Annotated in this window: 53 protein-coding genes, 3 tRNA genes and 1 pseudogene (1 of these 57 only partly in view); 26 read left to right on the forward strand and 31 right to left on the reverse strand. The window is 73.5% G+C overall.

Translation table 11 applies throughout. From position 1 onward, the window contains the following. From JIG38_RS15280 to JIG38_RS15290, 3 genes and pseudogenes are all read right to left on the reverse strand, one after another. Positions 1-93 (reverse strand): annotated as a pseudogene (locus tag JIG38_RS15280) (flagellin); the annotation flags it as partial. 130 nt (positions 94-223) lie between these two features. Next, on the reverse strand, positions 224-1,783 hold the full coding sequence (locus tag JIG38_RS15285) for a glycosyltransferase family 2 protein (RefSeq protein WP_199424690.1): 1,560 nt from the start codon (positions 1,781-1,783) through the stop codon (positions 224-226). Between the two features lie 154 nt (positions 1,784-1,937). Continuing rightward, the gene (locus tag JIG38_RS15290) at positions 1,938-2,822 is read right to left on the reverse strand and encodes a sigma-70 family RNA polymerase sigma factor (protein WP_199424691.1); all 885 of its coding nucleotides are present in this window, start codon (positions 2,820-2,822) and stop codon (positions 1,938-1,940) included. Positions 2,823-3,149: 327 nt separating this feature from the next. Here JIG38_RS15290 and flgN point away from each other — a divergent pair, with 327 nt between their 5' ends. The 5 genes from flgN to JIG38_RS15315 are packed head-to-tail and all read left to right on the forward strand — an operon-like array spanning position 3,150 to position 7,692. Continuing rightward, positions 3,150-3,629, forward strand: a complete 480-nt coding sequence (gene flgN / locus JIG38_RS15295; RefSeq protein ID WP_199424692.1) for a flagellar export chaperone FlgN — start codon at positions 3,150-3,152, stop codon at positions 3,627-3,629. 7 nt (positions 3,630-3,636) lie between these two features. Next, positions 3,637-5,073 carry a flagellar hook-associated protein FlgK gene (gene flgK / locus JIG38_RS15300; protein ID WP_199424693.1) on the forward strand — a complete coding sequence of 479 codons (1,437 nt, stop codon included), beginning with the start codon at positions 3,637-3,639 and terminating at the stop codon, positions 5,071-5,073. A 2-nt stretch (positions 5,074-5,075) separates the two neighbouring features. After that, the gene (gene flgL, locus JIG38_RS15305; protein WP_199424694.1) at positions 5,076-5,963 is read left to right on the forward strand and encodes a flagellar hook-associated protein FlgL; all 888 of its coding nucleotides are present in this window, start codon (positions 5,076-5,078) and stop codon (positions 5,961-5,963) included. After that, positions 5,960-6,394: a flagellar assembly protein FliW gene (locus JIG38_RS15310; RefSeq protein ID WP_233405104.1), complete on the forward strand. Its 435-nt coding sequence runs from the start codon at positions 5,960-5,962 to the stop codon at positions 6,392-6,394. Before flgL ends, JIG38_RS15310 begins: the two co-directional genes overlap by 4 nt. Beyond that, positions 6,391-7,692, forward strand: a complete 1,302-nt coding sequence (locus JIG38_RS15315) for an HDOD domain-containing protein (RefSeq protein WP_199424695.1) — start codon at positions 6,391-6,393, stop codon at positions 7,690-7,692. The genes JIG38_RS15310 and JIG38_RS15315 overlap by 4 nt, the downstream gene beginning before the upstream one ends. A 33-nt stretch (positions 7,693-7,725) precedes the next feature. On the opposite strand, the gene JIG38_RS15320 is transcribed toward JIG38_RS15315, so the two are convergent. The 3 genes from JIG38_RS15320 to JIG38_RS15330 form a co-directional block, all read right to left on the reverse strand. Further along, positions 7,726-8,427 carry a DsbA family oxidoreductase gene (locus tag JIG38_RS15320; protein WP_199424696.1) on the reverse strand — a complete coding sequence of 234 codons (702 nt, stop codon included), beginning with the start codon at positions 8,425-8,427 and terminating at the stop codon, positions 7,726-7,728. A gap of 4 nt (positions 8,428-8,431) precedes the next feature. Further along, a complete protein-coding gene (locus tag JIG38_RS15325) occupies positions 8,432-8,650 on the reverse strand; it encodes a hypothetical protein (RefSeq protein ID WP_199424697.1) in 219 nt (72 codons plus the stop codon). Positions 8,651-8,898: 248 nt separating this feature from the next. Continuing rightward, on the reverse strand, positions 8,899-9,255 hold the full coding sequence (locus JIG38_RS15330; protein ID WP_199424698.1) for a hypothetical protein: 357 nt from the start codon (positions 9,253-9,255) through the stop codon (positions 8,899-8,901). Positions 9,256-9,380: 125 nt separating this feature from the next. On the opposite strand from JIG38_RS15330, the gene JIG38_RS15335 reads away from it, so the two are divergent. After that, the gene (locus JIG38_RS15335) at positions 9,381-10,319 is read left to right on the forward strand and encodes a VOC family protein (RefSeq protein WP_199424699.1); all 939 of its coding nucleotides are present in this window, start codon (positions 9,381-9,383) and stop codon (positions 10,317-10,319) included. Beyond that, positions 10,316-10,939 (forward strand): alpha/beta hydrolase, encoded by a 624-nt coding sequence (locus JIG38_RS15340; protein WP_199424700.1) that lies wholly within the window; start codon positions 10,316-10,318, stop codon positions 10,937-10,939. Before JIG38_RS15335 ends, JIG38_RS15340 begins: the two co-directional genes overlap by 4 nt. 13 nt (positions 10,940-10,952) lie before the next feature. Here the strand turns inward: JIG38_RS15340 and JIG38_RS15345 are convergent, their stop codons facing one another. The 4 genes from JIG38_RS15345 to JIG38_RS15360 form a co-directional block, all read right to left on the reverse strand. Then, positions 10,953-11,561 carry a hypothetical protein gene (locus tag JIG38_RS15345; RefSeq protein ID WP_199424701.1) on the reverse strand — a complete coding sequence of 203 codons (609 nt, stop codon included), beginning with the start codon at positions 11,559-11,561 and terminating at the stop codon, positions 10,953-10,955. After that, on the reverse strand, positions 11,554-12,270 hold the full coding sequence (locus JIG38_RS15350) for a PDDEXK-like family protein (RefSeq protein ID WP_199424702.1): 717 nt from the start codon (positions 12,268-12,270) through the stop codon (positions 11,554-11,556). The genes JIG38_RS15345 and JIG38_RS15350 overlap by 8 nt, the downstream gene beginning before the upstream one ends. Positions 12,271-12,593: 323 nt before the next feature. After that, positions 12,594-13,682, reverse strand: coding sequence for a right-handed parallel beta-helix repeat-containing protein (locus tag JIG38_RS15355; protein WP_199424703.1), 1,089 nt, complete (start codon positions 13,680-13,682; stop codon positions 12,594-12,596). Between the two features lie 225 nt (positions 13,683-13,907). Then, positions 13,908-13,990, reverse strand: a tRNA-Leu gene (locus JIG38_RS15360). 326 nt (positions 13,991-14,316) lie between these two features. Between JIG38_RS15360 and JIG38_RS15365 the strand changes: the two genes are divergently transcribed. Genes JIG38_RS15365 through pknB form a run of 7 tightly spaced genes read left to right on the forward strand, consistent with a single transcriptional unit; the run spans position 14,317 to position 23,513 of the window. Further along, complete coding sequence (locus JIG38_RS15365) at positions 14,317-15,024, forward strand: FHA domain-containing protein (protein ID WP_199424704.1); 708 nt, start codon at positions 14,317-14,319, stop codon at positions 15,022-15,024. A 9-nt stretch (positions 15,025-15,033) separates the two neighbouring features. Then, positions 15,034-15,543: an FHA domain-containing protein FhaB/FipA gene (locus JIG38_RS15370; RefSeq protein ID WP_199424705.1), complete on the forward strand. Its 510-nt coding sequence runs from the start codon at positions 15,034-15,036 to the stop codon at positions 15,541-15,543. 7 nt (positions 15,544-15,550) lie between these two features. Next, positions 15,551-16,792: a Stp1/IreP family PP2C-type Ser/Thr phosphatase gene (locus JIG38_RS15375; RefSeq protein WP_199424706.1), complete on the forward strand. Its 1,242-nt coding sequence runs from the start codon at positions 15,551-15,553 to the stop codon at positions 16,790-16,792. 34 nt (positions 16,793-16,826) lie between these two features. Continuing rightward, positions 16,827-18,266 carry an FtsW/RodA/SpoVE family cell cycle protein gene (locus JIG38_RS15380; RefSeq protein ID WP_199424707.1) on the forward strand — a complete coding sequence of 480 codons (1,440 nt, stop codon included), beginning with the start codon at positions 16,827-16,829 and terminating at the stop codon, positions 18,264-18,266. Further along, positions 18,263-19,714 (forward strand): peptidoglycan D,D-transpeptidase FtsI family protein, encoded by a 1,452-nt coding sequence (locus JIG38_RS15385; protein WP_199424708.1) that lies wholly within the window; start codon positions 18,263-18,265, stop codon positions 19,712-19,714. The genes JIG38_RS15380 and JIG38_RS15385 overlap by 4 nt, the downstream gene beginning before the upstream one ends. After that, on the forward strand, positions 19,711-21,459 hold the full coding sequence (locus JIG38_RS15390; RefSeq protein WP_199424709.1) for a serine/threonine-protein kinase: 1,749 nt from the start codon (positions 19,711-19,713) through the stop codon (positions 21,457-21,459). The genes JIG38_RS15385 and JIG38_RS15390 overlap by 4 nt, the downstream gene beginning before the upstream one ends. Then, a complete protein-coding gene (gene pknB / locus JIG38_RS15395; RefSeq protein WP_199424710.1) occupies positions 21,459-23,513 on the forward strand; it encodes a Stk1 family PASTA domain-containing Ser/Thr kinase in 2,055 nt (684 codons plus the stop codon). The genes JIG38_RS15390 and pknB overlap by 1 nt, the downstream gene beginning before the upstream one ends. Before the next feature lie 42 nt (positions 23,514-23,555). On the opposite strand, the gene JIG38_RS15400 is transcribed toward pknB, so the two are convergent. Genes JIG38_RS15400 through JIG38_RS15415 form a run of 4 tightly spaced genes read right to left on the reverse strand, consistent with a single transcriptional unit; the run spans position 23,556 to position 25,978 of the window. Then, positions 23,556-24,260: an aminodeoxychorismate/anthranilate synthase component II gene (locus JIG38_RS15400; RefSeq protein WP_199424711.1), complete on the reverse strand. Its 705-nt coding sequence runs from the start codon at positions 24,258-24,260 to the stop codon at positions 23,556-23,558. A 1-nt stretch (position 24,261) separates the two neighbouring features. Next, a complete protein-coding gene (locus JIG38_RS15405) occupies positions 24,262-24,423 on the reverse strand; it encodes a hypothetical protein (RefSeq protein WP_199424833.1) in 162 nt (53 codons plus the stop codon). After that, positions 24,420-25,208, reverse strand: coding sequence for a class E sortase (locus tag JIG38_RS15410; protein ID WP_199424712.1), 789 nt, complete (start codon positions 25,206-25,208; stop codon positions 24,420-24,422). The genes JIG38_RS15405 and JIG38_RS15410 overlap by 4 nt, the downstream gene beginning before the upstream one ends. After that, positions 25,205-25,978 carry a DUF881 domain-containing protein gene (locus JIG38_RS15415; protein ID WP_199424713.1) on the reverse strand — a complete coding sequence of 258 codons (774 nt, stop codon included), beginning with the start codon at positions 25,976-25,978 and terminating at the stop codon, positions 25,205-25,207. The genes JIG38_RS15410 and JIG38_RS15415 overlap by 4 nt, the downstream gene beginning before the upstream one ends. 108 nt (positions 25,979-26,086) lie before the next feature. Here JIG38_RS15415 and JIG38_RS15420 point away from each other — a divergent pair, with 108 nt between their 5' ends. Next, positions 26,087-26,332, forward strand: coding sequence for a cell division protein CrgA (locus tag JIG38_RS15420; RefSeq protein ID WP_199424714.1), 246 nt, complete (start codon positions 26,087-26,089; stop codon positions 26,330-26,332). 223 nt (positions 26,333-26,555) lie between these two features. Here the strand turns inward: JIG38_RS15420 and JIG38_RS15425 are convergent, their stop codons facing one another. Both JIG38_RS15425 and JIG38_RS15430 read right to left on the reverse strand, forming a co-directional pair. After that, a complete protein-coding gene (locus JIG38_RS15425) occupies positions 26,556-27,350 on the reverse strand; it encodes a rhomboid family intramembrane serine protease (RefSeq protein WP_307844965.1) in 795 nt (264 codons plus the stop codon). Between the two features lie 130 nt (positions 27,351-27,480). Continuing rightward, positions 27,481-28,020: a peptidylprolyl isomerase gene (locus tag JIG38_RS15430; protein ID WP_199424716.1), complete on the reverse strand. Its 540-nt coding sequence runs from the start codon at positions 28,018-28,020 to the stop codon at positions 27,481-27,483. 128 nt (positions 28,021-28,148) lie between these two features. Between JIG38_RS15430 and JIG38_RS15435 the strand changes: the two genes are divergently transcribed. Then, positions 28,149-29,135: a hypothetical protein gene (locus tag JIG38_RS15435; protein ID WP_199424717.1), complete on the forward strand. Its 987-nt coding sequence runs from the start codon at positions 28,149-28,151 to the stop codon at positions 29,133-29,135. 97 nt (positions 29,136-29,232) lie between these two features. Here JIG38_RS15435 and JIG38_RS15440 read toward each other — a convergent pair whose 3' ends face one another. The 3 genes from JIG38_RS15440 to JIG38_RS15450 all read right to left on the reverse strand — a co-directional run bounded on the left by JIG38_RS15440 (position 29,233) and on the right by JIG38_RS15450 (position 32,299). Next, positions 29,233-30,240 (reverse strand): sigma-70 family RNA polymerase sigma factor, encoded by a 1,008-nt coding sequence (locus JIG38_RS15440; RefSeq protein ID WP_307844966.1) that lies wholly within the window; start codon positions 30,238-30,240, stop codon positions 29,233-29,235. Between the two features lie 54 nt (positions 30,241-30,294). Then, positions 30,295-31,602 (reverse strand): endo-1,4-beta-xylanase, encoded by a 1,308-nt coding sequence (locus tag JIG38_RS15445; protein ID WP_199424719.1) that lies wholly within the window; start codon positions 31,600-31,602, stop codon positions 30,295-30,297. A 73-nt stretch (positions 31,603-31,675) separates the two neighbouring features. Further along, positions 31,676-32,299, reverse strand: a complete 624-nt coding sequence (locus tag JIG38_RS15450; protein ID WP_199424720.1) for a methyltransferase — start codon at positions 32,297-32,299, stop codon at positions 31,676-31,678. 129 nt (positions 32,300-32,428) lie between these two features. Here JIG38_RS15450 and JIG38_RS15455 point away from each other — a divergent pair, with 129 nt between their 5' ends. After that, positions 32,429-33,352: an NADP-dependent oxidoreductase gene (locus JIG38_RS15455; RefSeq protein WP_199424721.1), complete on the forward strand. Its 924-nt coding sequence runs from the start codon at positions 32,429-32,431 to the stop codon at positions 33,350-33,352. A gap of 57 nt (positions 33,353-33,409) precedes the next feature. Here the strand turns inward: JIG38_RS15455 and JIG38_RS15460 are convergent. From JIG38_RS15460 to dnaA, 11 genes are all read right to left on the reverse strand, one after another. Continuing rightward, a tRNA-Ala gene (locus JIG38_RS15460) sits at positions 33,410-33,482 on the reverse strand. Between the two features lie 61 nt (positions 33,483-33,543). Continuing rightward, positions 33,544-33,663: a DLW-39 family protein gene (locus tag JIG38_RS20355; protein WP_220457988.1), complete on the reverse strand. Its 120-nt coding sequence runs from the start codon at positions 33,661-33,663 to the stop codon at positions 33,544-33,546. Between the two features lie 26 nt (positions 33,664-33,689). Then, positions 33,690-33,763: transfer RNA gene (locus JIG38_RS15465), tRNA-Ile, on the reverse strand. An 88-nt stretch (positions 33,764-33,851) separates the two neighbouring features. Then, positions 33,852-34,631, reverse strand: coding sequence for a DUF3566 domain-containing protein (locus JIG38_RS15470; protein ID WP_199424722.1), 780 nt, complete (start codon positions 34,629-34,631; stop codon positions 33,852-33,854). Further along, positions 34,628-37,360 (reverse strand): DNA gyrase subunit A, encoded by a 2,733-nt coding sequence (gene gyrA, locus JIG38_RS15475; RefSeq protein ID WP_199424723.1) that lies wholly within the window; start codon positions 37,358-37,360, stop codon positions 34,628-34,630. The genes JIG38_RS15470 and gyrA overlap by 4 nt, the downstream gene beginning before the upstream one ends. An 88-nt stretch (positions 37,361-37,448) precedes the next feature. After that, positions 37,449-39,440 (reverse strand): DNA topoisomerase (ATP-hydrolyzing) subunit B, encoded by a 1,992-nt coding sequence (gene gyrB, locus JIG38_RS15480; protein WP_372419903.1) that lies wholly within the window; start codon positions 39,438-39,440, stop codon positions 37,449-37,451. Between the two features lie 486 nt (positions 39,441-39,926). Then, positions 39,927-40,613, reverse strand: coding sequence for a DciA family protein (locus JIG38_RS15485; protein ID WP_307844967.1), 687 nt, complete (start codon positions 40,611-40,613; stop codon positions 39,927-39,929). Beyond that, positions 40,603-41,889 (reverse strand): DNA replication/repair protein RecF, encoded by a 1,287-nt coding sequence (recF, locus tag JIG38_RS15490; RefSeq protein ID WP_199424725.1) that lies wholly within the window; start codon positions 41,887-41,889, stop codon positions 40,603-40,605. Before recF ends, JIG38_RS15485 begins: the two co-directional genes overlap by 11 nt. Positions 41,890-41,977: 88 nt before the next feature. Continuing rightward, positions 41,978-42,883 (reverse strand): phosphogluconate dehydrogenase (NAD(+)-dependent, decarboxylating), encoded by a 906-nt coding sequence (gene gnd / locus JIG38_RS15495; protein WP_199424819.1) that lies wholly within the window; start codon positions 42,881-42,883, stop codon positions 41,978-41,980. A 44-nt stretch (positions 42,884-42,927) separates the two neighbouring features. Continuing rightward, on the reverse strand, positions 42,928-44,058 hold the full coding sequence (gene dnaN, locus JIG38_RS15500; protein WP_199424726.1) for a DNA polymerase III subunit beta: 1,131 nt from the start codon (positions 44,056-44,058) through the stop codon (positions 42,928-42,930). Between the two features lie 570 nt (positions 44,059-44,628). Continuing rightward, the gene (gene dnaA, locus JIG38_RS15505; protein WP_199424727.1) at positions 44,629-46,110 is read right to left on the reverse strand and encodes a chromosomal replication initiator protein DnaA; all 1,482 of its coding nucleotides are present in this window, start codon (positions 46,108-46,110) and stop codon (positions 44,629-44,631) included. Between the two features lie 508 nt (positions 46,111-46,618). Between dnaA and rpmH the strand changes: the two genes are divergently transcribed. From rpmH to JIG38_RS15545, 8 genes are all read left to right on the forward strand, one after another. After that, positions 46,619-46,756, forward strand: coding sequence for a 50S ribosomal protein L34 (gene rpmH / locus JIG38_RS15510; protein WP_109131294.1), 138 nt, complete (start codon positions 46,619-46,621; stop codon positions 46,754-46,756). 7 nt (positions 46,757-46,763) lie between these two features. Further along, a complete protein-coding gene (rnpA, locus tag JIG38_RS15515; protein WP_199424728.1) occupies positions 46,764-47,141 on the forward strand; it encodes a ribonuclease P protein component in 378 nt (125 codons plus the stop codon). Between the two features lie 50 nt (positions 47,142-47,191). Beyond that, positions 47,192-47,464: a membrane protein insertion efficiency factor YidD gene (gene yidD / locus JIG38_RS15520; protein WP_199424820.1), complete on the forward strand. Its 273-nt coding sequence runs from the start codon at positions 47,192-47,194 to the stop codon at positions 47,462-47,464. After that, positions 47,461-48,729 carry a membrane protein insertase YidC gene (gene yidC, locus JIG38_RS15525; RefSeq protein WP_199424729.1) on the forward strand — a complete coding sequence of 423 codons (1,269 nt, stop codon included), beginning with the start codon at positions 47,461-47,463 and terminating at the stop codon, positions 48,727-48,729. The genes yidD and yidC overlap by 4 nt, the downstream gene beginning before the upstream one ends. A 56-nt stretch (positions 48,730-48,785) precedes the next feature. Then, the gene (locus JIG38_RS15530) at positions 48,786-49,298 is read left to right on the forward strand and encodes a Jag family protein (RefSeq protein WP_199424730.1); all 513 of its coding nucleotides are present in this window, start codon (positions 48,786-48,788) and stop codon (positions 49,296-49,298) included. Positions 49,299-49,409: 111 nt separating this feature from the next. Continuing rightward, complete coding sequence (rsmG, locus tag JIG38_RS15535; protein WP_307844968.1) at positions 49,410-50,150, forward strand: 16S rRNA (guanine(527)-N(7))-methyltransferase RsmG; 741 nt, start codon at positions 49,410-49,412, stop codon at positions 50,148-50,150. 1,132 nt (positions 50,151-51,282) lie between these two features. Next, a complete protein-coding gene (locus JIG38_RS15540) occupies positions 51,283-52,338 on the forward strand; it encodes a ParA family protein (RefSeq protein ID WP_307844969.1) in 1,056 nt (351 codons plus the stop codon). Beyond that, on the forward strand, positions 52,338-53,627 hold the full coding sequence (locus tag JIG38_RS15545) for a ParB/RepB/Spo0J family partition protein (protein WP_199424731.1): 1,290 nt from the start codon (positions 52,338-52,340) through the stop codon (positions 53,625-53,627). Before JIG38_RS15540 ends, JIG38_RS15545 begins: the two co-directional genes overlap by 1 nt. Positions 53,628-53,735: 108 nt before the next feature. Here the strand turns inward: JIG38_RS15545 and JIG38_RS15550 are convergent, their stop codons facing one another. Then, positions 53,736-55,097, reverse strand: coding sequence for an aminotransferase-like domain-containing protein (locus JIG38_RS15550; RefSeq protein WP_199424732.1), 1,362 nt, complete (start codon positions 55,095-55,097; stop codon positions 53,736-53,738). 139 nt (positions 55,098-55,236) lie between these two features. On the opposite strand from JIG38_RS15550, the gene JIG38_RS15555 reads away from it, so the two are divergent. Continuing rightward, on the forward strand, positions 55,237-55,905 hold the 5' portion of the coding sequence (locus tag JIG38_RS15555) for a hypothetical protein (protein WP_199424733.1). Its footprint extends 105 nt past the window's final position; 669 of the gene's 774 nt are visible here — the first part of the coding sequence; its start codon is at positions 55,237-55,239; its stop codon lies beyond the right edge, outside the window.

Raw genomic sequence — 55,905 nt, forward strand, 5'->3', positions numbered from 1 at the left:
CTTCTCGAGCGACTTGCTCAGGTCGTTCTGCGTGTTGGACAGGTTGCGGTAGCTGTTGACCGCCGCGATGTTCTGGTTGATCGAGAGACCCATGAGAACTCCTCCTTGATTCGGGTCGAGTGCTGCAGCCCGTCCATGGGCTCGCACCGTGCTGATCGGACCGCGTCCCGCGGATGTGAGGCGTTTCCCCGAGAAGTTTCTCGCCGGACCCCGCGGGCACCGCTCACGCGGGGACGGTCGGCTGCACGAGGCCGGGCGCGACCTCGTCGAGCAGGCGCAGCAGCTCCGCCTCGTGCTCCCCTGGCACCCGTGCCAGGGCGTCCTCGAGCCACGGCAGCACCGACTGCTGCCCGTAGGCCTCGATCGTGATGGCCGCGGCGACCGCGCGCTGGCGCGGGTCGAGGTCGACGGTCTGCGCGATCGCGACGAGCGGGCACAGCTGCGGGAGGTTCGCGTTGCGGACCTCGAGCGACCATCGCATCGCGTCCTCGATCGACATCACCGACGCCATCGCGGCGGCGCACGTGAGCACCGTGACGTGGCCGGGCCGCGCCTCCAGCATCACGGCGAGCAGGTCGAGGCCGAGGTCGGACGCCGTCCGCGTGCACAGCAACGCGAACGAGTCCCACGCGGCCGCGGACATGCTCGCGAGGAGCGCCCGGAGCTCCTCGGGACGGTCGGCGCAGAGGGCCGTGAGCACCTCCGGCGTCGCGGGGACGAAGCCGGCGGCGGCGGCGTCGCGCGCCACCCGGAGGGCGTGGCGACGTCGTCCCGTGCGGTGGAGCGCCCAGACCTCGACCGCGGCGAGCTGACGACGGTCCAGCGTCCTCTGCGCCGCGTCGACCACGACGGTCGGCATCCGGTCCAGCGCCTCGAGCGCCGCCTCGGCGTTCCCGCGCTCTCCCGCGCACTGCGCTCGGTACGCCCACGCCCACGCGGGCGTCGGGTCGGAGTCGGCCCAGGTCTGCGTCCAGAACTGGAACGCCTCCGCGTCGCGGTACGTGTGCGCGACGATGCTCATGAGACGCGCGAGCGTCGACGTCGACGGCGCCTCGAGAAGCCCTTCGTCCACGAGCTCGCGCGCACCCGCCAGCGCCTCGTCGCCACGCCCCGCAGGCACGAGGGACCGGAGGAGGTTGGCCCGGAGCAGTGCCTGCTGCCGCGCGGGAGCGCCGGCACGGACGGCTGCAGCGAGGTCGCGCTCCGCGATCGCCAGGTTCCGCTCGGACTTGCCCTTCTCCTCGAAGACCGCGACCGAGTACCCGTGGTGCACCAGCCGCGCATGCGGCAGCGCGAGCGTCGGCCCGGTGACGACGGCGCCGGGGCGCGGGACGACCTGCTCGTGGAGCTTGCCGCGGTAGTGGTAGACGTCGCGCCGGAAGAAGCGGACCGACGGCTCCGTCGACGTCGGGCCGAGGGCGATCGGGCTCGCGTTCTCCACGAGGATCGTGTGCCGCTGCGCACCGTCGTGGCCCAGCCGGGCGCGCACGATCTCGGGGCTGCCGTGGAACACCTCGTCCGCGTCGAGGACGAGGATCCACTGGCCGGACGCATGACGGATGGCGCGGTTGCGCGCGGCGCCGAAGTCGGCGTCCCAGTAGCCCTCGACGACGTTCTCGGTGAACCGCCGCGCGATCTCGCGCGTGCGGTCCGTCGACCCGGTGTCGTAGACCACGATCTCGTCGGCCCACGCCACCGAGGCGAGGCAGCGCTCGAGCACGGCCTCCTCGTCCTTGACGATGAGGACGGCGGAGATCGTCGCGCGCTGTCGCGTGCTGGTCATGGGCTGCTCCTCCGGGTCGGCGCCGCGGGCGCGCGCGGCTCCCTGAGGATCGACCGCCGTCGGCGGCTGATGAGGGCCCGGACATGACGAGACCCCGGACGCCTGCGGCAGCCCGGGGCCTCGTCGGACCGTGACCTGGCCCGGTGTCGTGCCGTCAGCCGACGGCGAGCTCCCGCTCGCGGACCGGTGCCGTGTACTCGTCGTGCCGCGCCAGGCGCTGCGTCGGGACCGCGCTGACGGTGCTCGCGGTGGCCGTCGCGGCGGCACGCGCGGCGACGTCCGCGTAGTAGGCCTGGCGGCGACGCTCGGCGACGCCGTCGGGGCGGTCGGACTGCTCGACGAGGTCGGGGTCGAGGCTCGCGTTCATGCCGTCGCGGAGCATCGAGAGCGCCGCGGTGCGAAGCTGGCTGATGCGCGACTGCGTGACGCCGAGCTCCTCGGCGAGCTCCACGACGGGGCGGTCGTGGAAGAACAGCTGCTCGACGACGTACCGCATGCGCTCGGGCAGGCTCTCGACGCCGGCGCGCAGGTACTGCAGGCGCTCGCTCGCGAGCAGGCTCTCCTCGGGCCCGGCTCCCTGGGCCACGACGGAGTCCGCGATGACGCCGTCGAAGGCGTCGATGCTGACGACGCGCACGTCGGCGTCGTTGCGGGCCGCGTCGATCTCCTCGACGGCCATGCCGGTCGCCTCGGCGAGCTCGGTGCGCGACGGCGCGCGGCCCAGCGTGGCGGTCAGCTCGTCGGCGACCTCGCTGAGCTTGCGGGCCCGGCGGCGGGCGCCGCGCGAGACCCAGTCCATGCCGCGCAGCTCGTCGATGAGCGCGCCCTTGATGCGGAGCGAGGCGTAGCGGGCGAAGGGGACCCCCGTGCTGGGGTCGTAGGCCTGCGCCGCCTTGACCAGCGCGAACGCGCCGGCGGAGGCCAGGTCGGAGCGGGACACGTACGACGGCACCCGGCTGAGGGTCGCGTTCACGTGGTACCCGACGAGCGGGAGGTTCTCGATGACGAGAGCGGAGTCGAGCTGGGCTGCGGTGGTCACCCACCAGCCTTCGGGACCGGGCGAGAGCCACTTGAGCGGCGCTCGTGGGTGAAAGAACCGGGGCCCGCCGGGGGCCCTCGAAGCCGATCATGTGCGCGCTCACATTGCCCGGTTCCGTCCCCCGACCAACCGCCCCACAATCGGACGTGTCCGACTTGGGCGTGTGACGCAGGTCACAGTGACGCGTCCCACCGCTCCGGGCCAAGTCGTGGCATGGAAAAGGTCACACGGACGCGTCGCGGGCCGATGAGAGGTCCGACGGCGCACCGGGCGCCGGACGGACCACCCCGCGCACCCCCTCACGCACGACGGAAGAAGGACACACGCATGAGCCTCGACGCGCTCTCCGCCGTGCTGTGGCACGAGCGCCGGCTCCTCGAGCTCCTGCTCTTCAAGCTGGAGGAGGAGCAGCTGGTGCTCAGCAGCGGCCGCACCCAGTGGCTGGGCCACGCGACGCGCGAGGTGGAGTCGGTGCTCGACCAGATCCGCGTCGCCGAGCTCGGCCGCGCCGCCGAGGCCGACGCCGCCGCGCGCGAGCTGGGCCGCCCCGAGGGCGCGAGCCTCCTCGAGATGGCGCGCCACGCGACGCCGCCGTGGGACGAGATCCTGTCCGAGCACCACGCGGCCTTCGTGTCCCTCACCGACCAGATCAACGGCCTGGCCGAGAGCAACCGCGACCTGCTCGCGACGTCGCACCGCGCCACGCAGGAGACCCTCATGAGCCTGCAGGAGAGCGTCCAGACCTACGACCCCCGGGGGGCCGCGGCGTCGACGACGTCCAGCGTGCTGCTCGACCGGGCCCTGTGATCGCCCGATGAGCACCTTCTCCGGACTCTCCACCGCCCTGTCGTCGCTCACCGCGCAGCGCCAGGCGCTCGACGTCGCGGGCCAGAACATCGCGAACGCGAACACGGCCGGCTACACGCGCCAGCGCGCCGACCTCGCCGCCGTCCCCGCCCTCTCGGCCCCGTCGATGTTCTCCAACCAGCAGGTCGCCGGGAACGGCGTGCGGGTCACGGCCATGACGCGCATGGACGACACGTTCCTCGACGCCCGCCTCCGCGCGGCGACGTCGGGCGCCGCGCTGCAGAAGACGCGCGCCGAGGCGCTCTCGCGCCTCGAGAGCACCGTCACCGAGCCCGGCTCGACCGGTCCGGGGGCCGCGCTGAGCGCCTTCTGGGCCGCGTGGCAGGGCGTGGGCAACACGCCGGACGACCCGGCCGCGCGCAAGGTGCTGCTCGGCGACGCCGCGGCGCTCGTCACCCAGATCTCCGACGGGTACCGCGCGGTCGGGACCCAGTGGGCGCAGACCCGCACCGAGGCGCAGACGCTCGCGACCGAGGTCAACACGACCGCGACCGCGGTCGCGGAGCTCAACGACCAGATCCGCTCCGTGCTCGTCTCGGGCGGCTCGGCCAACGAGCTCATGGACCGCCGCAGCCAGCTCGTCACGTCGCTCTCCTCGCTCGTCGGCGCCTCGGCGCGCGAGCGCGAGGACGGCACCCTCGACGTCGTCGTCGGCGGGAACGCGCTCGTGCGCGGCTCGAACGCCAACGCGATCGTCGTCACCGGCGCGGCCACCATGGCCGGCGGGATCGGCGAGCCCCCGGCGGCGCTCGACCCCGTGCGCGTCGCGTGGGCCGACGGCACCGCGCTCCCGCTCGACGGCGGCCGCCTCGCCGGCCAGCTCGCGACGCTGGCGCCCGACGCGTCCGGCGGCCTGCTCGCGGGAGCCGCGAAGGCGTGGAACCAGGTCGCGCAGCGCGTGCACGACGTCGTCAACGGCGCGCACGCGGGCGGCCGGACGCTGCAGCCGCCCCCGGGCGACGTCGCCGGGGACTTCTTCGCGCTCGACGGCGCGCGGCCTGTGGCGCTCGGCCTGTCGGTCGCCGTCGCGAGCACCGACGCGATCGCGGCCGGCGTCGCGGGCGCGGGCGCCTACGACGGGTCGCTCGCGGACCGCATCTCCCAGCTCGCGGCCGAGAGCGGCAGCCCGGACGCGCTGTGGCGCGCGTACGTCGTCGACCTCGGCGTGCAGAGCCGGTCGGCCGCGCAGCGCGCGACCGTGAGCGAGGTGTCGCGGGCGACCGCGGAGAACCTCCAGCTCAGCCAGGCGAGCGTCGACCTGGACGAGGAGTCGGTGAACATGCTCGCGTTCCAGCGGGCCTACGAGGGGGCGGCGCGGGTGCTCACGGCCATCGACGAGATGCTCGACGTGCTCATCAACCGCACCGGCGTGGTGGGGAGGTAGTCATGATCAACCGTGTGACGCAGCAGACGGTGCAGCGCTCGACGCTCGCCAACCTGCAGCTCAACCTGGGCCGGATGGCCGACCTGCAGGCCAAGATGTCCGGCGGCAAGGTGCTCACCAAGCCCTCCGACGACCCGAGCGCGACGGGCCAGGCGATGCAGGTGCGCGCCGAGCGTCGCGCCGCCGAGCAGCACGCGCGCAACGCCGACGACGGCGCGGGCTGGCTCACGACCGTCGACGGCGCGCTCCAGACGTCCGTCGCGGCGCTGCGCAAGGCGCGCGACCTCACGGTCCAGGGCGCGAACACCGGGTCCATGAGCCAGACGGCGCGCGACGCGATCGCCGTCGAGCTCGAGGGCATCCGCGACGCGCTGCTCGACCAGGCCAACACGCGCTACAACGGCCGGTCCGTCTTCGCGGGCACGTCCGACGCGGCCCAGGCCTTCGAGCCCGGCAGCTACACGTGGAACGGCAGCGCGACGGGCTCCGTCCAGCGCCGCCTCGGCCCCGAGCAGACGGTGCGCGCCGACCAGGACGGCGCGGCCGCCTTCGGCCAGGGGGCGGGTTCGGCGTTCGCCCTGATCGACCAGATCGTCGCGGACCTCCGCGGAGGGGTGAACGTGGGCGCACGACTGAGCGAGATCGACGACCGGATGACCGTGATGCTCGGCGAGCTCGCCGACGTCGGCGCCCGGCACAACCAGGTCATGGGCGCCCAGTCAGCGCTGAAGAAGACCACCATGGACCTGTCCAGCCAGCTCTCGGGGATCGAGGACATCGACCTCGCCGAGATCATCGTCGAGCTGCAGATGCAGGAGGTCGCCTACCAGGGCGCCCTCGGGGCGACCGCCCGCGTCCTGCAGCCCAGCCTGATGGAGTTCCTGCGATGAGCGTGACCGTGACCGACCGCGTGGCGACGACCACCTCCGCCTCCGCCGGCCGCACCGTGGCCGACGTCCTCGACTTCGCGAGCCCGCCGCCCGGGCTCCGCGACCTGCGCAGCTTCACGCTCGAGGCCGTGGACGGGACGGGCTTCCTCTTCGCGCTGCGCAGCACCGAGCAGCCGGACGTCCGGCTCTTCCTCGTGCCGCCGCGGGCGTACTTCCCCGACTACGCGCCGCGCCTCGACGGCTCGACGCGCGACTCGCTCGCGCTCGACGACGACGAGGCCGTGCTCCTCGTCGTGGTCCACCCGGGCCAGGGCGACGAGCCGCCGACGGCGAACCTGCTCGCCCCCGTCGCGATCAACGCCGCCACCGGCCGCGCCCTCCAGGTCGTCCTCGACGGCGACTTCCCGCTGCGCGCCCCGCTCGCGGCATGACCCAGGTCGACCACGGCCGCGGCCGCGCCGACGCGCCTCCCGCCGCCACCGCCGGCGTCGTGCCCGTCGACGCGACACCCAGCCTCACGGGCGCCGTCGGGCCGACGATCCACCGCGACCCCGTGACGACGCTCGACGGCCACGTCGTGGGGTACGTCATCTCGGTCGCGCCGTCGTCCCCGGTCATCCCGACGCAGCGCCCGCCGGCCGGCCACGCCGCGCCCGCGGAGGCGCACGACCACTACCTCGCGCTGCACCTGCCCGACGTCGTGGCCGACCGGTACGCCTTCCTGCCCGCGACGCCCGCGATGCTCGACGGGCACCTGCCGGTGCCCACCGTGCCCGGCCGGCTCGTGCTCGAGCTCCCGCCCGGCTACGAGGACCGGTCCGACGCCGCCGAGCGCGCCACCGTGCTCCGTGCGCTCGGGGCGGACCTCGCCCTCACCGGCTACCGCGGCCTGCCCGCGCAGGACGCCCTGCTGCCGCACGTCGGCTACGCCGTGGTCGACCGCGTCGGCACGGCCCTGCCGCTCTCGCTCCTCGTCTACCGCCTGCACGCCGCGAACGTCCGGGCGCTCGCGCCCGACGTCCACGACGCCGCGACCGTCGAGGAGTGCCGGGCGGCCAAGGTCGACGCGCTCTACGGCGGCCACGCGATCCGCGCCGAGGGACCGCCCGCCCCGCCGCCGCGGGTGCTGCGCGCGGGCGAGCTCCAGTGCCTCGCCCTCCTGCACCTCCTCCAGCAGCCCGACGTCGACCTGGCCGAGGTCGCGCAGGTCGTCGACACCGACCCGGTCCTCACGCTGCGCCTGCTGCACCTCGTCAACAGCGGCGCCTTCGCGCTCGCGTCCGAGGTGGACACGACGCAGCAGGCCGTCGTCCTGCTCGGCACGCGCGAGGTCACCACGCTCGTGTCCGCGCTGCTGCTCGACGCGCGCCCGGACGCGATGGACTCCCTGTGGTTCATCCTCGCCCGCGCGCTCACGTGCGAGGCGCTCGCCGGCGACGGCGCCGCCTACACCGTCGGGATGCTCTCCGCGCTCGCGGCGCAGCTCGCGCTGCCCGTCGACCTCATCCTCGACAAGGTCGGCGTCTCGGCGACCGTCCGCGCCGCGGTCAAGGGCGAGGGCGACCTGGGGGCGGTGCTGCTCGCGGTGCGTGCGCACGAGCGCAAGGACTCCTCGGGCGTGCTCGAGGCGGGCCTACTGCCGGCCGAGGTGTCCGCGGCGTACATGCGCTGCCTGGCCGACGCCCTCGCGACCGCGCGCGCCGTGACGCCGGACGACGCCGCCGCCTGACCGCCCCGAGGTGCCGGGCCGCGCGCCGGGGCGTCAGGCCGCGCGCTCGGCGACGGCCTGCTCGATCGCCGCCGCGAAGAGGTCGGGGTCCTGCGCGCCGGCGACGCCGTACCGCCGGTCGAGCACGAAGAACGGCACCGCCGAGATCCCGTACGCACGCGCCTGGGCGACGTCCGCGTCGACGTCGGGCGCGTGGGTGCGGGCCGCGAGCGCGTCCCGGACCTCCTGGGGGTCGAGGCCGGCGTCGCCGGCGAGCGCCGCGAGCTCGTCGTCGCGCCCGAGGTGGCGGCCCTCCTCGAAGTACGCGCGGAACAGCCGCTCGGCGACCTCGGCCTGGCGGCCGCGCGCGAGCGCGAGGTGCAGCACCTCGTGCGCCTTGCGCGTGTTCGTGTGGCGCAGGGCGTCGAAGTCGTAGGCGAGGCCCACCGAGGCTGCGACCTGCGTGACCTGCGTGAGCATCGCCTCGACCTGAGCGGTCGGCAGGCCCTTGTGCCCCGCGAGGAAGTCGGCCTCGCTGCCCTCGAAGTCGACCGGGGTGTCGGGCGCCAGCTCGAAGGAGTGGAGCACGACCCGGACGTCCAGGGGCGGGCCCCCCGCCGCGGCGCGCGCGGCCCGGGCACGGCGGACGCCCTCCTCGAACCGGCGCTTGCCGATGAAGCACCAGGGGCAGGCGACGTCGGACCAGACGTCGACGGTCAGGACGTCGCCCGTCGGCGCGGGAGCGGTCTCGGGCACGACCTCAGGCGCGGCTCTCGCGCATGGGGATCCCGAAGGCGGCGCCCGAGAGCAGGAGGCCCCCGGTGAAGATCCACGGCGACTCGGTGTCGAAGCTCACGGCCATGAGGTAGAAGCCGCCGATCACCATCGCGAGGCAGAGCAGGAACATCACCACGCGGCTGGGGTTCGGGTGGGTCGTGTACGGGTCGGTGTCGTCCCGCTGGTCCTCGCGCGCGTCCATGGTGGTGCTCCTCTCGGCCGGTCTGCCCCGACCGTACCCATCCGCGGCCCACCGCGCCGAACCGCCCGGCCCCACGCCACCCCTCGCGTCCCGGACGTGCGGCGCTCGTGACGCCTGCGTCGCGTGACGTCTCCCACGGGCCGGGCGCGGCCTCACCCGTCACACCGGCCCCGTGCGCCGCACGTCCTGGGCGCCGCGCGTCCCGTGCGCCGCACGTCCTGGGCGCCGCACGTCCTGGGCGGACGGCGTCAGCGGTGTGAGGGCCCGCCGGGCGCGTCGGGGTCCGGGTCGGCCGGGAGGGACGTGAACCAGTCCGCGTACGCCGTGGTGCGCGCAAGCCGGCGCGTGAGGTCCGGGGCGTCGTCGTCCCACCAGACCGGTCCGCGCTCGCCGAGGCCGACCTTGGCCGCGTCGACGCGCGCCCGGGCCGCCTCGCGCGCCGCCTCGTCGCCCGCGCGCACCGCCGCCTGCTTGGCGCGGCGGGCCGCCATGAGCTCGCGGGTCAGCGCCTCGCGCTCGGCGGGGTCGAGGCCCGGGTCCGAGCGGCGCCAGAGCCGGCCGCGGACGACGAGGTAGCGCCCGTCGGGCGTCGTGGGCCAGGTCACGCAGGCAGCCTAGGCATGCTCCGGGCGGCGCCAGGTGGCGCCGAGCGACACTTGTACCTACAACATTCGTCCCGTACTCTCTTGTTGAAGGCGCAACTACTACGCGAGCAGCATCAGGAGACCTCATGACCGCCGAGCCGACAGCCCTGGGCGCCACCGTCACGGACGAGCGCATCCTCAACCCCGCGACGACCATGGACGCGGTGACGCTGCGCGTCGGCGACCTCGAGGGCATGTCCTCCTACTACTCGCGCTCGTTCGCGCTCGAGCCGCTCGAGGAGCGGACCCGTGGCGTCGAGGTGCACCGTGTCCTCGGCCGGGGCACGGTGCCGATGGTCCGGCTGGTCCACACGCCGGGGCTCCCCGGCGTCGACCCGCGTCAGGCCGGGCTGTTCCACACCGCGTTCCTCTTCGACGACCAGCAGAGCCTCGCCGCGACCGTGCTCCGCGCGGCGCAGGACGCGCGCGGGTCCTTCGTCGGGTCGAGCGACCACGGCGTGAGCGAGGCCTTCTACTTCACCGACCCCGAGGGCAACGGCGTCGAGCTCTACACCGACCGCCCTCGCGACCTGTGGCAGCGGGCCGGCGGCCAGATCCTCATGGGCACGCAGTGGCTCGACCCGAACGCCTACCTCCAGGACCACGTCACCGAGGAGGCGCTCGCGGCCGGGCCCGCGCTCGCCGGACGCGTCGGGCACGTCCACCTCCAGGTCGGCGACATCGCGACGGCCGAGGCGTTCTACGTCGGCGCGCTCGGCTTCGAGGCGACGCTCACGGACTACCGCGGGGCGCTCTTCGCCTCGGCGGGCGGCTACCACCACCACGTCGCCATGAACGTGTGGAACAGCGGCGGCGCCGGCCCGCGCGCGGCGACCCTCGGCCTGGGCGACGTCGCCGTCACCGTGCCGTCGCGCGACGACCTCGTGGCGCTCGCGGCCCGCCTGCGCGCGCGGTCCCTCGCGTTCGCCGACGACGGCCGCTCGGTCGTCGTGCACGACCCCTGGGGCACGCAGGTCACGGTCTCCGTGCCCGGCACGACGACCGAGGACCTGCTGGCCCGATGAGCCTCGCCTCCGTCCGCTCGTCCGACACCGGCGGGACGGCGGCGCCCACGGTGCTCCTGCTGCACGGCTACGGCAGCTCCGAGCAGGACCTCGCCGGGCTCGGCCCGCTCGTGTCCGACGGCCTCCCCTGGGCGTCGCTGCGCGCACCGCTCGCGCTGCGCACCGGCGCGAGCGCGTGGTTCGCGATCACGACGCCGGGCAGCCCGGACCCCGAGCCGGTGGTCGAGGCGACCGACGCGATCTGGGGATGGGTCGACGCCGAGCTCGGTCCCGACGCCGTCGTGCTGCCGGTCGGCTTCTCCCAGGGCGGCCTCATGGCGACGCAGCTGCTGCGCACGCGCCCCGAGCGCGTCGCGGCGACCGTCGTCCTCGCCGGCTTCGTCCTCGGCGCCGACCAGCCCGCCGACGACGTCCTCGCCGCGGCCCGGCCCCGCGTGTTCTGGGGCCGCGGCACGCTCGACGGTGTCATCGCACCCCACGCGATCGAGCGCACCGAGGCATGGCTGCCGCAGCACGCGACGCTCACCGAGCGCGTCTACCCCGGCCTGGGGCACGGGGTGCACGCCGACGAGGTCGCCGACGTCCGGGCGTTCGTGGCGACGGCCACGGTGCCGAGCTGACCTCGTCGCTGCGTCACACCAGGTCGTCGCGCGACACAGGCATCGAGCGCAGGCCGTCGAGCGCCGGCGCGGCGACGAGCCACAGATCTTCCAGCTGTCGAAGGCACGCGAGCGACAGCTGCTCCGGGTCCAGCGCTGGACCTTCCTCCGGCTCGACGTACCGCCAGAAGGGCCACCAGCGCGAGGCGCGTCCCCGCTGCGACCTGCGTACACCGGCTAGTGCGCTCTCAAGAAGACGGGCAGCGACAGGGCTGTCGAGCGCGGCGTCGTAGCGGACGGCGACGAAGGGCCAAGGGTCCCCGCGTCCCACGCCAAGCAGCCCGCTCGGTTGCCACTCGATGACGACTGCGACTTGCGAGAGCACCTCGTCAACCCACTCGCGCCGGCGCATGCCGAAGCGAGGCCGATCACCGTCGTCGATCTCAGCCTCGTACGGCTCCGCCCCGACGGAGACCGCCAGCTCCTCCACGGCTGGCCCGAGCTCCAGCAGGTGCCGGTGGACGAGGTCGCGGCCCTCGGTGCGCAGCTCCGCCCACGCCTCGATGTCCGAGCGATGATCCAAGTAGAACCACGCCCGGGCGTCACCGTCGTCCCGTGCCCTGGGCTCGATCGCATCAGTCACGGTGGTACGCCTCCAAGGTCTCGATGAAGTCGCGGACACCAGCTGGCTCCTGCCTGTCCCTCAGCGCGACGCGTAGCAGCGCCGCAAGGTCTGCCCACGACACCGCGCGCCACAGGCCGGCCGAGCGTTCGGCCGTGACGGGTTCGCGGTACCCGCGCGTGAGGAACACGAAGCACGGCGCGACGTCGTCAGCCCAGAGGTGTCCCAGCCGGTCGAGCTGGTTCGGCTGTTCCGGGGCGAACACCTTCGCCTCGATGACCATGGTCCACAGCGGGGTGTAGACGACGAGATCAGCCCTGGTCGGACCCACCAGGTCGTCCTCGTCCTTTCGTGTGTCCTCGGTGACCACGCGCACCTTCGCCCCGCTGGGCAGCGGTTCGAGCCGCAGGTGCTGCGCGAGCACGTCGAGCGGCGCGCGGCCGAGGCGATGACGACCCTCAGGTCGCAGCACCCACGCCAGCGCGCGCGTGAGGAGCACCTCGTTGTGCTGGACCCACAGCGCGCCCATCAGGGTCGACGAGCCGGTCGTCCACCGACCGGCAGCCGTGCTCGCCGCCTGCTCCGCTCGCATGGCCGCAAGGCGACCGACCCAGCCGGCGACGACCGCCTGGTCTCGTGCGACGGCCCGCTGATCCTGCTCGCGCCAGGCGGCCTGCACATCCCCGATCCGCGTGTGCCAGTCGGCGACAGCATCCGTGCTCGCATCCACAGACGCCTCCTGAGCATCGATGCGTCGACCACGAATCGGCGTGCCGCCGACCAGTGACCTGACGGTACGGCAGCTGGTGCCCTCGAGGGCCGGGTATCGCGTGGACCGTCTCGGGTGTGTGCGCCCCGGAAGACAAGTCGAGCGGCGCCTGAAGGGCTGCGAGCTACGTCGTTGCGTCGCGTCCGACACGCAACCTACGCAACATCACCGTGCTGCGTACGACCCGATGGGACCGGGTCCCCGGTCGCCCCTCGCTCGAGGCCGTGCTCCACCCCACGGCCGCCGGCGCCGAAGGTTGCCTTCGGCGCCGGTGGCTGGGGCGCTCAGCAGACCAGCCCGACGCAGTTGATGCCGTTGCGGGTAGCGACATTGCCGCCCAGGTCCACGGCCATCGGCACGTTGAACCCGTACCCGGTGTTGCGGGTGGCCCGGTTGCCCTGCAGGTGAACCACCGTGTCGATGATCACCCCGTCGCCGTTGCGGGTGAACGTGTTGGTCGTCAGGGTGACGTCGGAGACCGGGTTAGGTGCCCCGTACGTCTGCGAGAGCACTCCTGTGCGGTTGCGGGTGAAGTCACTGGCGGCCACGTTCGCGTTGACGCCCAGCTGGAGCGCGACTCCGTTGTCGTGGAACGTGTTGCCGGTGAACTGGTCGTGATGCACCGCAGGACGCGCCCCGGGAAGCCAGTTCGTCACGACTGCAGTCTCATACCCGCGGAACGTGCTACCACTGATCCGCGTCCCGCCCCAGAAGCTGCTGATCGCGGTCACCCCGTCGCGGAACGTGGAGTTGACGATCGTGACCTGGCCTTCGCTGATGTCCAGGACGGAGTCGTTGCGACGGAACGTGGACGCCTCGATGTAGACGTTGGGGGAGTACGGGCCCTCGTAGAAGACCCCGATGTTGTCCACGAACGTGGAGCGCCTCACATCGACCCGTCCGCCAGCCGGCGAGGACACCACGGCACCATTCCGCTCGAACCGGGAGTCGCTGCTCGTCAGGTTCACCCCGAAGGAGTCGAAGACGGTGCCGATGTCGGTGAGCGTCATCCGGTTGGTGGTGACGCTGTACACGTCACCGTTGACCACGCGGCCCCAGTCGTCGATCGTCCCGTTGAGCAGGGTCAGGTCGCCCGACCCCGAACCTCCATCCTCGCTGTGCAGCACGATCGCCTGACTCGCGGTTCCCCGCCCAGGCCCCCGCAGCGTGTAGCCCCGCAGGTCGATCGTCGCGGCTGGACCGATCGTGATGGCAACGGTCGGGCACACCAGGTTGTGCGTCAGGTGTCCCAGGTCGGGAACGTGCGTCCCGCACTCGATCGGTATGGACGTCGCCCCTGCTGCGGGGACCGGTAGGAGGGCCAGGCTCACTCCTGCCGTTGCCGCCATCACCGCACTGATCCCTCGACGCATGACCACTCCTCTGGGGTCTGCCGGGGTCCGGACGGGACCGTCCACGGCTCCGCGGCATGGCCGGACTGTACCGATTTGTCCGTTTCCAGGGGTAGAGACCTGGCCGGCTCAGCATCGGCCTCACTGGGTCCTCATCCTGCCCGGACGGTGCAGGGGCGCCGCACTATCGCCTCAACTGCGACGACGAGAGCCGGGGACCCTGGGGTCCCCGGCTCTCGATCTCTGTGCGCGAGGGGGGACTTGAACCCCCACGTCCTTTCGGACACTGGCACCTGAAGCCAGCGCGTCTGCCATTTCGCCACTCGCGCGCGCCGCAGAAGGCTAGCACGCACGGCAGGACCCTCCCGAACGCGGCCGGGGGGCCCGGGGAGCCGCGTCGGACCGGGTCGCCGGGCGGGCCGGGAGGCACCGGGACGTACCGGGGCGGACCGGCAGGACGCGGTCGCTCACGTGCGTAGGGTCGCGGCCGATCGTGCCCTCGGCGGATACGATCAGGAGCGGACCGCTGGGTCGGTCCGCCGGCCAGGTCGGAAGTCCGGTCGGTCGCCGACCCGGCACAGGGCCGTCAAGCGAGGTCGCCGCGGCGGCCGGGTGTCGTCAGGAGCCGCACGGCGACGGGGCGGGAGGAGGTGGCATGGGAGTTCTCGACAGGTTCGAGAAGGGCGTCGAGCGCGTGGTCAGCACCGCGTTCGCCAAGGCCTTCAAGAGCGAGGTCAAGCCGGTCGAGCTCGCCAGCGCGCTGCGCCGCGAGGTCGACGACCGCGCCGCCGTCGTGGGCCGTGACCGGACGGTCGTGCCCAACGAGTTCACCATCGAGCTCTCGCCCGCCGACCTCGTCCAGGTCGAGGACTGGGGCGCCGAGCCGCTCGCGGACGAGCTCGCGGCCAACGTCACCGAGCACGCGACGCAGCAGCGCTACGCGTTCGTCGGGCCCGTCACGGTCGCGTTCGTCGAGAACGACGAGCTCGAGACCGGGCGCTTCCAGGTGCGCAGCGCGACCGTGCGGGGCGCCGTTGCGCCCGCCGCCGCGGTCGCCGCGAGCCCGCGCCACCCGCTCGTCGACATCGACGGCCAGCGCTACCTGCTCACCGGCCCGGTGACGGTGATCGGCCGGGGGAGCGAGGCGGACATCATCGTCGACGACCCCGGCATCTCCCGGCGCCACCTCGAGATCCGCGTCACGCCCGACGGCGTGATCGCGAGCGACCTCGGCTCGACCAACGGCACGTTCGTCGAGGGCCACCAGGTCCCGGCGGCGACGCTCGTCGACGGCAACACGATCACGATCGGGCGCACCCGGATCCTCTTCTGGACCGGCGCCGACGACGACGAGGACCAGTGATCGCCGGGCATGAGTGAGCTCACGATCACCCTGCTGCGGCTGGGCTACCTGGTGCTGCTCTGGGTGTTCGTCCTCACCGCGATCGGCGTGCTGCGCCGCGACCTCTACGGCACGCGCATCGTCAACCGCCGCCTGCGCCGCGGCGGGACGGCCGCCGCGCCCGTCGCGAAGCCCGCACCGGCCGTCGCGCCGGACGCCCGCTCCGCCCCGTTCCCCAAGCGCGAGGTCATGCCGCGGCGCCTCGTCGTGACCGCGGGCCCGCTGCGCGGCACCACGCTGCCGCTCGCGTCCTCCGCGATCCTCATCGGCCGCGCGCCGTCGTGCACGCTCGTGCTCGACGACGACTACTCCTCCTCGCGGCACGCGCGCGTCTTCCCCCAGGACGGCGAGTGGTGGGTGGAGGACCTGGGCTCGACGAACGGCACCTTCCTCGGCAAGGAGAAGGTCGAGCAGCCGACGCCCGTGCGCGCCGGCGCGCAGATCAAGGTGGGCCAGTCGATCCTCGAGCTGCAGCGGTAGGCGCCCGGTGACCATCGCCCTGCGGTACGCCGCCCGGTCCGACGTCGGCCTCGTGCGGTCCAACAACCAGGACTCCGCCTACGCCGGCCCCCACCTGCTCGCCGTCGCGGACGGCATGGGCGGGCACGCGGGCGGCGACGTCGCGTCCTCCGTCGCGGTCGCGCACCTCGCGCCCCTCGACGACGAGGCGCACGGGCCCGACGACGCCCTCGCCGAGCTGAGCCAGGCCCTCACCACCGCGCACGACGAGCTGCTCGCGCGCGCCGAGGAGAACCCCGAGCTCGCGGGCCTCGGCACGACGGTCACGGCCCTCCTGCGCTCGGGCAACAAGCTCGCGATGGCCCACATCGGCGACTCGCGCGCCTACCTGCTGCGCGACGGCGAGCTCACCCAGGTCACCACGGACCACTCGTTCGTCCAGCACCTCGTCAACACGGGCAAGATCACCGCGGAGGAGGCCGAGCGGCACCCGCAGCGCTCGGTCCTCCTGCGCGTGCTGGGCGACTTCGACATGGAGATCGTCCCCGACATGTCGGTGCGCGAGGCGCGGGCGGGCGACCGCTGGCTGCTGTGCTCCGACGGCCTGTCCGGCGTCGTCAGCGGGGACACGATGGCCCAGACGATGCGCGAGGTCGCCGACATCGACGCCTGCGCCGACCAGCTCGTCCAGCTCGCGCTGCGCGGCGGGGCGCCCGACAACGTCACGGTGGTCCTGGGCGACGTCGTCGAGGTCGACGCGCTGCCCGACGGCGCCGCGCCCGCCACGACCTCGCACGTCGTCGGCGCGGCCGCGCTCGACCGGAACCGCCCCACCATGGGCGGCACGGGCGCCGCGGCGCGCGCCGCCGAGCACAGCGCGCGGGCCCGCGAGGAGCAGGCCCAGGCCGCCGCGCCCGAGCCGGAGGAGGACGAGGAGGAGACGCCGTCGCGCCGCCGCCGCGTGCTCGCCCTCCTCGCGGTCCTGCTGGTCCTCGCCGCCGTGGGGACCGCGGGCTGGCTGGGCTACCGCTGGACCCAGGGTCAGTACTACGTGGGCGACGCCGACGGACGGGTCGCGGTCTTCCGCGGCATCCCCCAGTCGATCGGACCCGTCGAGCTGTCGAGCGTCGTCGACCGGACGGACACGCGCGTCGCGGACCTGCCCGGCTTCGTCCAGGACCGCCTCGACCAGACGATCCCGGCCACGAGCCTCGCCGACGCCCGCGAGCGCGCCGCGGCGCTCGACTCCGAGGCGGACGAGTCGCCGTGACGGTCCGGACGTCCGGCGCCGGGGCGGTGCGGTGATGGCCACGGTCTCCCCGCACCGGGTCCGTCCGGGGCGCAGCATGGAGCTCGGGCTCCTCGTGCTGGCCCTGGCCATCGGCGTCGGCGCGTACGCCCTCGTGGGTCTCGCGACCGCCGGCACGCTGCCGGCGGACATCTTCGGCTACAGCGCGGGCCTCGTCGCCCTGGCCGTGGGGCTGCACCTCGTCATGCGGTGGCGCGCGCCCTACGCGGACCCGGTGATCCTGCCCGTCGCGGTCGCGCTCAACGGCATCGGCCTCGCGATGATCTACCGGATCGACGTCGCCGAGACCGCGCGCGGCGAGGCGTCCACCTTCGCCGAGCGCCAGCTCGGCTGGACGGCGCTGGGGATCGTGCTCGCGGCCGTCGTCGTCGTGCTGCTGCGGGACCACCGGACGCTGCGGCGGTACACGTACACCGCGATGGTCGCCGGCCTCGTGCTCCTCGTGCTCCCGCTGGTCCCCGGCCTCGGCGCCCTCATCAACGGCGCGCGCATCTGGATCCGGGTCGGCTCCTACTCCTTCCAGCCGGCCGAGCTCGGCAAGATCGCGCTCGCGATCTTCTTCGCCGGCTACCTCGTGACGACGCGGGACACCCTCGCGCTCGCCGGGCCCAAGGTGCTCGGCCTTCAGCTGCCGCGTCCCCGCGACCTCGGCCCGATCCTCCTGGCGTGGGGCGTCTCGCTCGCGGTGCTCGTGCTCGAGCGCGACCTCGGCACGTCGCTGCTCTTCTTCGGCCTGTTCGTCGCCATGCTCTACCTCGCCACGGAGCGGCTCAGCTGGATCGTCATCGGCCTCGGGCTCTTCGTGGGCGGCGCGGCGCTCGCCGCGTCCCTGTTCAGCCACGTCGGCGCGCGGTTCGAGGCCTGGCTCAACGCCTTCGACGACGACGTCTTCAACGCCTCGCCCGGCGGCTCCGGCCAGCTCGTCCGCGGGCTGTTCGGCATGGCCAACGGCGGCCTCTTCGGCACCGGCTGGGGCCAGGGCAGGCCCGACCTCGTGCCCTACGCCGAGTCGGACTTCATCGTCGCGTCGCTCGGCGAGGAGCTCGGGCTCACCGGCCTGCTCGCGGTCCTCGTCCTCTACCTCGTGCTCGCCGAGCGCGGCCTGCGCACCGCGATCGGCGTGCGGGACGGCTTCGGCAAGCTCTTCGCGGGCGGCATGGCGTTCACCGTCGCCTTCCAGTGCTTCGTCGTCGTGGGCGGCGTGACGCGGATCATCCCGCTCACCGGCCTGACGATGCCGTTCCTCGCCTACGGCGGCTCGTCGCTCCTGGCGAACTGGATCATCGCCGCGCTCCTCCTGCGCATCTCCGACAGCGCGCGCCGCCCGGCCGGCGAGGCGGACGCGCGCCGCGGCCCCGCGGGCGCCCCGGAGGTCGAGCCCGAGGGCGACGACAACGCGACCGAGGTCATCGCCCTGGACGGCGGTCGCCCGTGAACACGCCCCTGCGCCGCCTCGCGTCCGTCGTCGTCGTCATGTTCCTCGTCCTCATGGGCGGGAGCACCTGGGTGCAGTTCTTCCAGGCGGCCGAGCTCAACAACGACACGCGCAACGTGCGCACGCTCTACCGCGAGTACGGCAACCCGCGCGGGCCGATCGTCGTCGGCGGCAACGCGATCGCGCTGTCGACGCCCGTCGACGACCCCTTCGGCTACCAGCGCAGCTACCCGGGCGGTGAGATCTACGCGCCCGTGACCGGGTTCTACTCCGTCGTCTACGGCCGCTCGGGGATCGAGCGGACGATGAACACGGAGCTCAACGGCTCCGCCGACTCCCTCTTCTACGCGCGTCTCGAGGACCTCGTCACGGGCCGGCAGCCCCAGGGCGCGATCGTCGAGCTCACGCTCGACCCCGAGGTCCAGCAGGCCGCGTGGGACGCGCTCGGCGACCAGCGGGGCGCCGTCGTGGCCCTCGACCCCACGACCGGCGCGATCCTCGCGATGGTCTCCAAGCCGTCCTACGACCCCAACGTGCTCGCCGGGCACGACACCCGCGTGGTCAACGAGGCGTGGCAGGCGCTCCAGGCGGCCGAGGGCGACCCCATGGCGAACCGCGCGATCGCCGGGAACACCTACCCGCCCGGCTCGACGTTCAAGCTCGTCACGGCGGCGGCCGCGCTCGAGCGCGGGTTCACGGGCGCGACCGAGCTCCAGGCGCCGGTCGAGCTCGACCTGCCCCAGACGACGTCGATGCTGCGCAACTTCGGCAACACCTCCTGCAGCCCCACGGGCACGACGACGCTCGCCGACGCGCTGCGGATCTCGTGCAACACCGCGTTCGGCCAGCTGGGCCTGGACCTCGGCCAGGAGGTGCTGCGCGAACAGGCACGGGCGTTCGGCTTCGACACACCCCTCGACGTGCCGATGACAGTGACGGAGAGCCACTTCCCCGACCAGCTCGATGCGCCGCAGACGGCTCTCTCGGCCATCGGGCAGTTCGAGGTGCGTGTGACCCCGCTCCAGGTGGCGATGGTCTCCGCCGCCGTGGCGAACGGCGGCGTGCAGATGCAGCCGTACCTCGTGCAGTCGGTGCGCAGCCAGGACCTCACGGTGGTGTCCGAGACCGAGCCCTCCGAGCTCGCGACGCCGATCACCCCGACGACGGCCGCTGCGCTGCGCGACATGATGGTCGGCGTCGTGGCGGACGGCAGCGGCACGTCGGCGCAGATCCCGGGCGTGCAGGTCGCGGGCAAGACGGGCACAGCGCAGACGGCCGAGGAGGCCGCGCCGCACGCGTGGTTCACGGCCTTCGCGCCCGCCGACGCCCCCCGCGTCGCGGTCGCGGTGATCGTCGAGAACGGCGGCGCGATGGGCAGCGAGGCGACGGGCGGCCGTGTGGCCGCGCCCATCGCGCGCGCGGTCATCGAGGCGGTGCTCGCCGGATGAGGCCCGCGACCGCCGTCGCCCTGGGTGGGCGCTACCGCCTCGTCTCGCGCATCGCCGTCGGCGGCATGGGCGAGGTGTGGGTCGGCCACGACGAGGCCCTCGCGCGCGACGTCGCGGTCAAGGTGCTGCGCGAGGAGTTCGCGGGCGACGCCGGCTTCCTCGAGCGCTTCCGCACCGAGGCGCGCAACAGCGCCCAGCTGAGCCACCCCAACATCGCCCAGCTCTACGACTACGGCGAGCAGGAGGGCTCGGGCTTCCTCGTCATGGAGCTCGTGCTCGGCGAGCCCATGTCCGACCTGCTCGACCGCCAGCCCGTGCTGCCCACGCGGCGGCTGCTGCCGATCCTCGCCCAGACGGCGCGGGCCCTGCACGCCGCGCACGTGGCCGGCGTCGTGCACCGGGACGTCAAGCCCGGAAACATCCTGCTCGCGCGCTCGGGCCGGGTGAAGATCACCGACTTCGGCATCTCGACCGCGAGCAACCAGATCCCGATGACGGCGTCGGGCATGGTCATGGGCACGGCGCAGTACCTGTCTCCCGAGCAGGCGATCGGCCGCGCGGCCACGCCCGCGTCGGACATCTACTCGCTCGGGATCGTCGCCTACGAGGCGCTCGTCGGGAACCGGCCCTTCACGGGCCCGACGGCGGTCGACATCGCCGTCGCGCACGTCAACACGCCCGTCCCGCCGCTGCCCCACGACATCGACCCCGAGCTCGCCGCGATGGTCATGCGGATGCTCGCGAAGGACCCCGAGGAGCGGCCGCGGTCCGCCGCGTCGCTCGCGCGCACGCTCGACGGGATGCTCGACCGGACGCCGCCCGGCGGGGTGCCCACCGCGGCCTACGGCCGGCACGCCCGGACCGTCGACCTCATGGACGCGGCCGAGATGTCGCGGACGGGGACGGTCCAGCACGTGCCGCGGCCGCACCAGCCCGTCGCGTCCGGGCCCGTGCCGCCCCAGGGCGGGATCGGCTACGCGACCGGGCCGCTCCCCCTGCCCGCGCTGGTCGAGGCGGGGCCCACCGTGGTCCCCGGGCGGCCCGCGGCCGAGGCGGTGGCCGAGACGCCCGCGGGTGCGCCCCCGGTGTACGTCCCGCAGGACGAGGCCGCCGCCGAGCGCGCCACGCCCGCGCCGGCGCCGACCGCCCTGCCCACGACGCCGGTCCGGCCCGGCCCGGTCGGCGCGGGCGGGCCCGACGCGCCGCTCGCGCGCCCCGAGGCGGCGGCGTGGGAGCGTGCGGCCGAGGCCGTCGCGTCGGCACCCCTCGAGCTCCCGCCGCCGGCACCGCGCACGGACGCCCGGCGCCGCCCGGTGCCCGGCACGCCCGCCGACGAGGGCGCCCCCCGCGCCCCGCGCACGCGCGCGGTCCCCGTGCGCACCTCGACGACGACAGGGCTGCGCTGGGGGCGGGTCTCACGTCCCCTCGTCGCGCTGGTGCTCGTGGTGCTCTTCGCGGTCCTCGGCGCGCTCTTCGCCGACCGCGTCTGGGGTCACGAGCGCACTGGCGCGGCGGGCGGCCCGGCCGCCCCGGTGGCCACGTCCGCGGACGGGGCGCCGGGACATGGGATGCTGCCGCTGCGTACCCTGAACGGTGGCGCGGCCGGGACCGGCGCGTCCGGGACGCGGACGACCGACCGGGCGCACATCGATCGGGCGCGGCCGGGCGGCTCAGGGACGGACCAGGCGGGCACGACCCGGGCACAGACGGACCCGGAACAGACGACGACAGCGAGGAACCTGTAGTGGTGGACGACGCACCTCGGATCCTCGGCGGCCGCTACGAGGTCGGCGAGCTCATCGGGCGCGGTGGCATGGCCGAGGTGCACATCGGCCACGACACGCGCCTCGGGCGCACCGTCGCCATCAAGATCCTGCGGTCGGACCTCGCGCGCGACCCGTCCTTCCAGGCGCGCTTCCGCCGCGAGGCCCAGGCGGCCGCGTCGCTCAACCACCCGGCGATCGTCGCGGTCTACGACACGGGCGAGGACATCTTCACCGAGCAGGGCGGCGCCGTCTCGCACGTGCCCTTCATCGTCATGGAGTACGTCGAGGGCCACACGGTCCGCGACATCCTGCGGGACGGGTCCGCCGTGCCGCTCGAGGAGGCCGTCGAGATCACGGCCGGCGTGCTGTCGGCGCTCGAGTACTCGCACCACGCCGGCATCGTCCACCGCGACATCAAGCCCGCGAACGTCATGCTCACCCCGACCGGCGCCGTCAAGGTGATGGACTTCGGCATCGCCCGGGCCATGGCCGACTCCGCGGGCACCATGACGCAGACGCAGGCCGTCATCGGCACGGCGCAGTACCTCTCGCCCGAGCAGGCGCGCGGCGAGCAGGTCGACTCCCGCAGCGACCTCTACTCGACCGGCTGCCTGCTCTTCGAGCTCCTCACCGGACGGCCGCCGTTCATCGGCGACTCGCCCGTCGCCGTCGCCTACCAGCACGCGCGCGAGGAGGCCCCGCCCCCCAGCACGTTCGCGTCGGACGTCCCCGACGCCCTCGACCGGATCACGATGAAGGCGCTCGCGAAGGACCGCGACCAGCGGTACGGCTCGGCCGCCGAGTTCCGCTCCGACCTCGAGTCCGCGCTGCGCGGCGGGCACGTCGGCGCCCCGGCGCTCGGTGCCCTCGGTGCGGGCGCGCTCGCGGCGGGCGCGACCGAGGTCCTCCGTCCGACGCCCGCCGCCGCGACCACCCAGGTGCTCGGGGCGGGCGCACCGCCCGCCGCCGTCGCCCCCGCGGGCTCGCCGTGGTCGCAGACCGGCGTGGGCGGCGCGGCCGGCACGACGAGCACGACGACGCGGCCGGCCCCGGACGACGAGGAGCCGAACCGGCGCTGGGTCGTGTGGGTCCTCGTGGCCGTGGCGCTCGCCGCGGTGGCCGGCATCGTCTACCTCCTCACCCAGGGCACCGGCGACACCGAGGAGCCGACGACGGTCGAGGTGCCGAACGTGGTCGGCATGGACGAGGCCGCCGCGCGCCAGCTCGTCGAGGACGCGGACCTCGTCTTCGAGCGTGGCACCGAGGCCAGCACGACGGTCGAGGAGGGCTTCGTCATCCGCACGGACCCCGAGAGCGGCGAGGAGGTCGACGCCGGGAGCACGGTGCAGGTCGTCGTGTCCGCGGGCGCGGACCCCGTGCAGATCCCGGAGCTCGAGAACCTCACGCAGGACCGGGCGCGCCAGGAGCTCGAGGCGCTCGGCTTCCGCGACATCACCATCGCGACCGAGAACAGCGCGAACGTCGAGAAGGACCGCGTCACGGGCACGGACCCGGCCGCGGGAACGCAGGTCGACCCGACCTCGACGCCCATCACGCTCAAGCTGTCGACCGGCCAGGTCGAGCTGCCCAACCTGCTGGACCCGCCGCGCACGGTCGACCAGGCGCGCGAGGAGCTCGTCGCGCTCGGCCTCGTCCCGTCGATCACGCAGGAGGAGACGGCCGACGCCGCCCCGGGCACCGTCATCGCGCAGAGCCGCACGCCCGGACCGGTGCCGCAGCGCTCCGAGGTCGGCATCACCGTGGCCATCGCGCCCGAGGTCGTCACCGTCCCGGTGCCCGACCTCGCGGGTCTCACCTACGACGAGGCCGCGGCGCGCCTCGGCGGCGCCGGGCTCAACGCGGCCCGCGGCACGCCCGTCGAGAGCGCCACCGTGCCCAAGGACCGCGTCGTCAGCAGCGACCCGGCCGCCGGCACCCAGGTGCCCGAGGGGACGACGGTCACGGTCGTCGTGTCGAGCGGTCCGCCACCGGCGGGCGGCGGCGGCGGCCAGGGCGGCGCCGGGGACGACTGACCCCCGCGGGGGGCAGCCGTCAGGCGCGCGTGGGCTCGCGCCTCAGGCGCGCGTCGGCTCGGGGGCGGCGCCCTCGGGCGTCGTCGGGCCGTGCGTGCCGGGCTCGCGCACGAGCGGGGCCATGCCGGCCGACCGCTCCACCGCGCCCTCGAGCCCGCACAGCTCGAGCCAGTTGGCGAGCAGGCGGTGGCCGCCCTCGGTGAGCACCGACTCCGGGTGGAACTGGACGCCGTGGAGCGGCAGGTCCCGGTGCTGCAGGGCCATGATGACGCCCGTGCCGTCCGCGGCGGCGGTCCGCGCGGTGACGACCAGCTCGTCCGGCACGGTGCCGTCGACGACGGCGAGCGAGTGGTAGCGCGTGGCCGTGAAGTCGTCCGGCAGGCCGGCGAGCACGCCGTCGCCCTCGTGGTGCACCCGGCTCGTCTTGCCGTGCATGAGCTCGGGCGCGTGCGTGACGGTCGCGCCGAACACCTCGCCGAGCGCCTGGTGCCCGAGGCACACGCCGAGCATGGGCGTCCCGGTCGCGGCGCAGTCGCGGATGACGTCCATGGACTGCCCGGCGGCGCGCGGCGTGCCCGGCCCGGGCGAGACGAGCACACCGTCGTACTGCTCGCGCTCCTCGAGCGGCGGCACCGCGTCGTTGCGCACGACGACGGTCTCCGCGCCGAGCTGGTCGAGGTAGCCGACGATCGTGTAGACGAACGAGTCGTAGTTGTCGACGACGAGGATCCTCGTGGGCCTGCTCATCTCACTCATCCACCGTGATGTCGTTGAAGGGCATGGACGGGGCGATCGCCGGGAACACCCAGGTGAAGCAGGCTGCCACGACCGCGACGGCGAGCGCGAGCAGGACCACCACGCGGAGCCACGCCGGACCGGGCAGCGCCCGCCACAACCACCCGTACATCATGCGCCTCCTACGGCTGTGGTGAGCTCGGCTGGGACGCCCTCGGCGACGGGCAGCCAGTGGTCGAGCGTCGCGTGGACGATGAAGCGCTCGCGCGCGGAGAACATGGGGTGGCAGGTGGTGAGGGTCATCCACCGCTCCGTCGGCGCCGCGTCCGGCTGGTTCGGGACGGGTGCGATGACCTCGACCTGGTGCGGCAGCACGACCTGCGTGGACGTCACGCGATAGACGTACCAGGTGTCCTGCGTCTGCACGACGAGGGGGTCCCCGACCTGGAGCTCCTCGACGCGGTTGAGCGGCTTGCCGTAGGTGGTCCGGTGCCCGGCGACGGCGAAGTTGCCGACACCGCCCGGCATCGCGGTGCCCTCGTAGTGGCCGAGGCCGAGCACGTCGAGCACGTCCCGCCGGCTCGTGCCCTGGCTGATCGGCCGCACGTAGTCCGGGCCCCACCGCGGGACCTGCAGCGTCGCGAAGGTCGTGAGGTGCCCGGGCTCTGCGAGGACCGGGGCGGCGTCGGTGCGCGGCTCGGGCTCGGCGGTCGCCGTCGGCTCGGCGGCCGGGACGTCGGGCTCGGTGACGGCCCAGCCCAGGTCCTCGACCACGCGGGCCTGCTCGCCGTCGGCCACGACGTCCGTCCACCAGAGCTGCCACACGACGAAGAGCGCGAGGAGGACGCCGAGGGTGATGAGGACCTCGCCCAGGACGCCGACCACGACGGCGGCGCCGCCGGCGCGGCGCGGCGGCCGGCCGGGGTCGCCCGCGCGCGCCCCGTCGGTGGCGGTGGTCACGAGCCGCTCGGCGAGGGCAGGACCTCGACGTCGTCGGGAACGACCGCGAACTGCAGCTCGGTGCTGCCCTCGTACGCCGGGAGCTCGAGGCGGTCCTCACGCGACGTCGACCAGCCGAGCCCGACCGCGTCGACGTAGTCGAGGTACTGCTGGATGGCGGGGGACGCGAGCAGCGTGCGGCGCAGCGCGTCGGGGTCGCCGATCGCCCGGACGACGTAGGGCGGCGAGTACTGGCGGCCGTGGAGCAGCAGGACGTTGCCGACGCAGCGGAACGCGGACGTGGAGATCACGCGCTGGTCCTGGAGCGTCATGGCCTCGGCGCCGCCGGCCCACAGCGCGTTGATGACGGCCTGGAGGTCCTGCTGGTGGACGACGAGGTCGTCGTTGGTCACCCAGTCGGGCTGGGGCAGGTTGGTGGGCGCGTCGGTCAGCCGGACCGTGAGGCCGGGCCCCGCGACACCCTCGCGGCCCGCCGCGAGCGCCTCGAGCGAGGCCGTCGTCGGGTCGAGCGACGGCAGGTCGGCGGTCTGCGCCTCGGTGAGCGCCACGACCTCCTCCTCGAGCGCCCGGACCTCCTCCTCGGCGGCCTCGAGGCGCTCGACCTCGGCCTCGACGAGCCCGGGGAGGTCCTGCGGCTGGCGGCCGTCGGTGCCCGCCGCGAGCCGCGCGTTGGCCGCGAAGAGGTACCCGGCGAGGACGAGCACGAGCGCGACGCCGAGCGCCCCGGCCCAGGGCGTGCGGCCGCGGTGGGAGGCGCGCCGCTCCGACATCGTGCTCCCTCCCGGCCCTCGGGACCGTGCCACTACGCGTACCACTACGCTAGACGACGAAACCCCGGTGCCCCGCGCCGGGCCCGCCGCACCGCCCAGGAGACCGCCGTGCCCGAGTCGAAGTCGCGCAAGAAGCCGGCCTACGTGCCGCCCCCCGCGGCGTCGGGCCCCAAGACGAACCCCCGCTGGCTCGTGCCGGTGATGCTCGGGCTCATGGTGCTCGGCCTCGTGTGGGTCGTCGTCACGTACATCTCCCAGTCGCAGTACCCGATCCCGGGCCTCGGCAGCTGGAACCTCGCGGTCGGCTTCGTGCTCATCATCGCCGGGTTCTCCCTCACGACGCGCTGGCACTGAGGACGGGCGCTGCCCGCCGGACCCGCTCTCCCGACGCCGCCGTACCCCGCCCGGGGTGCGGCGGCGTCGTCGTCCCCGGGCCTGGGTTCTCCCCAAGGGGTGCACAACTCTGTGGATAACTACACGGTTGTAGTTCCACAGGTGTGAGCAAGTCTGGGGACGGCGACGAGGCCTGTGGACAGCGCCGATCCGGCGTGCACAGAGGGTGGGCCTGGGGGTCGCCTCAGGCGAGCGCGGTCCGCACGACCGCGAGCACCACGAGCACGACCGTGACGAGCGCCGTGGCGCCGACCCCGACGAACGCCCGGCGGTCCCGGGGGGCGAAGGCGTAGGCGCTGCCCAGCAGCAGCCCGACGAGGAGGCCGCCGAGGTGCGCCTCCCACGCGATGTTGGGGACGACGAACCCGATCACCGCGTTGAGCGCGATGACGCCGACGACGCCGGACGCCGAGCGCCGCATGCGCCGCAGGACGACGACGATCGCGCCGAAGAGGCCGAAGACGCCGCCGGACGCACCGAGCACGCCCTGGAACCAGTCGGTCGTGACGCCGGTGAGCATCGTCACCATGACGTGCCCGCCGAGCACGGAGACGAGGAAGAGGGCGGCCATGCGCCAGCGGCCCAGCGCGACCTCGAGCTCCCGGCCCAGCACCCACAGGACGTACATGTTGAACCCGAGGTGCGTGAACGCCAGGTAGCCCTGCGTCGAGTGCAGGAAGCCGCCGGTGAAGTACCGCCAGGGCTCGATCGAGGCGATGGCGGGCTGGAAGACGAGCGCGGACGTCCACGCGAGGCCGACGACCCACTGCAGCACGTAGCTGGCCACGCAGAGCCCGATGAGCGTCAGCGTGACGACGGGCCGCCCGCCCCGCACGGGCGCGCCGAAGACCGTGCGCCGCACGGGCGCGGTCCGCGCGGCCTCACGGACGCAGTCCACGCAGTGCACGCCGACCGCGGCCGGGCGCTGGCACTCCGCGCACGCCGGGCGCTCGCAGCGCTGGCAGCGGACGTACGACACCCGGTCGGGGTGCCGGGGGCAGACGGGGACCGACGACGTCGGAGGGGCCGACGGGTCGGGCGCACTCATCGCGTCCGACCCCCGGCCCGGACCGCCGCGTGCGCGGTCGCGCACGCGGCGCCGGGGGCGCTCACTCCTCGACGGTCACCGAGGTGATCGTGACGTCCTCGACGGGACGGTCACCCCGGCCGGTCGGCGTCGTCGCGATCGCGTCGACGACCGCACGGCTCGCGTCGTCGGCGACCTTGCCGAAGATCGTGTGCTTGCCGTTCAGGTGGGGCGTCGGCGTGACCGAGATGAAGAACTGCGAGCCGTTGGTGCCGCCGACCTTGCCCGAGACGGGGTCGCGGCGCAGGCCGGCGTTCGCCATGGCCAGGAGGTACGGCTGGTCGAAGCGCAGCTCCGGGTGGATCTCGTCGTCGAACGTGTAGCCGGGGCCGCCGGTGCCCGTGCCGAGCGGGTCGCCGCCCTGGATCATGAAGCCCTTGATGACCCGGTGGAAGACGACGCCGTCGTACAGCGGCTCGGAGCGCTCGGCACCCGTGGCCGGGTCCTTCCAGGCCTGCGTGCCCGTCGCGAGGCCCGTGAAGTTGCGGACCGTCTTGGGCGCGTGGTTGGGGAAGAGCTCGATGCGGATGTCGCCGGACGTGGTGTGCAGGGTCGCGAACATGGTCACATCCTCGCACGCAGGCCGGGCACGGGCCCCTCAACGGTGGCACGATGGACGGCAGCACGAGTCGTCAGGGCGAGCCCGGCATGACCGGGCACGCCGCCGTCGCGAACCCAGGGAGTCGACCCATGTTCGACCGCATCCGCCGTCCGTCCGTGCCCGAGATCGAGGTCGAGGACCTGAAGGCGCAGGCCGCGGGCGTCCAGGCGGCCCTCGAGGACGCCGCCGCCCAGGCCAGCGTCGCGGCCGCCCGGCTCGCCGAGGAGGCCAAGGTCGCCGCCCAGCACGCGAGGGAGTGGGCCACGCCGCGTCTCGAGAAGGCCCTGCGCGACGGCGCCGCCGCGGCCGCCCCGCGCGTCGAGCGCGCCGCCGAGAGGTCCCTCCCGATCGTCGACACCGCGCACGACCGGTTCGTCGAGGAGGTGCTGCCCAAGATCGTCGCGGCCGTGAACACGGCGGCGGCCGCCGCGGCGACCGGCGCCGACCGCGCGCGCGACGCCGCGTCGGCCAAGCTCACGGAGATCGCGCACGTCGAGCCCCCGGCACCGCCGAAGTCCCACACGGGCGCCAAGGTGTTCTGGGTCTTCGCGGGCGCCGTCGGCGTGGCCGGCGCGATCGCCGCCTGGAGCCGCAGCCGGCCCACCACCGACCCGTGGGCCGAGCAGCCCTGGGAGACGGAGACCGACCACGGCACGGACCGCTTCAAGGCCGCCGCGGCGGACGTCAAGTACGAGCTGGGCGACGCCGCCGAGGCCGTCGGCGAGGCCGCGGGCGGCACCGTCGCGCACGCGCGCGAGGTGAGCGAGAAGGCGGCGGAGAAGGCCCGCGAGGCCGCGGAGAAGGCCCGCGAGGCGACGCGCAAGGCCGCACCCCGGCGACGGGCTGCGGGCAGGTCCGACAGCGTGCTCGGTGACGACGAGGTGACCGAGGCGATCGACACACCGGAGGGCACGATGAGCACCAACCTGGGCGGCGGCGCGGAGGACGCGACGCCGGGTACCGCGGCCGGCTCGACCGAGGCGCCCGTCCACCTCGAGACCGACCCGCTGGACTCGGAGAAGATCCCGACCGACATCCCCGGCCAGCCGGGCGACCCGAACAACACCGCGAAGTAGTCGCCGCGCCGCGGCACCACGCCGCGGGACGGATCACGCAGGGCCCGGCACGCGCCGGGCCCTGCGTCGTGTCCGGGGCCCTGCGCCGTGTTCGAGGTCAGTCCGTCGCGTCGGGCGTCAACGTGAGCGGGAGGCCCTGCGCCGTGAAGTGCTCGTCACCGAACCACGCGACGACGCGTGCGACGCCGTCGGCGGTGAGCACCGGGAGGTGGAGCTGGAACGCGCGGTGCACGCCGTCCGGCCCGCGCATGTACAGGGCCAGCGCCGGCGCGCCGTTGGCACGCGTCGGCACGAGGCGCATGTCCCCGGCGCGCTCGGCGGGGCACTGGTTCCGGACGAGGTCGGCGATCGCCTCGGCGCCCTGGAACCACTCCGCGAAGGGCGGCATCTCCCAGAGCGCGTCCTCGGTGAGCACCCGGACGAGACCCTCCATGTCGTACTCCTCGAAGGCGCGCTGGTAGCGCTCGAGCAGCTCGGTGGCCCGCGGGTCGTCGCCGTCGAGCGCCGTCGGCTCGGCGTCGCGGCTCTTCTCCAGGTGCGCGCGCGCCCGCTGGAGCGTGCTCGTCACGGCGCCGACCGACAGGCCGAGCGCCGACGCCGCCTCCGCGGCGCGCCACCGCAGGACGTCGCACAGGAGCACGACGGCGCGCTGCTGCGCGGTGAGCTCCTGGAGCGCGGTGACCAGCGCGAGGCGCACGCTGTCGCGCTCGACGGCGACGTCGGCGGGGTCGGGGTGCGGCGTCGCCCAGACGACCGAGTCGGGCAGCGGCTCGACCCACGCGGTCTCGTGGTGCGCGTGCAGCTCGCCGCGCGGGTCCGAGGCCGGCTGGCCGAGGCCGGTCGGCAGCGGCCGTCGCTTCCGCCCCTCGAGCGCCGTCAGGCACGTGTTCGTCGCGATGCGGTACATCCAGGTGCGCACCGACGAGCGGTTCTCGAACCCGTCGAACGACCGCCACGCGCGCAGGAACGTCTCCTGGACCAGGTCCTCCGCCTCGTGCGGCGAGCCGACCATCCGGTAGCAGTGGGCGATGAGCTCCCGGCGCAGCGGCGCGACGAGGGTCTGGAAGTCCTGCTCTGACGTGCCGGCGGCGACCTCGGTGCTCACCCGGGCGAGGCTACTCCCGGCGTCCGACATCCCCCAGGCCCCGGCAGGGCGCGCTCAGCCGAGCGTGACCTCCGCGGTGCCGGTGCCCGACGTCCCGAGCGTCAGCCGCGCGGTCCTGCCCCCCGCGGCGACCTCGTACTCCCCGAGCCAGCCGCGCACGACGACGCGGCCGGCGTCGTCCGTGCGCAGGGTGGTCGGGGCGAGCCACCACTCCTCCTTGACGAGGCGCCGCAGCGCCTCGTAGGCGGGCTTGGGCGTGCCGTCGGCGCGCACGAACCCGCCGGGCGCGCCCAGCCACGAGTCGACGTCGGACAGGCCCCAGTACGTCACGGCCTGGACCGAGGGGTGCGAGGCGAGGGTGCGATAGTGCCGCACGACCTCGTCGGCCTGGCGCTCCTCGCCCTCGGGCGTCGAGGGCCACTCCGGGATCTGGTAGTCGTTGAGGTCCTCGATCTCGGCCGGCATGAGGTGCCCGGAGAGCAGCGTGCTCTCCGTGAAGTGGATCGGCAGGCCGTACCGGGAGAAGCGGTCGAGGATCGCGAGCGTCTTCTCCTCGCCCCAGTAGCCCTGGTGCATGTGGCTCTGGAGGCCCAGCACGTCGACGTCGACCCCGCCCTCGAGCACACCCTCGACGAGGCACTCGTACGCGGTCGACATGTCGAAGTCGTTGAGCAGCAGGGTCGCGTCAGGGTTGGCCGCGCGGGCCTCCTCGAACGCGAGGCGGACCATCGCGATGCGGCCGCGGTCGCGAGCGAGCGGGGTGATGCCGTTGTCGCCGTTGTCGAAGACCGGCATGATCACGGCCTCGTTGATGGCGTCCCACGTGTCGATCAGGCCGGCGAAGCCGCCCACCTCGCGGCGGATCCGCTCGCGCTGGAGACGCTCGACCTCGTCGAGCGGCAGGCCGAGCAGCCAGTCCGGCTGGACGGTGTGCCAGACGAGCGGGTGGCCCTTGACCTCCACGCCCCGGTCCGCGAACCACTGCGCCGCCCGGCGCAGCCGCACGGTGTCGGGTCGCCCGCGCTCGGGCTCGAAGCGGCCCCAGTAGAAGGGGAGCGTCGCGACGTTGAACACGTCGAGCCACAGGTCGGCCAGGTGCTGCGACTGCGCGCGCGTGAGCCGGGTGCCCTCGGCGTCGCCGAGCTCCCGCGGGCCGTCGGGGCCGCCGGTCTCGTCCGTGAGCTCGTCGTTGGCCAACGGCAGGAACTCGAAGCCGATGTTCCCGAAGCCGAACGCGTGGCCGCGCTGCTCGACCACGACGTCCGTGTCGGCCAGCGGGGCGCCGTCCGCACCCCGGACGGTCAGCGTCACGTCGGCGACGCGGTGCGCGAAGGTCGGGTCCGGGGTGGGCGAGACGGGCATGCGTGTCTCCTCGTCGAGGCGGTCGTCGGGAGATAAGACTAACCCGATGAACAAATAGCGGGACGACGGCGTCTCACGCGCGCGGGCGCAGCAGCGCGACCGCGCGCCGCTCGTCCTCGGCGCGCACCTCCACGAGCTCGAGCCCGGCGGCGGCGACGTCGTCCGCGAGCTGCTCGACCTGGGCACGCCCGAGGGCCTGGAGGAGCACGACGCCACCCGGAGAGACGTGCTCGCCGGCGACCGGGAGGCACCGGCGCGGCAGCTCGAGACCGTCGTCGCCCCCGTCGATGGCGTGCGTCGGGTCCTGAGGCCACGCCTCGACCTCGTCGCGGCGCAGGTACGGCGGGTCGGCCAGCACGATCGCGAACCGCTCGCCGGGGAGCGTCGACGCCGCGAGGTCGCCGCAGCGCACCTCGACCGCGACCGAGCGGACGTTCGCGGCCGCGTTCGCGCGAGCGAGCGTGCACGCGTGCGGGTCGGCGTCGACCTGCACGAGGTCGCGGCCCGTGAGCACGGCCGTCGCCTGGCCGATGTGGCCCGCGCCCGAGCAGAGCTCGAGGACCGGGCCGGCCGGCAGGTCGTGGGAGAGCTCCGCGGCCCACTCGGCCTGGAGCAGGGTCCACGCCCGCGGGCGCAGCACGCGCTCGTCGTAGGTCACCACGAGCGGGCCGAAGTCCATCTGCGTCTGCGTCGTCATCGCGCGCCATCCTCACCCACGACGGCGGCCGGCGCGCGCGGGGTCCGGTCGCGCCGCGGCCACGCGCCGGTCCAGGTCCACCCGGCGGGACGTCGGAACATGCCCGGGCCGCCCGCGGTTGCGTCCGGCATGAGAGCCATCACCTACTCGCGCTACGGCGGTCCCGAGGTCCTCGAGCTCACCGAGCTCCCGACCCCGAAGGTCGGCCCGGACTCCGTGCTCGTGCGCGTGCGCGCCACGTCGGTCAACCCGGTGGACTGGAAGGTCCGCGAGGGCTACCTCGACGGCCTCATGGACGCTGTGTTCCCCGTCGTCCCGGGCTGGGACGTCGCGGGGGTCGTCGAGCAGGTCGGGCTGGACACCCCCGAGCTCTCGGTCGGCGACGAGGTGCTCGGCTACGTCCGCACCGACGTCGTGCACGGCGGCACCACCGCCGAGCGGGTCGCCGCGCCCGTCCGCACGCTCGCCCGCAAGCCCGCGGGGCTCTCGTGGGAGGAGGCCGGTGCCCTCCCGCTCGCCGGCCTCACGGCCCTGCAGTCGCTGCGGCGGCTCGACGTCGGGGAGGGCGACGTCGTCCTGGTGCACAACGCCGCGGGCGGCGTCGGTGGGTTCGCCGTGCAGATCGCGCGCAGCCTCGGCGCCCGGGTGATCGGCACCGCGTCGCCGGCCCGCCACGACTACGTGCGCGGCCTCGGCGGCGAGCCCGTCTCGTACGGGGACGGGATGGTCGCCGCCGTGCGCGCGCTCGTGCCCGGCGGCGTCGACGTCGTGCTCGACCTCGTGGGCGGCGGGGTCGCGCGCACGACGCCCGACGTGGGGACGGCGGACGTCCGGCTCGGCTCGATCGCGGACGGGTCGGTCGCGGAGATCGGCGGCACGAACTTCTGGGTCCGCCCGAGCTCGGCGGACCTCGCCGACCTCGCGGCGATGGTCGAGCGCGGCGACGTGCGCGTCGAGATCGCGCGGACGTTCCCGCTCGAGCAGGCCCGCGAGGCGCACGAGCTGAGCGCGAGCGGCCACGTCCAGGGCAAGGTCGTCATCCGCGTGTCCTGAGTCCCACGCCTCATGGCCGAGGCCCTCACCGACGTGTCGGGAGGGCCTCGGCGAGGGTGGAGCCAAGGGGACTCGAACCCCTAACCCCCTGCTTGCAAAGCAGGTGCGCTACCAATTGCGCCATGGCCCCTGGAGCTGCCCTGTGCCGGCGTCAGCCGACGTCGGCCGGCGGCCAGCAGAGCGGAGCGAGCTCAGTCGAGCTCGTCGGTGACCTCGGTCCACAGGTCGCGCTCGTCGCGGTCCTCCGCGTACGTGCGCCAGACGAGGTACCCGGCCGCCGCGGCGAGCAGGGCGATGAGGAGCTTCTTCATGCGGTCCTCCGGTCGTGCGGCAGGAGTGGGCCTAAGAGGACTTGAACCTCTGACCTCTTCCTTATCAGGGAAGCGCTCTAACCGTCTGAGCTATAGGCCCGAGCACCCGTGACGAGCTGGCGTCCGGGCGCCGCACGAGACTACCCCACGCGTCCGCGCCGCCCAAACGGCGCGGGCCGCGGGGCGTCTCAGTCGTCCGTCAGGGTGAGGTGCACGCCACCCACGAGCGCGGCGACGATGTTGTAGAGGAACGCGCCGATCGTCGACAGCGCCGTGAGCAGCACGATGTCCACGACGGCGATCATGGTCGCGAGCGAGATGACGCGCTCGAAGCCCGCGTAGTCGTTGATGTCGAAGAACGTCGTCGAGCCCGAGAGCGTCGCGATGATGTCGTTCACCGAGGTGAAGACGTGCAGCCCGTCGAGGGTGTACCAGATCACCGCGGCCGCGACGACGATCATGATGCCGACCGCGACCGACAGCAGGAACGACAGCTTCATGACCGACCACGGGTCGATCCGCGCGACCGCGAGGCGCACCCGGCGCGGCCCTGCGGCCGACGACGCCACGGGCGACGTCGTGCTCGTCGACGGCGTGCGGGTGGAGCTCGCGGAGGTGCGTGCGGTCGGCTGGCGGCGGGGGGCCGCGCCGGCCGCGGCCCCGGCGGCCCCCGCTCCGGTGGCCGGCGCTGCGGTGCCGGTCGTGGGCGCCTCGGGGTCCTTGGTGGGGAGCGCGCTGCGCGCCGCGTCGACCGCGCCCTGGGCGGACTGCTTGAGACGCTCGGTGAACGACGGCCCGTCGCTGTCGCCGTCGGACGAGCCCGCGCCGGACGGCCCGGGCGCCGGGCGCACCGGCGTCTCGGGCGTGCGCACCGTCGTCCCGCCGCCACCCGGGCCGTGGGAGGCCGTCGGGTTGGCGATCGGCCGCTTCGGCGCGATGGACGGCGGCTGGGTCCCGTCGGCGCTCATCGGTCTCCCTCGCTCGGTGCCGTCGTGTCGGCGTCACCCGTGTCGTCGGTGGTGTCGGTGTCAGGGCCGACGGCGCCGTCGGTGCCGGCGCCCGCCAGTGATTCTGCGCCGACATCGTCCTGCTCGGCATCAGACCCCGGTCCGACCTGACCGGCGTCGTCCCCCACGGTAGCCGCATCCCCGGCGAGGTTGCGCTCCACGTTGCGGGCCACGGCCAGGATGCGGTCACCGGCGTCCGGCTTGGCGAGGATGACCCCCGTCGCGTCGCGTCCGTGCACCGGCAGCTCCCCGACCTGAGAGCGCACGACCTTCCCGCGCTCCATGACCACGAGGATCTCGTCCTCCTGGTCAGCCATGATCGCGCCGACGAGCTTGCCGCGCTCGTCCGGCAGGCGCGCGGCACGCACGCCCTGGCTCGCGCGGTTCGTGCGGCGGTACTCGAGGTTGCCGTCGCGGTTGACCCGGTGCATGTCCGAGCGCTTGGCCGTGCCGCCGTCGGTCACCGTGACGAGGTAGGAGCCCTCGTCGATGACGTGCATCGACAGCAGCTCGTCCTCGGACGTCTTGAACTTCATGCCCGTGACGCCCGACGTCGCGCGGCCCATCGGCCGCAGCTGGTCCGGCGTCGCGAGGAAGCGGACGGCCTGGCCCTTGCGCGAGACCAGCAGCAGCTCGGAGTCGTCGTCGGCCAGGACGGCGGAGACCAGCTCGTCGGGGTTCCCGTCCTCGTCCTCGCGCAGGTTGATCGCGATGAGGCCGCCCGAGCGGTTCGAGTCGTACTCGGCGAGGCGCGTCTTCTTCACGAGGCCGCGCCGCGTCGCGAGCACGAGGTACTCCGCCTGCTGGTAGTCGCGCAGGTCGACGACCTTGGCGATCTGCTCGCCCGGCTGGAACGCGAGCAGGTTCGCGACGTGCTGGCCCTTGGAGTCGCGCCCGCCCTCGGGGAGCTCGTACGTCTTGGCGCGGTAGACGCGGCCGAGGTTGGTGAAGAACAGCAGCCAGTGGTGCGTCGTCGTGACCCCGAAGTGCTCGACGACGTCGTCGGCGCGCAGCTGGGCGCCGCGCACCCCCTTGCCGCCGCGCTTCTGCACGCGGTACTGGTCGCTGCGCGTGCGCTTGGCATAGCCGCCGCGCGTGATGGTGACGACGACCTCCTCCTCGGCGATGAGGTCCTCCATGGAGACCTCGCCGTCGAAGGGCAGGATCTGGGTGCGCCGCTCGTCGCCGTACTTCGCGACGATCTCGTCGAGCTCCGTGCGCACGATGTCGCGCTGGCGCTGCGGGCTCGCGAGGATCGCCTCGTAGTCCGCGATCTTGACCATGAGGCCGTCGTACTCGTCGGTGATCTTCTGGCGCTCGAGGGCCGCGAGCTGGCGCAGCTGGAGGTTGAGGATCGCGCGCGCCTGGATCTCGTCGACCTCGAGCAGCGCCATGAGGCCGTCGCGGGCCTCCTCGACCGTGCCCGACGCGCGGATGAGCGCGATGACCTCGTCGAGCGCGTCGAGCGCCTTGAGGTAGCCGCGCAGGATGTGCGCGCGCTCCTCGGCCTGACGCAGGCGGAACCGCGTGCGCCGGACGATGACCTCGAGCTGGTGGGTGACCCAGTGCCGGACGAACGCGTCGATGCTCAGCGTGCGGGGGACGTCGTCGACGAGCGCGAGCATGTTCGCGCCGAACGTGTCCTGCAGCTGCGTGTGCTTGTAGAGGTTGTTGAGCACGACCTTGGCGACGGCGTCGCGCTTGAGCACGATGACGAGGCGCTGGCCCGTGCGGCCCGAGGTCTCGTCGCGGATGTCGGCGATGCCCTGGACGCGGCCCTCCTTGACGAGGTCCGCGATCTTGGCGGCCAGCGTGTCCGGGTTCACCTGGTACGGCAGCTCGGTGACGACGAGGCAGATCCGGTTCTGGATCTCCTCGACGGTGACCACCGCGCGCATCGTGATGGAGCCGCGGCCCGTGCGGTACGCGTCCTCGATGCCGCGGCGGCCGAGGATCGTCGCGCCCGTGGGGAAGTCCGGGCCGGGGATGCGCTGGATGAGCGCCTCGAGCAGCTCCTCGCGCGACGCGTCCGGGTGCTCGAGGTGCCACGTGATGCCGTCCGCGACCTCGCGCAGGTTGTGCGGCGGGATGTTCGTCGCCATGCCGACCGCGATGCCGGCGCTGCCGTTGACCAGCAGGTTCGGGAACCGCGAGGGCAGGACGGCGGGCTCCTGCGTGCGGCCGTCGTAGTTGTCGCGGAAGTCGACGGTGTCCTCGTCGATGTCGCGCACCATCTCCATGGCGATGGGCGCCATCTTGCACTCGGTGTACCGCGGGGCGGCCGCGGGGTCGTTGCCCGGCGAGCCGAAGTTGCCCTGGCCGGCGACGAGCGGGTACCGCAGCGACCAGTCCTGGACGAGGCGCACGAGCGCGTCGTAGATCGGGCCGTCGCCGTGCGGGTGGTACTTGCCCATGACGTCGCCGACGACGCGGCTGCACTTGGAGAACTGCCGGTCCGGCCGGTAGCCGCCGTCGAACATCGCGTAGACGACGCGGCGGTGCACGGGCTTGAGCCCGTCGCGCACGTCGGGCAGCGCGCGACCGACGATGACGCTCATCGCGTAGTCGAGGTACGACCGCTGCATCTCGAGCTGCAGGTCGACGGCGGTGACGCGGTCCGTGAGGACCTCGGCCGGGGAGTCCGTCCCGACCTCGGGCAGGTCGCCGTCGGGGGGAGTCTGGTCGGTCACCGTCTACCTCGTCTCACTGGCCCGTGCGGGCGTCGATGCGTGCGTGCGTCAGGGGTGCGGACGTGCGGCCAGCGGGGGCCGCACGTGCTCAGATGTCGAGGAACCGGACGTCCTTGGCGTTGCGCTGGATGAACGACCGGCGCGACTCGACGTCCTCGCCCATGAGCACCGAGAAGATCTCGTCGGCGGCCGCGGCGTCGTCGAGCGTGACCTGGAGCAGCGTGCGCTGGTCCGGGTCCATCGTGGTCTCCCACAGCTCCGAGTAGTCCATCTCGCCGAGGCCCTTGTAGCGCTGGATCCCGTTCTCCTTGGGGATCCGCTTGCCCGCGGCCTGGCCCTCGGAGAGGAACGCGTCGCGCTCGCGGTCCGAGTACACGTAGTCGTGCGGTGCGTTCGACCACTTGAGGCGGTAGAGCGGCGGCTGGGCGAGGTACACGAACCCGTGCTCGATGAGGGGGCGCATGTACCGGAACAGCAGGGTCAGCAGCAGCGTGCAGATGTGCTGGCCGTCGACGTCGGCGTCGGCCATGAGCACGATCTTGTGGTACCGGAGCTTGGTCTCGTCGAAGTCCTCGCCGATGCCCGTGCCGAACGCGGTGATGAGCGCCTGGACCTCCTGGTTGCCCAGGGCGCGGTCGAGGCGCGCGCGCTCGACGTTGAGGATCTTGCCGCGGATCGGGAGGATCGCCTGGGTGCGGGGGTTGCGGCCGCGCACCGCCGAGCCGCCGGCCGAGTCGCCCTCGACGATGAAGATCTCGCACTCGACCGGGTTGTTCGACTGGCAGTCCCGCAGCTTGCCGGGCATGCCGCCCGACTCGAGCAGACCCTTGCGGCGCGTGGCCTCGCGCGCCTTGCGCGCCGCCATCCGCGCGGCCGCCGCCTGGATCGACTTGCGGATGATCTCGCGCGACTCGTTGGGGTGGGACCCGAGCCAGTCGCCGAGCTGGTCGTTCACCACCTTCTGCACGAAGGTCCGCGCCTCGGTGTTGCCGAGCTTGGTCTTCGTCTGGCCCTCGAACTGCGGCTCGCCGAGCTTGACCGAGATGACGGCCGTGAGGCCCTCGCGGATGTCGTCGCCCGTGAGGTTCTCGTCCTTCTCCTTGAGGATGCCCTTCTCCCGCGCGTAGCGGTTGACGAGCGAGGTCATCGCCGAGCGGAAGCCCTCCTCGTGCGTGCCGCCCTCCGTGGTGGAGATGGTGTTCGCGTAGGTGTGGACCGACTCGGAGTACGCGTTGGTCCACTGGAGCGCGATCTCGACCGAGATCTTGCGGTCCGTGTCCTCGGCCTCGAAGTCGATGACCTCGGGGTGCACGAGCTCGACCTTCTTGGCCGAGTTGAGGTGGGCGACGTAGTCCACGAGGCCGCCGTCGTACTTGTAGGTGACCGTGCGACGGGGCGTGCCGTTCGAGCTCTCGGCGACGTCGTCCGCCTCGGCGGTGGCCGGGGCCGCGGTGACCTCGTCCTCGGTCCCGGTGTGCTCGGGACGCTCGTCGGTCAGCGTGATGCGCAGGCCCTTGTTGAGGAACGCCATCTGCTGGAACCGCGACCGCAGCGTCTCGAAGTCGAACTCGACCGTCTCGAAGATGGACGGGTCGGCCCAGAACGTCTGGGTCGTGCCCGTCTCCTCGGTCGGCTCGCCGCGACGCAGCTCGCCGTCGGGCTTGCCGCCGTCCGAGAAGTCCTGCTCCCAGACGTAGCCGTCGCGCTTCACGACGGTCTGGACCTTGGTCGACAGCGCGTTGACCACGGAGATGCCGACGCCGTGCAGCCCGCCGGAGACCGCGTAGCCGCTGCCGCCGAACTTGCCGCCCGCGTGGAGGACGGTCATGACGACCTCGACCGTGGGCCGGCCCTCGGTGGGGTGGATCGCGACCGGGATGCCGCGACCGTCGTCGGAGACGCGCACGCCGCCGTCAGCCAGGAGCGTGACGTCGATCGCCGTGCAGTAGCCGGCGAGCGCTTCGTCGACCGAGTTGTCGACGACCTCGGACACGAGGTGGTGCAGGCCGCGCGGACCCGTCGAGCCGATGTACATGCCCGGGCGCTTGCGGACGGCCTCGAGACCCTCGAGGACCGTGATCGCGCTCGCGTCGTAGTCCGAGCCCGGGCGCGGGGCGGCGGCCGTGGCGCCGGGAGCGGCGGTGGTCCCGGGGTCCCGGGGGGTGGGGTCGGTGCTGCCGGGCTCCGGGGCTGCGGACGTGCTCTCGTCGACCACGGGCAGAGGTGCTCCTCACGGGTGCGGTGCACGCCGACGTGCGCGGCGGCAGACACAGGGGTTCCGGACGGTCCGCCGGCGCCGCGTGCACACCCGCACGCACGGGCGCGCGCTCGCCGCGCGCGCGAGACCTGGGGGTCTCGCCGCCGCGCGGGCGGTCACGGTCCGGTGCGGAGGCTGCGGTACGCCGCTGGGAAGGCCGATCGTCTGGAAGGACGCCCTCAGTCTACCTGCTCGGGCCGCTCACAGCGGCTTCTGCACAGGTGTCGCGCGATGTCGGACGAGGGTGCTCACCCCGTGGTCACGGCCCCGCCCTGCGAGCCTCAGAGGGCCGGATCCGGCGGTCGGCCGTCAGCCGTAGGTGTCGCGCGGCCCGCGGCCGGGCACGCGCCGCCCGCCCCGGCCCCACTGGGGACCGGAGGGCCCGAGCACGGTGACCTCGCGGACGACGTCGGGCCCGACCTCGCGCGCGAGCGTGATGAGCAGCTGCGGCACGAGCAGGCGCAGGTTCGCGGCCCACGCGGTCGAGTCGGTGCGCACGACGAGCCGCCCGTCCTCGAAGGTCTCGGGCGTGCAGTGGTCGGCGACCTGGTCCCCGACGACCTCCCGCCAGCGCCCGACGACGCCCCCCACCGAGAGGTCCTCGTCCCAGCCGCGCTCGGCGGCGAGCCGCGCGAGCGTGTCCCCGAGGAGCGCGGGGTCGCGGCCGTCGCGGCCCGGGCCCGAGCGCCGGTCCTCGACGGGATGCCGCCGCGGGGCGGGTCCGGGTCGGCCCGGCCGGAAGCCGCGCTCGGCCGCGGCGGCGCGCGCGCGGTTGAGCGCGGCGCGCGCGACCTCGGAGGCGGGCGTGAGACCCAGCGCCTCGGCGACCGGCACGCCCAGGGGGAGCGTGGGTCCGTCGTCCGCGTCGACGAGGTCGTCGTCCGCGCCGGCCTCGGCGTCGGCGGCACGGCCGGACCGCGCGACCGGGGCGTCGGCCGCGCGGCCGTCCTCGGCGTCGCCGGCGCGGCCCGCGCCCCGCCGGCGGTCACCGGACACGCGTCACCTGCCCGCCCATGACGTCGATCCTCGCGCCCTCGAGCTGCTCGGGGACGTCCTCGGCGACCGCGGCCGTGACGACCACCTGCTCGGCGCGGGCGACGAGGCCGGCGAGGCGGTCGCGGCGTCGCGCGTCGAGCTCGGCGAAGACGTCGTCGAGGATGAGCACCGGCTCCGCACCCTCGCCCCAACCCGAGATGCCGGGGGCGTCGTCGTCGTCCGGCGAGCCGTGCGTGAGCAGCTCGAACGACGCGAGCCGGAGGGCCAGCGCGTAGGACCAGGACTCGCCGTGGCTCGCGTAGCCCTTGGCCGGCAGCCCCCCGAGGGTGAGCACGAGGTCGTCCCGGTGCGGGCCGACGAGGTTGACGCCGCGCTCGATCTCCTGGCCGCGCAGGCGGCTCATCGCCTCGAGCAGCTGGGCCTCGAGCAGGTCCTCGCGCGCGTCCAGGTGCGGCACGGGCTCCGCGACCGCGAGGCCGCCCGCCGGTCCGCCGGTCGCCGGTCGCGCGGGCCGGGCGAGGTCGTCGTCGGGCGCGGTCCCGAGCAGCGACGACCGGTAGCCGAGGACGGCCTCACCCTGACCGTCGCTGACCTGCGCGTACGCGGCCGCGACGTGGGGTCGCAGCTGCTCGACGAGCCGGACGCGCGCGGCGAGCACCTGCGCGCCGACCTGCGCGAGCTTGCTGTCCCAGACGTCGAGCGTGCGCAGGTCCGCGCCCCCGTCGCCGTCGTCCGCGGCCCCGCGGTAGCGCCGGCCCCGACGCGCCGCGCCCGCCGTCTTGAGCAGCGCGCCGCGCTGGCGCAGCACGCGCTCGTGGTCCGCGAGCACACCGGCGAGGCGCGGCGACACCTGGACGGCGAGGTCGTCGAGGAAGCGCCGACGGCCGTCGGGGTCGCCCTTGACGAGCGCGAGGTCCTCGGGCGCGAAGAGGACCGTGCGCAGGATGCCGAGCACGTCGCGAGGTCGGCGGACCGGCGCGCGGTTGAGCTGCGCGCGATTCGCACGGCCGGGGTTGATCTCGAGCTCGACCAGGCTCTGACGGTCGCCGCGCACCGCGCGCAGGCGCACGACGGCGCGAGGGGCGCCCGCGCGCACGAGGGCGGCGTCGGACGCGACCCGGTGCGATCCGAGCGTCGCCACGTAGCCGATCGCCTCGACGAGGTTGGTCTTGCCCTGGCCGTTCGGGCCGACGAGGGCGGTGACGCCCGGCTCGAGCTCGAGGTCGACCTGCTCGTACGACCGGAAGTCGGTCAGCGAGAGGCGGCTCACGTGCACGGGAGGGCTCCGGTCGGTGGGGGCGTCGGCCCGGGTCGGGCTCGGACCGGCGACGCCGGCTCGCGCCGGCGTCAGGTCGGGACGGGACTCAGACCGGCTCGGACGGCGGGACCGCCTGGCGCACCGCGTGACCGCCGAACTGCTGGCGCAGCGCCGCGACGGCCTTCATCGCCGGCGACGGCTCCTGGCGCGACGCGAACCGGGCGAAGAGCGCGGCCGAGATCACGGGCAGGGGCACGGCCTGGTCGATCGCCTCGTCCACCGTCCAGCGGCCCTCGCCCGAGTCCTCGACGTAGTCGTCGATGGCGCTGAGGCCCGGGTCCTTCTCGAGCGCCGCGACGAGCAGGTCGAGCAGCCACGAGCGCACCACCGTGCCGCGGGTCCACGCCTTCATCGTCCCCACGACGTCGGTGACGACGTCCTGGGCCGCGAGCAGCTCGTAGCCCTCGGCGTAGGCCTGCATGAGGCCGTACTCGATGCCGTTGTGGACCATCTTGGCGAAGTGCCCCGCGCCGACCGACCCGGCGTGCACGAAGCCCTCCTCGCGCGGACCCTCGGGTCGCAGCGCGTCGAAGACCGGCAGGAGCGCCTCGATGTCCTCGGGCGCACCGCCGGCCATGAGGCCGTAGCCGTTCACGAGACCCCAGACGCCGCCCGAGACGCCGACGTCGACGTAGCGGATGCCGCTCTCGGCGAGCCGCGCGGCGTGCGCGATGTCGTCCTTGTAGTACGAGTTGCCGCCCTCGATGACGACGTCGCCGCTGGTCAGGAGGGTGCTGAGCTCGTCGACGACGCCCTGCGTCGGCGCGCCGGACGGCACCATGACCCAGACGACGCGACGCCCTGCCGGCAGCCCCGCGACGAGCCCGGGCAGGTCCGCGACGTCAGAGATCTCAGGGTTGCGGTCGTAGCCGGTGACCTCGACGCCGCGCTCACGGAGCCGCTGGCGCATGTTCGCGCCCATCTTGCCCAGGCCGACGAGCCCGATGTGCATGCCGGTGCTCGCCGCCTGACCCGTCGCCGTCGTGTCGCTCATCGTCAGCTCGCGAAGCGGATGGGGACGAGCAGGTAGCGGTAGCTCTGGTCGTCGTCGCCGTCCAGGGTGCGCTGGCCCGTGAACTCGACCGGCTTGTTGGGGTGCGTGAACGCCAGCCGGACGAACTCGGTGCTCAGCGCACCGAGCCCGTCGAGCAGGAACTGGGGGTTGAACGCCACGGTGATCTCCTCGCCGACGAGGGCGGCCTCGAGAGCCTCGGATGCCTGAGCATCATCACCCTGGCCGGCGTCGAGCACCACCTGGCCCTCGCTGAAGGCGAGGCGGATCGGCGTGTTGCGCTCCGCGACGAGCGACACGCGCCGCGCGGCCTCGGTGAGCGCCTGCGTCGAGACGACCGCGTGGATCGGCTTCTCGGCCGCGAAGAGCCGGCGCACCGCGGGGTAGTCGCCGTCGACCAGGAGCGACGTCGTGTGGCGGCCGCCCGCCTCGAAGCCGATGAGGTCGACGCCGGCCCCGGTGGACAGCGCGACCGTGACCTGGTCGCTCGAGCCGAGGGACTTCGCCGCGTCGGAGAGGGTGCGGGCACGGACGAGCGCGACCGAGGAGTGCGCCGGGTCGGCGGGCTGCCAGCGGACCGTGCGCAGCGCGAGGCGGTAGCGGTCGGTCGCGAGGAGCGTGATCGTCTCGCCCTCGATCTCGACGCGGACGCCCGTGAGCAGGGGGAGCGTGTCGTCGCGGCTCGCGGCGACCGTGACCTGGCCGACCGCCTCGACGAGCTCCGGGCCCGCGATGGTGCCCACGACGGCGGGCATCGCCGGCAGCGCGGGGTAGTCCTCGACCGGCATCGTGAGGAGCGTGAAGCGGCTCGCGCCGCACGTGACGGTCACCTTGGTGCCGTCCAGGACGACGTCGACCGGCTTCGCGGGCAGGGCCCGGGAGATCTCCGCGAGGAGGCGCCCCGAGACGAGCACGGTGCCGGGGTCGCTGACGTCGGCCGCGATCTCCGAGCGCGCCGAGACCTCGTAGTCGAAGCTCGAGAGCTGGACGACGCCGCTCGCATCGGCCTCGAGCCGGACGCCGGCCAGGACGGGGACGGGCGGGCGGGTCGGCAGGGACCGCGCGGTCCACGTCACCGCCTCGGCGAGGACGTCGCGGTCGACCCTGAACCTCATCGCTCATCCCTTCGCGCGCGGCACGCCGTCACCCACGTGCGCCTGGGGCGCCGGGGGCGAGGGTGCGCGTCGTCGTTCGTCCGTTGTGCTTCTGCCGGTGAACAGTACGCGGTTCCGTCGCGGCGGGAACACCATCCGTGTGATCCGGCTGCGGGGACCAGCGGGGCAGTCCGCGGCTCTGGGCCGGCCCCGCCGTCCTTCCCCATGAAGGCGCTGTGGATCCGGGGAGAAGAAAGGGTTCGTCGTCATCATCGGTGGTGTGGACAGTGTGGATAACGCCCGTCGACGCAGGCCAGCGGCGCGACGCCGATGTGGAGCGGATGTCGACGGCGCTGTCCACGACCGGGCCGTGCGGTGGACGGCCATGCACGGTCCACGTGCCGTCCACGGTCTTGTCATCTGGCGTCCACACCCGCTGTGCGTGTCGTCCACGGGCGTCCACAGAGATGTCCACAGATGTGAATAGTCGTCCTACGGGTCAAAGCGGCGCGAATCGGACGACGTTGTCCCGGGCGGCGTCGGGAAATGGCGTCGCGACGACCGGGGAACGTCTCGGCGCGTGGCGCCGGCTCAGCCGCGGTGCTGCTGCTTGATGCGGTTGGTGAGCTCGGTGACCTGGTTGTAGATCGACCGCCGCTCCGCCATGAGCTCGCGGATCTTGCGGTTCGCGTGCATCACCGTCGTGTGGTCCCGACCGCCGAACTGCTGACCGATCTTCGGCAGCGACATGTCGGTGAGCTCGCGGCACAGGTACATGGCGATCTGCCGTGCGGTGACCAGGACACGCGATCGCGAGGAGCCGCAGAGGTCGTCGATCGTCAGGCCGAAGTAGTTCGCCGTCTGCGCGATGATCGCGGCCGCGGTCACCTCGGCCGTGTCCTCGTCGGTGATGAGGTCCTTGAGGACGATCTCCGCGAGAGCGAGGTCGACCTGCTGCCGGTTGAGGTTCGCGAACGCGGTGACGCGGATGAGCGCGCCCTCGAGCTCGCGGATGTTCGTGGAGATCTTCGACGCGATGTAGGAGAGCACGTCGTCGGGCGCCTGGAGGCGCTCGTTGCCGGCCTTCTTCCGGAGGATCGCGATGCGCGTCTCGAGGTCCGGCGGCTGGACGTCGGTGATGAGGCCCCACTCGAAGCGCGAGCGCATCCGGTCCTCGAACCCGTTCAGCTGCTTGGGCGGCAGGTCGGACGTGATGACGACCTGCTTGTTCGCGTTGTGCAGCGTGTTGAACGTGTGGAAGAACTCCTCCATCGTCTGTTCCTTGCCCTGCAGGAACTGGATGTCGTCGACGAGCAGGACGTCCACCTCGCGGTAGCGGCGCTGGAACGCCCCCGCCTTGCCCTCGCCGATGGAGTTGATGAAGTCGTTGGTGAACTCCTCGGAGTTCACGTACCGCACGCGCACCCCGGGGTAGAGCGAGAACGCGTAGTGGCCGATCGCGTGCAGCAGGTGCGTCTTGCCGAGGCCCGAGTCGCCGTAGATGAACAGTGGGTTGTAGGCCTTGGCCGGCGCCTCGGCGACCGCGACGGCCGCGGCGTGCGCGAAGCGGTTCGAGGCGCCGATGACGAACGTCTCGAAGAGGTACTTGGGATTGAGCCGCGCGGGCTCGGCCGCGGGCCGTGCGCCGAGGGCGGGGCGCCCCTGCGACCGCTCGTCGTACGACGGCTGTCGCACGGCGTCGGCGCGATGCTCGTGGTCGTCGACGTCGTCGTTCTCGACACCCGCCTCGACCCGGTCGCCGATGCGGTCCGGGCGCTCGGGCGCCGGGCGCGGTGCCTCGGTGTCGAGCGACGGGTCGACCGTGACCGCGAAGCGCGCGTCGAGGCCGAGGACCTCGCTCAGGGCGGCGTTGAGCTCGGTCCGCACGCGGGACTCGAGGTAGTCCTTGGTGAACTCGTTGCCCACGGCGAGCAGGGCGGTGCCGTCGAGGAGCCCCAGCGGCCGCGCGAGCCGGATGAACGCGAGCTGCTGTGCGCTCGTCGAGGGGTTCGTCGCGATCCGCCCGACCGCACGGTCCCAGACCTGTGCGATCGAGTCGTCCTGTCCTGGCACGTTGATCGCTCCCGGTGCGTGCTGAATGGCTCTGACCCGGCCGGAAGTCTCGCACGCCACGTGATGATCCACACAGTTGTCCACAACCTGTGGGCTGTCGCGGGGGTGCGGGACGGGCGCGCCGGGCGGCGTCGTCCTCGACGTCGGCCGGTGCGTCCTGGTGGTCCCGGATACGGCCGTGCTCCTGCGTGATCGTGCGGCGATCGTGCAGTGATCTTGACGGGGGTGATCCTGCACGGTGTGTCGTCCGGCAGGAAGCGGCCGTACGGGTGCATCCTGGCGGATCGGGCACCGCACGTCGAGTCCTCGTGGCAGGTTTGACCCTCCGCCGATCCCCGCGTACCGTGGCACAGCCGTTTCTCTCGGCTCCTGCCAGCGTGCCCGCGTGACCCCGATCGCCTCCGGGTGGTCGTTCTCCGCGCCGAGCGTTGCACGTGCGGGGCCGAGCAGGAGCTCCTGACTGTCCGCCGTTCCGGCGGTGCCCTGATCCAACCTTGTGGAGTACGACGTGTCGAAGCGCACCTTCCAGCCGAACAACCGGCGTCGGGCCAAGACCCACGGCTTCCGGCTGCGCATGCGCACCCGGGCCGGCCGCGCGATCCTCGCCGCCCGCCGGCGCAAGGGCCGCGAAGAGCTCTCCGCCTGACCTCGGGGTGCTTCCCGCCCCGTTGCGGATGCGTTCGTCGGCAGACTTCGCGCTGACGATCCGCCGGGGCGCGCGAGCCGGCCGACCCACGCTCGTGGTGCACTGCCGGCTCGTCGCCGACCGTCCGGAGCCCCACGTCGGCTTCGTGGTGTCCAAGGCGGTGGGCGGAGCGGTGGTCCGGAACCAGGTCCGACGCAGATTGCGAGGCGCGGTGGTCGAGCAGCGCGGGTCCCTGCCCCTCGGGGCGGACCTCGTCGTGCGCGCGCTCCCGCCCGCCGCGGCGGCCTCGTATGCGACCCTCGCGGAGGAGCTCCGGACGGCGCTCGCCGCTGCCGCGCGGCGGGCGGTCCCACCGGCGAGCGGCGCGGACACGGTCCACCCGTGACCACGCACCTCGGCGTCGACCCGGTCTCGGTGGTCCGCCGGCTCCCCCAGATGATCCTCGTGGCGCTCCTGCGCGCGTACCAGCTCGTCGTGTCCCCGATGACGGGGCCGTCGTGCCGGTACTACCCCTCGTGCTCCGCCTACGCGCTGCTCGCCGTCCGGCGTCACGGCGCGCTGCGCGGGAGCTGGCTCGCAGTGCGTCGCCTCGCACGGTGCCACCCCTGGACCCCGGGCGGCGTCGACGACGTCCCCCCGGCGCGGTCCGACCAGACCTGTGCCGACGGGCACGCGCATGACGACCGAGCGAGGAGCTCCGCCCGATGACGTTCCCCGACAACATCCTGTGGCCACTGAAGGTCGCGGTGGCCTGGATCATGGTCCAGTTCCACTCGCTGCTCACCGCGGCCGGGTTGGACCCCGAGTCCGGCGCCGCGTGGGCGCTCTCGATCGTCGGCCTCGTCGTCGTCATCCGGATCCTGCTCATCCCGCTCTTCGTGCGGCAGATCAAGGCGTCGCGCGGCATGCAGCTGCTGGCGCCCGAGATGCAGGCGATCCAGAAGAAGTACAAGGGCAAGACGGACCCGGCGTCCCGCGAGGCGATGAGCCGCGAGACGATGGAGCTGTACCGCAAGCACGGGACGAACCCGTTCTCGTCGTGCCTGCCGATCCTCGCCCAGTCACCGATCTTCTTCGCGCTCTTCCGCGTGCTCATCTCGCTGCCCGCGCTCGAGGACGGCACGTACGCGAACGGCAACCGCGACGCCATCGGGCCGCTCACTCAGGAGCTCGCCGCGCAGGCCAACGCGGCGACGCTCTTCGGAGCGCCGATCTCGGAGACGTTCTTCACGTCGCCGGATCCGCACGTCAAGGTCGTCACGGTCGTGCTCATCGTGCTCATGTCGCTGACGACGTTCACGACCCAACGCCAGCTGACCCAGAAGAACATGCCCGCGTCGGCCCTCCAGGGCCCCATGGCGCAGCAGCAGAAGATGCTGCTCTACGTCCTGCCGCTGATCTTCGCCGTGTCCGGCGTCAACTTCCCCATCGGTGTCCTCATCTACTGGACCACGACGAACCTCTGGTCGATGGGCCAGCAGTTCTACGTCATCCGGCGCAACCCGACGCCCGGGTCCGAGGCGGAGCGCCAGCTCAAGGAGCGTCGCGCGCGCAAGGCTGCCGCCAAGGGCATCGTGCTCGAGGAGCCGGCGGCGCCCGTCGACGAGAAGCCCCGCGGCCAGCGCCAGCAGCCCAAGCGCAAGGACCGGGTACGGCCGCCGTCGGCTGCGGCGGGGACCCCTGCCGCAGCATCCGGCGCGGCAGCCGCGCCGCAGGACGACGTGCCCGCGCCCGCGGCGGACGGCGCGGACGCCGCGGCCCCGAGCGACACGCCGCCGGCGACGTCCCCGCGCCCCGCGGGTCCGGCCAAGCCGTCCGGCAAGGGCGGACGGCCGACGTCGTCCGGCACCCAGTCGGGCAAGGCACGCCCGGCGTCGGGCGCCAAGTCCGGCGGGACCGCCGGCGGTACGTCGGGGTCGGGAACGCCGACCGGGACGACGAAGCCCCGCAAGCCGCGCACGCCCAAGAACTGACCCCCGGGTCGACCCCCGCTTCCCGACCCACCCTCCGTACCTGCACTGGAGACGTCATGACCGACACCACCGCGCCCGAGCCCGCCGAGCCCACCGACCTGCGCCGTCTCGAGGAGGAGGGCGAGATCGCGGCCGACTACCTCGAGGAGCTGCTCGACATCGCCGACCTCGACGGTGACATCGACATCGACGTCGACCACGGGCGCGCCGCCGTGGAGATCGTGGCCGAGGCCGGGTCCGAGCGCGCGCTGCGCAAGCTCGTCGGCAGCGACGGCGAGGTGCTCGACGCCCTCCAGGAGCTCACCCGCCTCGCGGTGCAGACGAAGACGGGCGAGCGCAGCCGCCTGATGCTCGACATCGCGGGCTTCCGGGCAGGACGCAAGGCCGAGCTGGCCGAGGTCGCGCGGGTCGCGATCGCCGAGGTGCAGAGCTCGGGCGCGTCGGTCGCGCTCGAGCCGATGAACCCGTTCGAGCGCAAGGTCGTGCACGACGTCGTCGCCGAGGCCGGCCTCGTGAGCGACAGCGAGGGCGTCGAGCCGTCGCGCTACGTGGTGGTCCGTCAGGCCTGACGCGGCACGAGGCGTACGCCTCGTTCCACGTGAAACATCGCTGGCGCCGTCGATCGACGGTGGGTGGCCGTCGGCACGTCGGTGGGCCACTACAGAGCTCGGGAGGACGACGTGACGGAGGGTGACGCGCGACCCACGGGCGCGGGTGCCGGCGGCGACGACGCCTCCGGGCCGCCTGAGGAGGCCGTGCTCCTCAGCGCCCTCGGCCCGGCTCGCGACGTGGTCGGCCGGTTCCACGACCTCCTCGCCGAGCACGGAGTGACGCGCGGCCTCATCGGTCCCCGCGAGGTGCCGCGCCTGTGGCAGCGCCACCTCCTCAACTCCGCGGCCGTCGCGGCGCTCCTGCCGGAGAGCGGCACGCTCGTGGACATCGGCACCGGCGCCGGCCTCCCGGGTGTCGTGCTGGCAGCGATGCGCCCGGAGCTCCACGTGATCCTCCTCGAGCCGATGGAGCGCCGCGTGACGTGGCTCCGGGAGGTCGTCGAGGCGCTCGCGCTCACGAACACCGAGGTGGTCCGTGGGCGAGCAGAGCAGCAGCACGGGCGGCTCGTGGTCGAGGCGGTCACGGCGCGCGCCGTGGCGCCGATGGACAGGCTCGCCGGGTGGGCGATGCCGCTGCTCGCTGAAGATGGCGTGCTCCTCGCGATGAAGGGCTCGCAGGCGCAGGAGGAGCTCGACGCCGCAGCGGGTGTGATCGACCAGTGGGGTGGCGGCGCGCGCGAAGTGCTCGAGGTGTCGGCCGGCGGCGAGTCGACGCGTGTCGTGCGGGTGAGGCGCGAGACCCACGTGGCGCCGACGCCCACGAAGAAGGCAGCGGCGTCGACGACGAAGGCGAAGCGCGCGAGGCGCTGACGGCAAACGTGTGGCGCTGTGTCGGCCACAGCTCCCCGACTCGATCGCTGCGGCGACGGCCGTAGGGCCACGCCGGACGCGCAGAGCTATGACAGGCGGGAGGCACGGTAGGCGTGCGTGGTCACTCCACGCTCGCCGATCGCAATCAACTCTCAAGGTCGACCGTTGGACGCAGCGGGTCATCACTCAACGTTCCACGTGAAACAGCGGTTCGTGGGCCGGCACAGATCCGAAGGAGGACGCCAGCGCGTTCGGGGCGATGTTCCACGTGAAACACGCGCGCCGGGCGTCTGCCGTCTGGGTCGGCCAGGGCAAGCCGGGGTCGTGGAGCGACGACGTTCCACGTGAACGGCGGCGACGTAGAGCAACGACGTTCCACGTGAAACGGCGAGAAGCGCAACGCACCCGTGCCGGGAAGCGCCGCTTGATTGGTGGTCGGCGCCCGGAGCGTGCCCCGTGCGAACAGTGCGGTGTCGCAGACGGACGTCGCCGAGGGACCGCTACGGCCGACGGTGTGGCGATCCCTACCGGCCGTGCCTACCCGCTGAGCATCGGCTGGCTGCCCGCCTTACACGAACGGGCGGCCGCCCCCCTGTGACGGCGACTGAACCGGCTGGCTGCCCGCCCTAGCGAAAAGGGCGGCCCCCATCGTGGCGGCGAGTGAACCGGCCGGCTGCCCGCCTTCGCGAAAGGGCGGCCACCCCCTCGTGGCGGCGACTGCTGGATGCTGCGACGCTTTTGGCGAAGGGGCTCTCCCTCGTTTCACGTGGAACCACACGATTCAGGCAGACGAACGACCACCGCTGGGTCGGACGGACGCACGGACTATCGCTCACTTCTGCTGCGCTGTAGTGCCCCGAAGGGGAGTTCAGTCACGAACACATGGTGGAGCGCCCTCGCTCACGTTCCACGTGAAACGTCGTCAGGCTTCGGGTGTGCACATGGCGCACGTGCTCAACGCGACCCCCGCAGGAGCGGCCGCGGGCTACCCCACGGTGCTCGACGATCGGCGCTCGAAGTGCGGCGGCGAGCAGGAATGGCCGCTCAGGGAACGCGGCGAAGAACGTCGGCGTCCCCGTGGTTTCACGTGGAACCTGGGGAGTGGCTCGGGTGCGGGCCGGCGGATGGCAGGATGGACCGACTCGAACGGATGGGAGACCGGGTGGACCAGCAGGACTCGCCGCGCGAGCCCACGCCGGGCTCCGCCGTCGCCGACGAGGCGCGACGGGCGGCACTGATGGACTCCCTCCCTGAGGTCGACGACTCGACGCCGCTCGCGGCGCAGCTCGCCGCCGACGCACGCCGACGCATCGACCTCTCGGGTCGTCGGTTCGAGCGCCCGTCGACCACGCGTGTGCTCACGGTGGCGAACCAGAAGGGCGGGGTGGGCAAGACGACCACCACCGTGAACCTCGCCGCGGCGCTGGCACAGGCGGGCGCCAACGTGCTCGTCATCGACAACGACCCCCAGGGCAACGCCTCGACGGCGCTCGGCATCGACCACCGCGCGGGCACGCCGTCCACCTACGAGGTGCTCGTCGAGGACGAGGAGCTCGCGACGGTCGTCCAGCAGTCCTCGCGGATCCCACGGCTGCTGTGCGCGCCGGCGACGATCGACCTCTCCGGCGCGGAGATCGAGCTCGTGTCCCTCGTCGCGCGCGAGAACCGGCTGCGGAACGCCATCGACGCGTACCTTCGCCACCGCGCCGAGCGCGGGCTCGACCGGCTCGACTACGTCTTCATCGACTGCCCGCCGAGCCTCGGGCTGCTCACGGTGAACGCCTTCGTCGCGGCGCGGGAGGTCCTCATCCCCATCCAGTGCGAGTACTACGCGCTCGAGGGCCTCAGCCAGCTGCTCAAGAACGTCCAGCTCATCAAGAACCACCTCAACCCGGTGCTGCACGTCTCGACGATCCTCCTGACGATGTACGACGCACGGACCAACCTCGCGCAGCAGGTGGCCGCGGAGGTGCGTGAGCACTTCCCGGCGCAGACGCTGCGGACGACCGTGCCGCGGTCCGTCCGGATCTCCGAGGCCCCGAGCCACGGACAGACCGTCATGACGTACGACCCGGGCTCGACCGGTGCCCTGTCCTACCTCGCCGCGGCGCGCGAGATCGCCGAGCGAGGCGCTCCGCCCACGGACGCCGACGTCAGGGCCGCAGCGCCCGCCACGAAGGAGAGCTGATGGCCGAGAAGCGTCGCGGACTGGGCCGAGGGCTGGGTGCCCTCATCCCCAGCGCACCCACGGGCGACTCCCGTCCAGTGGACGTGTTCTTCCCGGGCGCGCCCGCGCCGGCGGACGCGCGGCCGGCGGACGCCCCGCCGTCGCCGCCGGACGTGCTCGGCGACGACGTCGACGGCACCCGCGGTCCGGCCGTGGCGACAGACCGTACGGTCGACGAGGCCGACCGCACGGTCGACGAGGCAGACCGCACGGTCAACGAGGCCGACCGCACGGTCGACGAGGCCGACCGCACGGCGCCGCACGGCGACGCGCTCGAGCCGGCCCTGACGGACGGTTCGGGCAACGACGGGGTGACCGAGCCCGCGCCCGACGAGACCGGCCGCACGGACGCTCCGCCGCCGCCCCCGCACGGCGACCCGCTCGAGGTGGCCGCGGACGTCGCGGCCGCGGACGGTCTGGTGCCCGTCCCCGGGGCCCACTTCGCCGAGCTGCCCGTCGACGCCATCGGTCCCAACCCGCGCCAGCCGCGCACGGTGTTCGACGAGGACGCGCTCGCCGAGCTCGTCGGGTCCATCCGCGAGATCGGGGTGCTCCAGCCCGTCGTCGTCCGGCCCGTCCCGGGGGAGGAGGGGCGTTACGAGCTCATCATGGGCGAGCGCCGGTGGCGCGCGACGCAGGAGGCGGGCCTCGACCGCATCCCCGCGATCATCCGCGAGACCGACGACGACGACCTCCTGCGCGACGCGCTGCTCGAGAACCTCCACCGCAGCCAGCTCAACGCGCTCGAGGAGGCCGCCGCCTACCAGCAGCTCCTCGACGACTTCGGCTGCACGCACGAGGAGCTCGCCCAGCGGATCCACCGCTCGCGGCCGCAGATCTCCAACACCCTGCGGCTCCTGAGGCTGCCCCCGCTCGTGCAGCGGCGGGTCGCGGCCGGCGTGCTCTCGGCCGGCCACGCGCGCGCCCTCCTCGGCCTGCCCGACGGCGCCGCGATGGAGCGCCTCGCGCAGCGGATCGTCGCCGAAGGGCTCTCGGTCCGGGCCACCGAGGAGATCGTCGCGCTCGGCGGCGACCCCGAGAAGCCCGTCGCCGTGCGGCGCCCACGCGCGGGGGACCGCAACGCCGCGCTCGACGACCTCGCGTCGCGCCTGTCGGACCGGTTCGAGACGCGCGTGAAGATCCAGCTCGGGCGCAGCAAGGGCCGCCTGACCGTCGAGTTCGCCTCGGTCCAGGACCTCAACCGGATCCTCGGCACCCTCTCGCCGGAGGACCCGGGCCTGCTCCGCTGACGGCGGCGGCGGCCCGTCGGACCTCGCCGCGGGTCGCCCTCGCCGGCGGGCCTGGCGCTGGTCGCCCCGCCGGTCAGCCCGGCGGGGTCGAGCGCGCGGCCGGGACCGTCAGTGGATCTCGGGCCCCGCGGAGGTCACGCCGTCCTCGTCGCGGTGGCCGCCCGTGCCGAAGATGCGGACCAGCTCCGTCTCCTCCTGGACGACGCCGGCCAGGCGTCGCACCCCCTCGCGGATCCGCTCGGGCGTGGGGTAGCAGAACGAGAGCCGCATGTGGTCCGAGCCCTGGCCGTCGGCGTAGAAGGCCGTCCCCGACACGTAGGCGACCAGCGCGGTGATGGCGCGCGGCAGCATCGCCTGCGCGTCGAGCCCGTGGGGCAGGCGCACCCAGGTGTAGAACCCGCCCTCGGGCACGGTCCACGTCGCCTCGGGGATGTGCTCCTCGAGCGCGCCGACCATCGCGTCGCGGCGCGCGCGGTACATCTCGCGGTAGAGCTTGATCTGGTGGCGCCAGTCGTGGTGAGCGAGGTAGGTCGAGATCGCGAGCTGCGACGCGTTGGACGGGCACAGGATGGACGACTCGCTCGCGAGGACGAGCTTCTCGCGGATGTAGTGCGGCGCCACCGCCCACCCGACGCGGTACCCCGGCGCGAAGGTCTTCGAGAACGACCCCAGGTAGACGACGCCGACGTCGTCCATCGAGCGCATCGCGGGCAGCGGGTCGCCGTCGAAGCCGAGCAGGCCGTACGGGTCGTCCTCGAGGACGAGGACGCCGTGCCGGCGCGCGATCTCGAGCACCCGGGGACGGCGCTCCTGGCTCAGCGTGACGCCCGCCGGGTTGTGGAAGTTGGGCACGGTGTACAGCAGCTTGACGGCGCGTCCCTCGGCCGCGAGCCGCGTGAGGGTCTCCTCGAGCGCCTCGGGCACCAGCCCGTGCTCGTCCAGGGGCACGTGCACGACGTCGGCCTGGTACGCCCGGAAGACGCCGAGCGCGCCCACGTAGCTCGGCGCCTCGGCGACGATGACGTCGCCCGGGTCGATGAAGAGCCGAACGACAAGGTCCAGCGCTTGTTGCGAGCCCGTCGTGACGACGACGTCGTCGGGGTGGGCCTGGATGCCCTGGAGCCGCATGACCTCGACGATCTGCTCGCGCAGCGTCTCGTCGCCCTGCCCCGAGCCGTACTGCAGCGCCGTCGTGCCGCGCTTGAGCAGCAGCTGGTACGTCGACTCGGCGATCGCCTCCATCGGGAGGCCGTCGAGGTTGGGCATGCCGCCGGCGAGCGACACGACCTCGGGTCGGTTGGCCACGGCGAAGAGCGCGCGGATCTCCGACGCTCGCATCCCGTGCGTGCGGTCGGCGTAGGCGCCGATCCACGGGTCGAGGCGGGTCCCGGTGACGGGCTGGGCGGTGTGGGCGGCTCTGCCGAGGGCAGGAGTCACCCGCCCCGTCGGCTCGCCGTGCTCGGGAGTCATGCACCTGAGTGTGCCACGCAGCACCGCCCCGGCGACGCGCTGACCAGCGGGTGGAGTGCTCCGCCGACGGCGGCCGGCGGGCTGCGCCCGGTCGGGTGATCTCGACGTCCGCGGCGGCCCCCGCGTGCTTCACTGGCGCGTGCCCGCGCCCGCCCCCGCTCCCCACCCCGCTGCGGCCGAGGTGCCGGCACGCCGACGCCGTCTGCCGCGGTGGGCCACGGTCGTCATCGGCGTCGTCGTCGCCCTGCTGGCGCTGCTCGTGGGCGCGGTCGTGTGGTTCCTCGCCATGCTCAGCGGCGGGCTCGACGACCTGCTCGGCCCCCGCGGTCCCTCGGCCGAGGACGCGCGCGTCGTCGAGGCGCGCGAGGAGCACGCCGGGCTCCTGGTGGCCGCCCTGGAGGACGTCGTCGCGGGACGGACGGTGATCGCCTCGACGGACGACTCCTCGTGCCAGGAGGGGCAGCACAACTGGAAGATCGACGACCCCTTCGACCTGCGCTGCACCCAGCGCGAGGTCGCCCTCGTCGAGGGTGGGGACCCCGACGGCTTCCGGGCCGACATGGAGGCGCTCGACGCGGCGCTCGTCGCGGCCGGCTGGGAGGCGGACTGGTCCTCGATGGACGAGGTGCTCACGAGCTACTGGGACCAGCGCGACGAGATCCTCGATCACAACCCGGGCTGGGGCTACCCGGCGCGCATGCCGAGCGCGGGCTACGTGCGGGACGGCGTCGGCCTCTCCGTCTCGTGGGTGCAGCCGGGCCAGGACTCCGCGGTCGGCACCGAGTTCCGGGACGAGGTGCGCTGGACC

It is taken from the genome of Actinotalea solisilvae, from assembly GCF_016464425.1.
In the GTDB taxonomy this organism is placed as follows: Bacteria; Actinomycetota; Actinomycetes; order Actinomycetales; family Cellulomonadaceae; genus Actinotalea; species Actinotalea solisilvae.

What these genes read in the sequence shown, in the direction of transcription:
- JIG38_RS15285 (WP_199424690.1), bottom strand. Translation starts at nt 1,783, where the DNA reads ATGACCAGCACGCGACAGCGCGCGACGATCTCCGCCGTCCTCATCGTC.
- flgN (WP_199424692.1), top strand. Translation starts at nt 3,150, where the DNA reads ATGAGCCTCGACGCGCTCTCCGCCGTGCTGTGGCACGAGCGCCGGCTC.
- flgK (WP_199424693.1), top strand. Translation starts at nt 3,637, where the DNA reads ATGAGCACCTTCTCCGGACTCTCCACCGCCCTGTCGTCGCTCACCGCG.
- flgL (WP_199424694.1), top strand. Translation starts at nt 5,076, where the DNA reads ATGATCAACCGTGTGACGCAGCAGACGGTGCAGCGCTCGACGCTCGCC.
- JIG38_RS15310 (WP_233405104.1), top strand. Translation starts at nt 5,960, where the DNA reads ATGAGCGTGACCGTGACCGACCGCGTGGCGACGACCACCTCCGCCTCC.
- JIG38_RS15315 (WP_199424695.1), top strand. Translation starts at nt 6,391, where the DNA reads ATGACCCAGGTCGACCACGGCCGCGGCCGCGCCGACGCGCCTCCCGCC.
- JIG38_RS15325 (WP_199424697.1), bottom strand. Translation starts at nt 8,650, where the DNA reads ATGGACGCGCGCGAGGACCAGCGGGACGACACCGACCCGTACACGACC.
- JIG38_RS15335 (WP_199424699.1), top strand. Translation starts at nt 9,381, where the DNA reads ATGACCGCCGAGCCGACAGCCCTGGGCGCCACCGTCACGGACGAGCGC.
- JIG38_RS15340 (WP_199424700.1), top strand. Translation starts at nt 10,316, where the DNA reads ATGAGCCTCGCCTCCGTCCGCTCGTCCGACACCGGCGGGACGGCGGCG.
- JIG38_RS15355 (WP_199424703.1), bottom strand. Translation starts at nt 13,682, where the DNA reads ATGCGTCGAGGGATCAGTGCGGTGATGGCGGCAACGGCAGGAGTGAGC.
- JIG38_RS15365 (WP_199424704.1), top strand. Translation starts at nt 14,317, where the DNA reads ATGGGAGTTCTCGACAGGTTCGAGAAGGGCGTCGAGCGCGTGGTCAGC.
- JIG38_RS15370 (WP_199424705.1), top strand. Translation starts at nt 15,034, where the DNA reads ATGAGTGAGCTCACGATCACCCTGCTGCGGCTGGGCTACCTGGTGCTG.
- JIG38_RS15380 (WP_199424707.1), top strand. Translation starts at nt 16,827, where the DNA reads ATGGCCACGGTCTCCCCGCACCGGGTCCGTCCGGGGCGCAGCATGGAG.
- JIG38_RS15390 (WP_199424709.1), top strand. Translation starts at nt 19,711, where the DNA reads ATGAGGCCCGCGACCGCCGTCGCCCTGGGTGGGCGCTACCGCCTCGTC.
- JIG38_RS15400 (WP_199424711.1), bottom strand. Translation starts at nt 24,260, where the DNA reads ATGAGCAGGCCCACGAGGATCCTCGTCGTCGACAACTACGACTCGTTC.
- JIG38_RS15405 (WP_199424833.1), bottom strand. Translation starts at nt 24,423, where the DNA reads ATGATGTACGGGTGGTTGTGGCGGGCGCTGCCCGGTCCGGCGTGGCTC.
- JIG38_RS15415 (WP_199424713.1), bottom strand. Translation starts at nt 25,978, where the DNA reads ATGTCGGAGCGGCGCGCCTCCCACCGCGGCCGCACGCCCTGGGCCGGG.
- JIG38_RS15430 (WP_199424716.1), bottom strand. Translation starts at nt 28,020, where the DNA reads ATGTTCGCGACCCTGCACACCACGTCCGGCGACATCCGCATCGAGCTC.
- JIG38_RS15435 (WP_199424717.1), top strand. Translation starts at nt 28,149, where the DNA reads ATGTTCGACCGCATCCGCCGTCCGTCCGTGCCCGAGATCGAGGTCGAG.
- JIG38_RS15445 (WP_199424719.1), bottom strand. Translation starts at nt 31,602, where the DNA reads ATGCCCGTCTCGCCCACCCCGGACCCGACCTTCGCGCACCGCGTCGCC.
- JIG38_RS15450 (WP_199424720.1), bottom strand. Translation starts at nt 32,299, where the DNA reads ATGACGACGCAGACGCAGATGGACTTCGGCCCGCTCGTGGTGACCTAC.
- JIG38_RS15455 (WP_199424721.1), top strand. Translation starts at nt 32,429, where the DNA reads ATGAGAGCCATCACCTACTCGCGCTACGGCGGTCCCGAGGTCCTCGAG.
- JIG38_RS20355 (WP_220457988.1), bottom strand. Translation starts at nt 33,663, where the DNA reads ATGAAGAAGCTCCTCATCGCCCTGCTCGCCGCGGCGGCCGGGTACCTC.
- JIG38_RS15470 (WP_199424722.1), bottom strand. Translation starts at nt 34,631, where the DNA reads ATGAGCGCCGACGGGACCCAGCCGCCGTCCATCGCGCCGAAGCGGCCG.
- gnd (WP_199424819.1), bottom strand. Translation starts at nt 42,883, where the DNA reads ATGCACATCGGGCTCGTCGGCCTGGGCAAGATGGGCGCGAACATGCGC.
- dnaN (WP_199424726.1), bottom strand. Translation starts at nt 44,058, where the DNA reads ATGAGGTTCAGGGTCGACCGCGACGTCCTCGCCGAGGCGGTGACGTGG.
- yidD (WP_199424820.1), top strand. Translation starts at nt 47,192, where the DNA reads ATGATCCTCGTGGCGCTCCTGCGCGCGTACCAGCTCGTCGTGTCCCCG.
- yidC (WP_199424729.1), top strand. Translation starts at nt 47,461, where the DNA reads ATGACGTTCCCCGACAACATCCTGTGGCCACTGAAGGTCGCGGTGGCC.
- JIG38_RS15530 (WP_199424730.1), top strand. Translation starts at nt 48,786, where the DNA reads ATGACCGACACCACCGCGCCCGAGCCCGCCGAGCCCACCGACCTGCGC.
- JIG38_RS15540 (WP_307844969.1), top strand. Translation starts at nt 51,283, where the DNA reads ATGGACCGACTCGAACGGATGGGAGACCGGGTGGACCAGCAGGACTCG.
- JIG38_RS15545 (WP_199424731.1), top strand. Translation starts at nt 52,338, where the DNA reads ATGGCCGAGAAGCGTCGCGGACTGGGCCGAGGGCTGGGTGCCCTCATC.
- JIG38_RS15550 (WP_199424732.1), bottom strand. Translation starts at nt 55,097, where the DNA reads ATGACTCCCGAGCACGGCGAGCCGACGGGGCGGGTGACTCCTGCCCTC.